The 57671-nt window shown below is 26.6% G+C and carries 47 protein-coding genes and 2 tRNA genes (2 of these 49 running past the window's edge); 47 read left to right on the top strand and 2 right to left on the bottom strand.

Features of this window, described 5'->3' with window-relative positions; all coding sequences use genetic code 4:
• The 34 genes from MENTO_RS02810 to MENTO_RS02645 form a co-directional block, all read left to right on the top strand.
• Positions 1 to 191, top strand: the 3' end of a protein-coding gene (locus MENTO_RS02810) for a LacI family DNA-binding transcriptional regulator (protein WP_099651348.1). 757 nt of this gene lie to the left of the window's left edge; only the last 191 of its 948 coding nucleotides appear in the window; its start codon lies beyond the left edge, outside the window; the stop codon is at positions 189 to 191.
• Positions 192 to 254: 63 nt separating this feature from the next.
• Positions 255 to 1814, top strand: a complete 1560-nt coding sequence (locus tag MENTO_RS02805) for a PTS transporter subunit EIIC (protein ID WP_099651347.1) — start codon at positions 255 to 257, stop codon at positions 1812 to 1814.
• Positions 1815 to 1848: 34 nt separating this feature from the next.
• A complete protein-coding gene (locus tag MENTO_RS02800) occupies positions 1849 to 3468 on the top strand; it encodes an alpha,alpha-phosphotrehalase (protein ID WP_099651346.1) in 1620 nt (539 codons plus the stop codon).
• 5 nt (positions 3469 to 3473) lie between these two features.
• On the top strand, positions 3474 to 3827 hold the full coding sequence (locus MENTO_RS02795; RefSeq protein ID WP_099651345.1) for a hypothetical protein: 354 nt from the start codon (positions 3474 to 3476) through the stop codon (positions 3825 to 3827).
• A gap of 17 nt (positions 3828 to 3844) precedes the next feature.
• A complete protein-coding gene (locus MENTO_RS02790; protein WP_099651344.1) occupies positions 3845 to 4780 on the top strand; it encodes an ROK family protein in 936 nt (311 codons plus the stop codon).
• Between the two features lie 255 nt (positions 4781 to 5035).
• Entirely contained in the window at positions 5036 to 7696 is a 2661-nt protein-coding gene (gene mgtA, locus MENTO_RS02785; protein ID WP_099651343.1) for a magnesium-translocating P-type ATPase, read from the top strand.
• A 54-nt stretch (positions 7697 to 7750) separates the two neighbouring features.
• A complete protein-coding gene (tsaE, locus tag MENTO_RS02780) occupies positions 7751 to 8170 on the top strand; it encodes a tRNA (adenosine(37)-N6)-threonylcarbamoyltransferase complex ATPase subunit type 1 TsaE (RefSeq protein WP_099651342.1) in 420 nt (139 codons plus the stop codon).
• A 1-nt stretch (position 8171) separates the two neighbouring features.
• Positions 8172 to 8738 (top strand): tRNA (adenosine(37)-N6)-threonylcarbamoyltransferase complex dimerization subunit type 1 TsaB, encoded by a 567-nt coding sequence (gene tsaB, locus MENTO_RS02775; protein WP_099651341.1) that lies wholly within the window; start codon positions 8172 to 8174, stop codon positions 8736 to 8738.
• Positions 8739 to 8829: 91 nt separating this feature from the next.
• Positions 8830 to 9282, top strand: coding sequence for a 50S ribosomal protein L13 (gene rplM, locus MENTO_RS02770; protein ID WP_011183391.1), 453 nt, complete (start codon positions 8830 to 8832; stop codon positions 9280 to 9282).
• The gene (gene rpsI / locus MENTO_RS02765) at positions 9282 to 9677 is read left to right on the top strand and encodes a 30S ribosomal protein S9 (RefSeq protein WP_011183390.1); all 396 of its coding nucleotides are present in this window, start codon (positions 9282 to 9284) and stop codon (positions 9675 to 9677) included. Before rplM ends, rpsI begins: the two co-directional genes overlap by 1 nt.
• A gap of 91 nt (positions 9678 to 9768) precedes the next feature.
• A complete protein-coding gene (locus MENTO_RS02760) occupies positions 9769 to 13230 on the top strand; it encodes an AAA domain-containing protein (RefSeq protein WP_167372688.1) in 3462 nt (1153 codons plus the stop codon).
• Positions 13223 to 13714, top strand: a complete 492-nt coding sequence (locus MENTO_RS02755) for a hypothetical protein (protein WP_099651339.1) — start codon at positions 13223 to 13225, stop codon at positions 13712 to 13714. The genes MENTO_RS02760 and MENTO_RS02755 overlap by 8 nt, the downstream gene beginning before the upstream one ends.
• A 76-nt stretch (positions 13715 to 13790) precedes the next feature.
• Positions 13791 to 13867, top strand: a tRNA-Ile gene (locus tag MENTO_RS02750).
• 96 nt (positions 13868 to 13963) lie between these two features.
• Positions 13964 to 16369, top strand: a complete 2406-nt coding sequence (leuS, locus tag MENTO_RS02745) for a leucine--tRNA ligase (protein WP_099651338.1) — start codon at positions 13964 to 13966, stop codon at positions 16367 to 16369.
• Positions 16370 to 16450: 81 nt separating this feature from the next.
• Entirely contained in the window at positions 16451 to 18157 is a 1707-nt protein-coding gene (locus MENTO_RS02740) for a hypothetical protein (RefSeq protein WP_099651337.1), read from the top strand.
• A 118-nt stretch (positions 18158 to 18275) separates the two neighbouring features.
• The gene (locus MENTO_RS02735; protein WP_099651336.1) at positions 18276 to 19220 is read left to right on the top strand and encodes a DHH family phosphoesterase; all 945 of its coding nucleotides are present in this window, start codon (positions 18276 to 18278) and stop codon (positions 19218 to 19220) included.
• A gap of 41 nt (positions 19221 to 19261) precedes the next feature.
• Entirely contained in the window at positions 19262 to 19666 is a 405-nt protein-coding gene (locus MENTO_RS02730; RefSeq protein WP_099651335.1) for a PH domain-containing protein, read from the top strand.
• Between the two features lie 12 nt (positions 19667 to 19678).
• On the top strand, positions 19679 to 20632 hold the full coding sequence (gene tsaD, locus MENTO_RS02725) for a tRNA (adenosine(37)-N6)-threonylcarbamoyltransferase complex transferase subunit TsaD (RefSeq protein WP_099651334.1): 954 nt from the start codon (positions 19679 to 19681) through the stop codon (positions 20630 to 20632).
• A 69-nt stretch (positions 20633 to 20701) separates the two neighbouring features.
• A complete protein-coding gene (locus MENTO_RS02720) occupies positions 20702 to 21484 on the top strand; it encodes a MurR/RpiR family transcriptional regulator (RefSeq protein ID WP_099651333.1) in 783 nt (260 codons plus the stop codon).
• Between the two features lie 12 nt (positions 21485 to 21496).
• A complete protein-coding gene (locus MENTO_RS02715; protein WP_099651332.1) occupies positions 21497 to 22642 on the top strand; it encodes an alpha/beta hydrolase family protein in 1146 nt (381 codons plus the stop codon).
• A gap of 4 nt (positions 22643 to 22646) precedes the next feature.
• Positions 22647 to 23495 carry an HAD family hydrolase gene (locus MENTO_RS02710; protein WP_099651331.1) on the top strand — a complete coding sequence of 283 codons (849 nt, stop codon included), beginning with the start codon at positions 22647 to 22649 and terminating at the stop codon, positions 23493 to 23495.
• Position 23496: 1 nt separating this feature from the next.
• Positions 23497 to 24861 (top strand): asparagine--tRNA ligase, encoded by a 1365-nt coding sequence (asnS, locus tag MENTO_RS02705; protein WP_099651330.1) that lies wholly within the window; start codon positions 23497 to 23499, stop codon positions 24859 to 24861.
• Between the two features lie 92 nt (positions 24862 to 24953).
• Positions 24954 to 26306: a signal recognition particle protein gene (ffh, locus tag MENTO_RS02700; RefSeq protein ID WP_099651329.1), complete on the top strand. Its 1353-nt coding sequence runs from the start codon at positions 24954 to 24956 to the stop codon at positions 26304 to 26306.
• A 12-nt stretch (positions 26307 to 26318) separates the two neighbouring features.
• Positions 26319 to 26786, top strand: coding sequence for a 23S rRNA (pseudouridine(1915)-N(3))-methyltransferase RlmH (locus MENTO_RS02695; RefSeq protein ID WP_099651328.1), 468 nt, complete (start codon positions 26319 to 26321; stop codon positions 26784 to 26786).
• A 49-nt stretch (positions 26787 to 26835) separates the two neighbouring features.
• A tRNA-Ser gene (locus tag MENTO_RS02690) sits at positions 26836 to 26925 on the top strand.
• Between the two features lie 91 nt (positions 26926 to 27016).
• The gene (locus tag MENTO_RS02685) at positions 27017 to 27643 is read left to right on the top strand and encodes a hypothetical protein (RefSeq protein WP_099651327.1); all 627 of its coding nucleotides are present in this window, start codon (positions 27017 to 27019) and stop codon (positions 27641 to 27643) included.
• Between the two features lie 3 nt (positions 27644 to 27646).
• Complete coding sequence (gene proS, locus MENTO_RS02680; protein WP_099651326.1) at positions 27647 to 29068, top strand: proline--tRNA ligase; 1422 nt, start codon at positions 27647 to 27649, stop codon at positions 29066 to 29068.
• Between the two features lie 28 nt (positions 29069 to 29096).
• Positions 29097 to 29720, top strand: coding sequence for a ribonuclease H1 domain-containing protein (locus MENTO_RS02675; protein WP_099651325.1), 624 nt, complete (start codon positions 29097 to 29099; stop codon positions 29718 to 29720).
• Between the two features lie 3 nt (positions 29721 to 29723).
• Positions 29724 to 30653 carry an alpha/beta fold hydrolase gene (locus MENTO_RS02670; RefSeq protein WP_099651324.1) on the top strand — a complete coding sequence of 310 codons (930 nt, stop codon included), beginning with the start codon at positions 29724 to 29726 and terminating at the stop codon, positions 30651 to 30653.
• Between the two features lie 19 nt (positions 30654 to 30672).
• Entirely contained in the window at positions 30673 to 32475 is a 1803-nt protein-coding gene (gene lepA, locus MENTO_RS02665) for a translation elongation factor 4 (RefSeq protein ID WP_099651323.1), read from the top strand.
• Between the two features lie 14 nt (positions 32476 to 32489).
• Positions 32490 to 33299, top strand: a complete 810-nt coding sequence (locus MENTO_RS02660) for a hypothetical protein (protein WP_099651322.1) — start codon at positions 32490 to 32492, stop codon at positions 33297 to 33299.
• A 133-nt stretch (positions 33300 to 33432) separates the two neighbouring features.
• The gene (locus MENTO_RS02655; protein ID WP_099651321.1) at positions 33433 to 34173 is read left to right on the top strand and encodes a hypothetical protein; all 741 of its coding nucleotides are present in this window, start codon (positions 33433 to 33435) and stop codon (positions 34171 to 34173) included.
• A 49-nt stretch (positions 34174 to 34222) separates the two neighbouring features.
• Positions 34223 to 34747 (top strand): NUDIX hydrolase, encoded by a 525-nt coding sequence (locus MENTO_RS02650; protein WP_099651320.1) that lies wholly within the window; start codon positions 34223 to 34225, stop codon positions 34745 to 34747.
• Position 34748: 1 nt separating this feature from the next.
• Positions 34749 to 35168: an ASCH domain-containing protein gene (locus tag MENTO_RS02645; RefSeq protein WP_099651319.1), complete on the top strand. Its 420-nt coding sequence runs from the start codon at positions 34749 to 34751 to the stop codon at positions 35166 to 35168.
• Between the two features lie 34 nt (positions 35169 to 35202).
• Here MENTO_RS02645 and typA read toward each other — a convergent pair whose 3' ends face one another.
• Positions 35203 to 37041, bottom strand: coding sequence for a translational GTPase TypA (gene typA, locus MENTO_RS02640; protein ID WP_099651318.1), 1839 nt, complete (start codon positions 37039 to 37041; stop codon positions 35203 to 35205).
• A 128-nt stretch (positions 37042 to 37169) separates the two neighbouring features.
• Here typA and eno point away from each other — a divergent pair, with 128 nt between their 5' ends.
• Positions 37170 to 38531 carry a phosphopyruvate hydratase gene (eno, locus tag MENTO_RS02635; protein ID WP_011183366.1) on the top strand — a complete coding sequence of 454 codons (1362 nt, stop codon included), beginning with the start codon at positions 37170 to 37172 and terminating at the stop codon, positions 38529 to 38531.
• A 61-nt stretch (positions 38532 to 38592) separates the two neighbouring features.
• On the opposite strand, the gene MENTO_RS02630 is transcribed toward eno, so the two are convergent.
• Positions 38593 to 38997: a cytidine deaminase family protein gene (locus MENTO_RS02630; RefSeq protein ID WP_099651317.1), complete on the bottom strand. Its 405-nt coding sequence runs from the start codon at positions 38995 to 38997 to the stop codon at positions 38593 to 38595.
• A gap of 74 nt (positions 38998 to 39071) precedes the next feature.
• Between MENTO_RS02630 and MENTO_RS02625 the strand changes: the two genes are divergently transcribed.
• The 12 genes from MENTO_RS02625 to MENTO_RS02570 all read left to right on the top strand — a co-directional run.
• Positions 39072 to 39971: a phosphatase PAP2 family protein gene (locus MENTO_RS02625; protein ID WP_099651316.1), complete on the top strand. Its 900-nt coding sequence runs from the start codon at positions 39072 to 39074 to the stop codon at positions 39969 to 39971.
• Positions 39964 to 40392: a Holliday junction resolvase RuvX gene (gene ruvX / locus MENTO_RS02620; protein ID WP_099651315.1), complete on the top strand. Its 429-nt coding sequence runs from the start codon at positions 39964 to 39966 to the stop codon at positions 40390 to 40392. Before MENTO_RS02625 ends, ruvX begins: the two co-directional genes overlap by 8 nt.
• Positions 40393 to 40462: 70 nt before the next feature.
• A complete protein-coding gene (gene hpt, locus MENTO_RS02615; protein WP_099651314.1) occupies positions 40463 to 41032 on the top strand; it encodes a hypoxanthine phosphoribosyltransferase in 570 nt (189 codons plus the stop codon).
• 222 nt (positions 41033 to 41254) lie between these two features.
• Complete coding sequence (locus MENTO_RS02610) at positions 41255 to 43966, top strand: ATP-binding cassette domain-containing protein (protein ID WP_100679870.1); 2712 nt, start codon at positions 41255 to 41257, stop codon at positions 43964 to 43966.
• A 1-nt stretch (position 43967) separates the two neighbouring features.
• Positions 43968 to 45842: a hypothetical protein gene (locus MENTO_RS02605; RefSeq protein WP_099651312.1), complete on the top strand. Its 1875-nt coding sequence runs from the start codon at positions 43968 to 43970 to the stop codon at positions 45840 to 45842.
• Between the two features lie 36 nt (positions 45843 to 45878).
• Positions 45879 to 47693 (top strand): ABC transporter permease, encoded by a 1815-nt coding sequence (locus MENTO_RS03900; RefSeq protein ID WP_099651311.1) that lies wholly within the window; start codon positions 45879 to 45881, stop codon positions 47691 to 47693.
• Between the two features lie 36 nt (positions 47694 to 47729).
• A complete protein-coding gene (locus MENTO_RS02595) occupies positions 47730 to 49724 on the top strand; it encodes a hypothetical protein (protein WP_099651310.1) in 1995 nt (664 codons plus the stop codon).
• Positions 49725 to 49754: 30 nt separating this feature from the next.
• Positions 49755 to 51344: a hypothetical protein gene (locus tag MENTO_RS02590; RefSeq protein WP_099651309.1), complete on the top strand. Its 1590-nt coding sequence runs from the start codon at positions 49755 to 49757 to the stop codon at positions 51342 to 51344.
• 139 nt (positions 51345 to 51483) lie between these two features.
• Positions 51484 to 52623: an HU family DNA-binding protein gene (locus MENTO_RS02585; RefSeq protein ID WP_099651308.1), complete on the top strand. Its 1140-nt coding sequence runs from the start codon at positions 51484 to 51486 to the stop codon at positions 52621 to 52623.
• On the top strand, positions 52610 to 52849 hold the full coding sequence (locus MENTO_RS02580) for a helix-turn-helix domain-containing protein (protein WP_099651307.1): 240 nt from the start codon (positions 52610 to 52612) through the stop codon (positions 52847 to 52849). Before MENTO_RS02585 ends, MENTO_RS02580 begins: the two co-directional genes overlap by 14 nt.
• 400 nt (positions 52850 to 53249) lie before the next feature.
• On the top strand, positions 53250 to 56120 hold the full coding sequence (locus MENTO_RS02575; protein ID WP_100679869.1) for an ATP-binding cassette domain-containing protein: 2871 nt from the start codon (positions 53250 to 53252) through the stop codon (positions 56118 to 56120).
• Positions 56121 to 56133: 13 nt separating this feature from the next.
• On the top strand, positions 56134 to 57671 hold the 5' portion of the coding sequence (locus MENTO_RS02570; RefSeq protein WP_099651305.1) for a hypothetical protein. It continues 331 nt past the right edge of the window; only the first 1538 of its 1869 coding nucleotides appear in the window; it begins with the start codon at positions 56134 to 56136; the stop codon falls past the right edge of the window.

The following is a 57671-nucleotide window of genomic DNA, read 5'->3' as shown; positions in this document are numbered from 1 at the left end:
TTAGTTTTTTAATGAGCAAAAAAATTCGTGACGAATATATTACAACAGATATTGGCGGAATGGGTAAAAGTCAATTTTTAACTAACGCAGATATAAACATTTTTATAGATTATTTTTATATTGGATATCAATTAGGGAATAAATTACTAAATAATAAGTTTGAAATGGAGAATTTTTTCAAAATTATTTAGTTTTTTATTTTTTTGTTTTATAATATTCATGTTGGAAATGTTTCCAATAGAAAGGCAAAGAGTATGGGTAAAAAAGAAAAATTACCACAAATAAAGATTGATTTAAAAGCATGATCAAAAGAACTTGTTGAATATCTTGGTGGAACTGAAAATATAATATCAGCAACACATTGTTTAACAAGACTAAGACTTGTTATTAAAGATGAAAATCTTATTAATAAACCAAAAGTTGAAACAATGCCAAGTGTTAAAGGTACTTTTAAATCTTCTGGTCAATATCAAATTATTATTGGAACAGAAGTTGAAAAATATTTCAAAGAATTTGTAGCAGTTTCAGGTGTTCAAGCGGTAACAAAAGAAAAAGCAAAAGCCATTGCAAATGAAAATAATGGTGGATGATTTTTAAAATCTCTTAACTTTTTAGGAGAAGTATTTATTCCGATTATTCCTGTTCTAGTAGCAGGTGGAATAATTTTAGGATTTAGAAATATTTTGGAAGCAGATTTTAATGGTTTTATAATTGTTAAATCTGGTCAATTCTGACAAGGACTTGATGACTTCTTATGAATTCCAGCTCAAGTTTGTTTCTGATGACTACCAGTTCATTTATGCTGAAGTATTTTTAGAAAAATGGAAGCTGACCAAGTTATGGGAATTGTTGTTGGATTATGTTTATTAGTTCCACCTTTAATGAACGTTTATGATGTTTCTGGTGAAGCTTCACAAGATGGTGGATTTAAATGAATCTGACAAATTATGGCAGGTATGGATGATGGAGCCTTTGACTGAGGTTTCATGAAATATCCTTGAAAAATTCAATATACAGCGCAAGTTATTCCTGCGTTTGCTATTGGTATTGTTGGTGCTTATATCAATAAATGAATTAAAAGAACATCACCAGCAGTTGTAAGTCAAATTGTTGTTCCATTAGTGACAATTTTACCAACATTTACATTAGCTATGTTTGTAATTGGACCTGCAGGATTTATAGTTGCATCAGTTATCAGTTTTGCTATTTCATGAGCATTTACAAATAACATTGCAAAATACTTCTTCGGATTTATAATTGGTATGGCATATGCACCAATTGTATTAACAGGGGTTCACCACTTATTTAATGCAGTGTTCGTACAAGATACAATACAAAATGGAGGAAACTTCTTATTTATTGGAACATGTGCTCAAGCTATTGCTCAAGGAAGTGCTGTTCTTGGTTGAATATTAGTTAACAAAAAAGATCCAAGAGCAAAAGATGTAGGTATCCCATCAGTTGTTTCAGCTTATCTAGGAGTTACTGAACCAGCAATGTATGGTATTAACTTAAAACATATGTATCCATTTGTAGCAGCTTCAATTGCAACAGGTTTAGGATTAGAATTAGCAGTTATTTCAGGTGTTAGTGCAACAAACTCAGGAAATGGTGCTTGATTAGGAATTTTAAATGTTCAAGTTGAATCAAAAATTGAAGGTGTTAATACTTGAATTGGAACTGGTTATACATGATTTATGATATCAATGTTATTAACAGCGGCAGTTTCAATAGGATTAACAATGGTATTTTCAAAAGTTAAATATTTTGAAAAATTCAATATCGAAGTAAAAGCAGCAGAATTACTAAAATAATATTAAAATAAAACTAAATAGAAAAAGGGAAAAAATGAGAAATGAAGTAATTTATCAGATATTCCCTTTAACTTTTTCTGATGGTAAGAAAAAAGGTAAAGGAAATATCAAAGGTATAATAAATAAATTAGATTATTTAAAAAGTTTAGGCATAACTAGAATATGAATATCGCCCTTTACAAAATCACCTTTTAAAGATAGTGGTTATGATGTTTCAGATTATTGTGGAATAAATGAAGAATTTGGTACTATGGAAGAAGTTGAAATTCTTATTTCTGAAGCAAAGAAAAGAAATTTAACAATTGTTTTAGATATAGTTTTCAATCATACTTCTGACCAACACGAATGATTTAAAAAAGCGTTGGCTGGTGATGAAAAATATATGAATTATTATATTTTTAAAGATCCAGTCAATGGCAAAGAACCAACTAATTGAAAAAGTAAAATGGGTGGTTTAAGTTGAGAATTTGTACCTAATCTAAATAAATACTATTTACATTTATTTACAAAAGAACAACCAGATTTAAATTGAGAAAATCCAGAAGTTAGAAATGAACTAATTAATATATTGAAGTTTTGAAAAGATAAAGGTATTAGCGGTTTCAGACTTGATGTTTGTAATCTTTATAGCAAACCAACATTATTTGAAAATGATAAAATTGGGGATGGTAGAAGATTCTATACAGATGGAGCAAAAGTTGAAGAGTACTTTAACTTGATGCATAATGAAGTTTTTGGAACTGATAATGAAATATTTACAGTTGGTGAAGTTTCATCAACTACTAAAGAAAAATCAGCTAAATATGCTAAGGCAGGAAATAAAGAACTTGATTCAGTTTTTACATTCTTACATCTAAAAGTTGATTATGAAAATAATGATAAATGAACAAATGTAAAGCCTGATTTAAACTTGTTTTGAAAATTACAAAAAGAATGACAAGAATATTATCAATTAAAAAATTCTACTTTAGCTTTATTTATGAATAATCATGATCAACCAAGGGCTGTTTCAAGATTTGGAAATGTAGATAAATATTGATATGAAAGTGCAACTTCTATTTTTGCATTTACTTCATTAATGCGTGGAGTTCCATTCATTTATCAAGGTGAAGAAATTGGTATGACAAATTTAACTTTTAATGACCTTAATGAATTTAAAGATGTTGAATCAATTGGAAATGCTAATGATTTATTAAAAATAAAATCAGAAGAAGAAGTACTTGATATTTTACGAATTAAATCAAGAGATAATGCAAGAAGTGTAATGCAGTGAGATGATGAATTAAACGCAGGGTTTTCAGAAAAAGAAAATATAGAATTATTTGTTAATGAAAATTACAAAAAAATCAATGTTAAAAACCAATTAAATGATGACAAATCAGTTTTAAATTTCTATAAAAAAGTAATTAATTTGAGATTAACAGAAGAAATATTTAATAATGGTAAAATAAACTTTTTTGAAGAACAGGATTATGCATATTGTAGAAAATTAGATGATAAAGAAGTAATTATATTAACAAACTGAACAACTGAAAATAAATTGATAAAATTAAAACTAGATAGCAATAATTGAAAAATAATTTTAAATAATTATGATGATTTTAATTTTGATTCTTTAAAACCTTATCAAGTAATAGCCATCGAAAGGAAATAAAAACAATGAGATATAATGATCGTGAAAAAGCAAGATTTTCTCTTAATTCAAGTATTGCAGTTTTCATTGTTTCAACTTTACTTTTTATAATTAGTTGTATTTATATTGGCGTTGCAAAACCGTTTCCTTTTTGATGAATATTACCTTGTGTAGTTTTTATTCAAACTATAGTAAGTTCATTGTACTGCTGACAAGCTATATATAAGATTGATATATATGGAAGCTATTTAAATGAAAAATCAATGAGAACAATGTTTATTTTAATAATATTTGAGTTATTAACATTAAATATTTTTGCTTTCATGTATGGGATTTACACATATAGAAAAATTTATTTAAGTACAAGACATATATTATAAAATTAGGAGAAAATAAAATGATACTAAATATTGATTTAGGTGGAAACTCAGCTAAATGTGCACTTATTGAAAACTTTGAAATAAAAAGTAAGTTTTTTGTTGAAACACCAAAATTTGAAATAATTGAAAATTTAAAGAAAATGATAGATATTTATTTTAAAGAAAATGGTTATAAATGAGAAAATGTTGAAGCAATATCTTTTTCTGTACCTGGTGCATACGATAAAAAAACTGAAATTATTGTGTTTGCAGGTAATTTAAATTGATGAAACTATCCTCTTTTAAAAGAAGCAAGAAGAATATTTAATTTTGAAAAAATATTTATTTTAAATGATGCCAATGCTGCAACTTATGGTGAATGAAAAAAAGGCCAAGATGGTATGCCAGAATCTATGATGCTATTCACTCTAGGAACTGGAGTTGGTCATGGTTTAATTTTAAATAAACAAATTTGAGAAGGAACTAAAAAAGGATACGCAAGTGAAGGCGGTCATGGTGGATGTTTCGCTGATGAAGAATTGCTTTGCTCATGCGGTGTTTATGGTTGTTTAGAAGCAAGAAGTAGTGCTACAGGTATAGAGCGTGAACTTAATAAAGCTGATAACAAGAACTACATTGAATCAAAATTAGGAAAAGAATTTAAAACAATTAAAATTATTGATATTGTTGAATTGTTCAATAATGAAGACCCAGTTATTATAAATATATTTAAAGAGTGTTTGATGCCATTATCAAAAGCCGTTGGATATTTACAAACTGTTTTAGATGTTGACAAAGTAATCATTGGAGGTGGGCCTTCAAATTTAGGCAAAAGAATATCTGAAATAATTTTTGAAAATTTGAAAAAATATACTTTAAAATCGTTTTATGAAGACATGGTTATAGAAATAGCTAAGCTTGGCAATGACGCAGGAATTTGAGGAGCTTATTACTGAGCTTTAGAAAATATTTAATAATAATAATTTACTATTCAAATAAAAGGTTGATTTTTATTTGAATAGTTTTATTTTGCTTATTCAAAATATAAAGATTTTTTATGCATTTTACTTTTTATGCTATAATCTAAAAGAAAATGAAAGAGGTGATTTTATGAGTATTCCATCCCAGAGTTTATTTAATGGATTAAATTTTATTGAGAGTGCTTTTAAATCACTAATTTTTTATCGTTAAAATTTTAGTATTTAGGCATTCATAGAAAAGGAAAATTTATGAAAAGACTAAAGAAATTAAACAATAATACAAAAATTGAATTAATCAATTACGTAGACTCTGATAATAATAAATTACTAAAACAATTTGAAGTAAACAGTTTTGGTTTAAACGACGAACAAGTTGAAATAAATAGAGAAAAATTTGGTGGAAAAGAATTAAAACCAGCAAGATTTAATGTTTTCCTTGTATTTGCTAAATCATTTTTTTCACCATTTAATATTATTTTAATGGCGATTGATGCATTTAACTTTTATGAATATGTTACTGATCCAAATACATTTTCACTTGTGGCTGCTATTATTGTGCTAATTATGATTTTAGCTAGTGGAACAATGGCATTCATTCAAGAAATTAGATCTCATTTAGTTATTAAAAGAATGATAACTGAGAATAAAAAAACATCAAAAGTTATAAGAAATATTTCATACAACTATAAATCAGTAGATAATGCTAATTCAATTAGAATGATCAAAGAAGCTGAAGTTATTGAAAATGATGAGTTAGTTCCCGGAGATTTTATCTATTTAGTGAACGGAGATATTATTCCAGCTGACGTTAGAATTATTTGATCAAATAATCTATATGTTAACCAATCATCTTTAACTGGTGAAAGTTTCCCAGTACAAAAAAAAGATTCACACGATAAAGAATTTGAATCTCACTTAAGTTATGAAAATATAGGTTACATGGGAACAGAAGTAATGTCTGGAAGTGGATTGGCAATTGTTGTTGCAACTGGGCAAAAAACTTATTTTTCATTAATTGATAACAAAGTTAAAGAAAAAAGAAAAAGTTCTTCATTTGAAAAAGGAATTAAAAGAATCACATTATATTTAATTGCCTTTATGATTGCTGTAATTCCTGCTGTTTTATTAATCTCAGGTTTACAACAAGGAGATTGAGTTAAAGGCGCAATGTTTACTATAGCTATTGCTGTAGGTATAACACCAGAAATGCTACCAATTATTGTAACTTCAAACTTAACAAGAGGATATAAACAAATTGAAAAAAATGGTGAAATGATTGTTAAAAATTTAAATTCAGTACAAAACATAGGTGCTATTGATATTTTATGTACAGATAAAACAGGAACTATTACAAGTGGTGAAATTAGTTTAGATAAAGTAGCCGGAGTTAATGGTGAAAAATCAGAATTCTTAGAAAATGTTTTATATTTAAATAGTTATTTCCAATCAGGATTTCAAAATCCTATTGATAGTGCTGTTTTATCATCAAAAATAAAAAAACCTGATGTAGATGACTATACAAAAGAATGAGAAATACCTTTTGACTTTGAAAGAAAAATCTTATCTGTAATTTTAACTAGTAAAAAAGATAAAGAAATTTTTACAAAAGGTGCTGTAGAAGAAGTTTTAAAAGTATGTAATAGAATTTCTATTAATGGAAAAATAGAAAAATTAGATGCTAAGTTAAAGAAAATGATTTTGAAAAAAACTCATGAATTAAATATTGAAGGTTATCGAGTAATTGGTATAGCTCATAATGTTTTACATGACGAAGACGTTGAAGAAGAACTAATTTTTTATGGATTTGGTACTTTCTTTGATAAGCCTAAAAAAACCTCAAAAAAATTAATTAAAAATTTAGCATCAAAAGGAATTTCAACAAAGGTTCTTACTGGTGATAATGAAATTATTACAAGAGCAATCTGTAAAAATGTTGACTTTGAAATAACTAAACTATTTTCTGGTGCAGAAATTGAAGCTATGGATGATAGACAATTGCACAAAGCTGTTGTAGAAGCTAATGTGTTTGTAAAATTATCACCAATTCATAAATCAACAATTATTGCGGCGTTACAAGCACAAGGACATGTTGTTGGTTTCATGGGAGATGGAATTAATGATGCTCCTGTTCTTAGAGAATCTGATGTAGCTATTTCATTTAGTGAAGCATCAAATATTGCTCAAGATGCAGCTGATATGATCTTAACTAGCGAATCATTAATGGCTATTGAAAATGCTGTTATTGAAGGACGTAAAAGTTTAGCTAATATGCTTAAATACATTAAAGTAACAGTTGCATCAAACTTTGGTAATGTTATTTCTGTTATTGTTGCATTGTTCTTAACAAAAGAAGAACCAATGTTAGCATTGCATCTGTTATTGCAAAATTTATTATATGACTTTGTAATGTTTGCTCTAGTTTTTGATAATGTTGATGAAGAGTTTTTACAAAAACCAAGACCGTTTACAACGAAAAATATAATATGATTCGCAGTTATAAATGGACCTATAAGTTCTATATTTGATATATCAACATTCTTAGTTTTAATATTTGGATATAAATTAGTTCCATTCCAAGGAAGTGTTCCTGAAGGAAGCACTAATGCAATGCAATTCCATGCTTCTTGATTCGTTGTTGGTTTAATGACTCAAACAGCTGTAATGCAAGTATATAGAACTGAAAAAACACCATTTATTCAGTCTAAATGTTCAATGTCAATGTTAATAGCAACTATTGTAATTTGTTTAGCTGCTATATTGATTCCATTTACACCAATTAATCAATTGGTTCAAATGTCAACACCGCACTGATCATTTATATTTGTAGCATTAGGATTTGTTGGAACTTACATCCTTCTAGCTCAATTAGTAAAAAAACTATACATCAAAAAATTTAAAGAATGATTATAAATACCTTTAATAGGTATTTTTTTATATAATCTAATAATGAAAGAGGTGATTTTAATGATTATCAAAAGCATTAATGAAACTAAAGATCTAGCCATTAAAATTGCTGATGAATTAAAAAGCGTTAAAGGTGAAGTTTATTTATTGTTAACAGGGGATCTTGGAGCTGGTAAAACAACTTTGACTAAGCAATTAATTAAATCATTAGGTGTTGAAGAGAATGTAACATCACCAACTTTTAATATTTTGAATCAATACGAAACTACTAATAATTTGGTGATAAATCATATGGATGCATATCGATTAGACAAACAGTCAAATATTGAAATGTTTTTAGAAGAATTTGATAACAATATTAACATCATTGAATGATGAACAAATTTAAATTATGACTTTAATGAATTTAAAAACCTAAAAATCGAAATATTGGTAATTGATGAAAACACTAGAAAAATTAAAATAGAAAGAAATTATTAAGATGAAATTGTTTATAGATACATGTAATTGAAAGTTAGTTTTAATTTTAAAAAAAGATGATCAGATAATTGACAGTCTAATATTGCCAGATACTAAAAAAGTTAGTGATATTGCCTTATCTACTATCACTATGTTATTAAGCAAAAATAATTTAAAAATTAATGATATTGAAGAATTTTACTTAACCAATGGTCCAGGAAGTTATACTGGTGTAAGAGTTGGTTTAACAATTGTTAAAACTTTAAAAACTTTAAATAATGAAATCAAAGTTTATTTAATGAATTCATTAGCTTTTCAAGCTTCAAATGATAAAATAATTTCTGTTCTCGATGCTAGAGGTAATAAATATTATCTTGGTGTTTATGAAAATCAAAAACCATTAATAAAAGAAACTGTAGTTAGTTTAGAAGAATTAGAAGACATCAAAAAAACTTATAATGACTTTATAATTAAAAAAGATAATGAATCAGTTGATTATCTTGATACATTTAATCTATTAGAAGATAAATTTATATTAGTTAATGAAATTGAAGAAATTTCACCTTTATATATAAAAAATTTCATTTAGGAATTTAAATTTACAAACAAATGTATTATAATAATTTTGCTTACTACATTTATAAGACCCCGGACAAGTCAAATAAGAGGAGAAAAAGCACATGAAACAAACAACATTAATTGCTGCAAAAGATATCAAAAAAAATTGATATATTGTTGATGCAGCAGGACAAAATGTGGGGAGATTATCTACAGAAGTAGCTAGAATCTTAAGAGGTAAACATAAAGTTGACTTCACACCTCACATGAACAATGGTGATCACGTTATCATCATTAACGCTGAGAAAGTATTATTTACTGGTAAAAAAGAATCAGATAAAACATACTACCACCACTCAATGCACCCAGGTGGACTAAGAAGAAGAACTGTAGCAGTTCAAAGAGAATTAGACGCAACTAAAATTTTAGAACGTTCAATTCGTTTGATGTTACCAAAAAATGTACAAGGAAGAAATCAATTTAGAGCATTACACGTATTTGTTGGTGAAAACCACCCTTACGCAGCTCAAAAACCAGAAGTTTTAACATTCGTAAAAAAAGGAGATAACAAATAATGGCAGAAAAAGTTATTTATAGAGGAACTGGAAGAAGAAAAACTTCTGTAGCTCAAGTTATCTTAACTCCTGGAAAAGGAAACATCATTGTTAATGGTGTTCCTGCATTAGAATTCTTCCCATATCCAACATTAGTTCAAGACTTAGAACAACCACTTGTAGCAACTGGAACAGAAAAAGATTTTGATATCACTGTTACAGTTAAAGGTGGAGGATTTACTGGTCAAGCTGGAGCAACTCGTTTAGGAATTGCTAGAGCATTATTAGTTGCTAGTGAAGATTACCGTAAAGGGTTAAGAGCTGTTGGGTTGCTAACACGTGATGCACGTATTAAAGAACGTAAAAAATACGGTCTTCGTGGAGCACGTAGAGCACCTCAATACTCAAAACGTTAATCAAACATTTTCAGCAAAAAACTCTTTTAAGAGTTTTTTTTATGTTTTTTTGGTTAGAATATATTTAACTAAAAATAAGACCGGAGAAATTATGAATAATATAGAGTTAATGAAAGAATTTAAATCACGTTTATTAAATACTACTAGAAGAGGAAGCACATTTTATAATAGTTTTCTAAAAAATTCACAAACAATAAACTTATATAAATTTGAAAAAAAAGGATTATTGACAGAATTTGAAACTTTAAGTCAAAAGTTTTCAAAAAATAAAATTGAAATTGATTTTAGAAATAATACTGAAGAATTTAAATCAAAGAAATATATAGAAATCAATAGTTACATAAGAGAACTAAAAAATATAATTAGTAAAAATAAAAGTCTAACATCAGAAAAAAATCAAGAATGTATGTACATAGGAAAGTATTTTATTCATGGACTTTTAGGAAATGAAGATAAAGACTATTTTAGAGCACCCATTTTATTAAATAAAGTATCGGTCGAAAATTATGGCCAAACATTTGTTATTGATATTCAAAATGAATTTGTGATAAACAACGCTCTTTTTAATTTAATAGCAAACAAAAATAATCTTAAATGAAATTTTTATGAATATAACTCAGATGACTTTTTAGATTATGAAACAACAATACAAACAATTAAAAGACTACTAAACTTAGCTGGTTTAAATCTTGAAGTTAATGATCAAATATTTCTGAATACATTTAATAACACTTTTTCTGATGTAAAAGGTTACACAAAAAAAGAAACAAAGGAAAAATATTTAGAGCAAGGATTTGAAAAAGGGTTTAAAGTATACCCATTAGATATTTGCGCTATTGGTATTTTTGATTTAGCTGCAGGTAACATTTTATCTGCATATTCAGAATTTGAAAATGACGCTAATTTCCTTAAAGAAATATCAAATGAAGTATTTGATATTTTCAGTGCGGATATAACTGAAACAAAAGATAATGAAATCAAAACAATATCGATTTTGGATCATTCACAAAAAGATGCGGTTAAAAATTCTTTGAAACAATCAACATTTATTTTTGGTCCGCCTGGTACAGGAAAGTCTCAAACAATAGTTAATTTAATAGCAAATATAATTAGTATGAATAAAGTTACAAAGAAAGCAATTTTTATTACAGAGAAAAGAGTTGCATCAAATGTGGTTTATGATAAATTAAACAAATTAAACAATTTTGTATTAATGCTTCATAACAATGAAAGTGCAAAAGAAATTCATGAAAAAATTTCTGCTTTTTACAATCTAGTGAAAAATGATATATTTAAGAAAAAACAATTAGGGATCTATAACACTTTTGACAATATATCAAAAGAATATGATACTAAGCTTGAAGAAATAATTGAAAATCTTAAAACTTATAAAAAAGTCATGGGTAGTGATAAAGGTAAAAATTATTTAAAAAGCTTAAAAATAATTTCTAACAAAAGAATTGATAATTCTTTTGAGCTAAACAATGATTTATATGAAAGAGTTTTTAAAAATTTTAATTTAATTACAAATAAAGAAATATTAAATGCGCTTAAAAGAGTAAGCAAATATTTTAATGTTTCATTTGAAAAGACAAGTATTTTAGTTGACTTAATTTTTAAATCTGAAAAATTCAGAGAGATAATTTTTAACTCAAAAATTAAAAACAAAGTTTCATTTAAGATTGGTATTTTCTCAAAAAAGAAATTCACTAATTTCATTAATTCAAAAGAATTTAGTGATTCAATAAGTGAATTAGACAATTGTTCTGAAATCATGGGTTACATGTCAAAAGAAGAATTATTTGACTTAATCCAAACTATAAGTTTATTTAAAAATGAAAATGTTTCTGTTGAAGACATTTATAATTTTTATAATAATAATTTCGAATCTGAAAATTTAAGTATTTTGGAATGAAATAAAACTGACTGAATGAAAGAATTCAAGAAGCAAATAAAATTAAAAAATGAAAATGATTTAAATGATATATATGCAAAAAGAATTAATTACATAAGCAATACAATTTTAAACGGAAGATACTACGATGTAAAAACAGAAACAGAAAGAGAACTTTCTTCATTATTTAATTTGATGGGAAAAAGAATTGATTCAGTTAAAACAAATGTTAGATTAAAAACTTGATTTGATAATTTCTACCCATTAATTGAATTGATGTACCCAATTATATTTGCATCGCCTGAAACAATTTCAAATATAAGAATTATACCAATGGAAAAAGAAGAGTTTGAATATTGTATTTTTGATGAAGCTTCACAAATTTTTATCGAGAAATGTTTGCCAGCAATGTTTAGATCAAAAAAATTTATTATTGCTGGAGATGACCAACAATTAGAACCAACAGATTTTTTCTCAACAAGAAATAAAATAGAAAACGAATATACAGAAGGCATATCTGATGAACAAGAAGAATTATTAGAATTTTCAAATAACGAATCACTAATTGATTTCGCTAAAGGAAGATATAGAAGATATATGCTTAATTTTCATTATAGAAGTAAGTATGAAGAACTTATTCAATTTTCTAATTATAAATATTATGAAGGGAAACTAAATGTTGTTAGTGACCCATGAAACCCTTCTTCAAAACCTATCGAAATCATTGATGTTGAAGGACAAAAACAAAATGATATTAATATTGTTGAGGCTGAGGAATGTATAAAATTATTGAGAAAAATTGTTAAATCTGAAAAAGAAAAGTCAATAGGTATTATCACATTTAACCAACACCAGCAAAAATATATTGAATCTTTAGTCGAAAAAGAAATTGAAACTAATGTAGATTTAAATGAAAACTATAATAGAAAAGATAAGGACAAAGCGCTTTTTATTAAAAATATTGAAAATGTACAAGGTGATGAAAGAGATATAATTATTTTCTCAATAAGTTTTTCTAAAGATTTGCAAGGTTCATTTAGAAATAATTTTGGACCAATAAATCAAGTTGGTGGAGAAAAGAGATTAAACGTTGCAATTTCAAGGGCAAAAGAAAAAATGTATATAATTAAATCAATTCAATCTGAAATTATGAATCCAAAAAAAGAATCGATTGGTGCAGTAAATTTTAAAGCATTTTTAAAGTATTCTGAGTTATTACAAAAACATGAAATTAATGATCGCGAAATCCAACTATTATTAAATAATAAAAATGATATTAACATTAAAGCCCAAACAAGTGAAATATTGCAATTTGATTCAGACTTTGAAGAAGAAGTTTATAATGAGATAACTAAAAAATTAGAATCTAGATATATAATTAAAACTCAGGTTCCTTGCAGTGGTTACAAAATAGATCAAGCAATTTATGATTTAAAGGATAATAAATTTGTATTAGCAATTGAGTGTGATGGTTGAGCATATCATTCATCAGCATATGATAGACAAAGAGATATAGAAAGACAAATTTTTTTAGAAAATAGAGGATGAAACTTTATAAGGATTTCATCAATTGATTGATGAAACAAAGATAAAGTAAATAGAAATAAATTTTTAAATGAAATAAGTTATAGATTAAAGGAGAATGAAAAGAATGACTAGTTTTTTGCCAATAATAATATTTATAGTTATTTTAGGAATTTTTGCTTTATTTTTATTAACAGCATTAGCAAGTAAAAAAGCCAGAGAAGATTTTGAAACAGAAATAGAAAATATAATATCCTTATCCCTTAATTCTTTGGGCAGAAATGGCTATGAGTGAAAAAACCTTGATAACAAGGCCCACTTAATTAGTAGTATAAGAAATGAAATTGTAGATCAAAGAAAAGGTGGATATTCATTAAAACCTTCTGTTCAATCAAGAGGCCCTAAAAAAATGAATCAGTTAAAGAACTTAGTTGACTATTGAGTTAAGCAAGATTTATCTGAAAAAAACTATTTTAAAGCAGAAATTTCAGAAGCAATTATAGAATATGAAAATAATTCTGATTTATATGAAAATAAAGTTATGAGACAAAAAAATGTACCTCAAACTTTGTCTGATGAAGAAAGAAAAAAATACAAAAAAAGTAGGGTAGTCGAATAAAAAAAGAGATACTTTTTACTTTTATTCACTTTTCTATTGACTTAATATTGTAAAAATAATACAATATTTTTGTTTTCGGAATATAGCTCAGCTGGTTAGAGCACTCCGCTGATAACGGAGAGGTCGTTGGTTCAAGTCCAATTATTCCGACCATTAGATATCACAAGTAATAATCATTTGATTATTACTTTTTTTATTTTTTAAAAAATAGTAAAATAAATAATAGTTTATATTTATAAGGAGTTTAAAATGGAATTTTCACATAAAGCGATCGAAAAGAAATGAAAAAAATATTGAGAAGAAAATAATACAAACAAAACAACTAATACATCAGATAAAAAATCATATGTATTAGATATGTTTCCATACCCAAGCGGAGCTGGAATTCATGTTGGTCATGTTAAAGGATATACTGCAACTGATGTTTTCTCTCGTTATAAAAGAATGAATGGATATGATGTTTTACACCCAATGGGTTGAGATGCCTTTGGATTACCAGCAGAACAGTATGCATTAAAAACAGGTAATGATCCAATTGATTTTACTTTAGAAAATATTAAAACATTTAAACGCCAATTAAAAATGATGGGATTTAGTTATGACTTTGATAAAGAAATTTCAACAGCTAACCCAAACTACTACAAAATAACTCAATGAATATTTAATCAACTGTATAAAAAAGGTTTAGCAGAAAATCGTGATGTTGAAGTTAACTGATGTCAAGAATTAGGAACTGTTCTAGCTAATGATGAAATTATTGAAAAAGATGGATTAATGGTTAGTGAGCGTGGAGAACATCCAGTAACTAAACGTAAAATGCGTCAATGAGTTTTAAAAATTACAGAATATGCTGATCGTTTATTAGAAGGATTAGATGAACTAGAATGAAATAATTCAATTAAAGATTTACAAAGAAATTGAATTGGTAAATCAACTGGTGTTGAATTAGACTTTTTAGTTAATGATATTAAAGTTCCTGTCTTCACTACTAGAATAGATACTATTTATGGAGTTAGTTATATTGTTTTAGCTCCAGAACATGAACAAGTATTAAATATTACAACACCTGAACAATTAAGTGAAGTTCAAACTTATATTGAACTAGCAAAAAACAAATCAGAGATTGATCGTAAAGATGAATCAAAACCAAAAACTGGAGTATTCACTGGAAGTTATGCAATTAATCCTCACACTGGTGAGTTAGTTCAAGTATGAGTAAGTGATTATGTATTAGCCAACTATGGAACTGGTGCTGTTATGGCAGTTCCTGCTCATGATAAAAGAGATTGAGAGTTTGCAACTAAATTTAACTTAGAGAAAAAATTTGTCATTGAAAACAAAACTGATGAAAAAGCTTTTGTTGGCGAAGGTAAAATTATTAACTCAGACATTCTAAATGGAATGGATAAAAAACAAGCTATTGAAACTATGACAAAAATTGCTGTTGAACATGGTTGAGGAAGAGAACAAACAAACTATAAACTAAGAGACTGATTATTCTCACGTCAAAGATTTTATGGTGAACCATTTCCAGTCTTATATGGACCAAACCAAGAAATTACTTTAATTGAAGATTTACCAGTAGAACTACCAAGAATTACAAATATTAAACCAAGTGGTACTGGAGAATCACCATTAGCTAATGTTGAAGAATGAGTTAATGTAGAAATTAATGGTGTTAAATACAGAAGAGAAACAAATACAATGCCTCAATCTGCAGGATCAAGTTGATATTACTTAGCTTATATCTTAGCTGATGGAGAAAATGAATTTATTGACATTGATAGTGCAGAAGCTAAAAAACGTTTTGAAAAATGAATGCCAGTTGATTTATATGTTGGTGGACAAGAACATGCAGTTGGTCATTTGCTATATGCAAGATTTTGAAACTATGTATTATATGATCTAGGAATTACTTCAGTTAAAGAACCATTTAAACAATTATTCAATCAAGGAATGATTTTAGGACCAGATGGTAGAAAAATGTCTAAGTCATGAGGAAATGTAATTAATCCTGATGATATTGTTTCAACACATGGTGCTGATAGTTTAAGATTATATGAAATGTTCATGGGACCATTAGATGCTTCTTTACCATGAAGTGAAGATGGTTTAGATTCTGCTTTAAAATGAATTCATAGAGCTTATAGAATGGTTGTTTCTGCTGAACTAACTGATGTAAATGATACTAAATTAGACTTTGTTTATAATGATGTAGTTAAAAATGTAAGTGAAATGATTGAATCATTAAAATTTAATACAGCAATATCACAATTAATGATATTTGTTAATGCAGTTTATAAACATGAAGGACCAGTTTATCGTCCTTACATTGAAGGGTTTGTCAAAATGTTAAGTATCTATGCTCCATTCATTGGAGAAGAATTATGAGAAAAACTAGGTCATGCTCCTTCAATCACAAAACAAGCTTGACCAGTCTTTGATCCAAGTAAATTAGTTTCAAACACAGTAGTTGTTGCTTTACAAATTAATGGTAAATTAAGAGCAACCATTGAAGTAGAAAAAGGAACAGTTAAAGATAAGTTATTAGAATTAGCTAAGAAACATGAAAATATCATTAGTTATATCAAAGATAAACAAATCATCAAAGAGATTGCTGTTGTTGACAGAATTGTTAACATAGTAATTAAATAAGGGTGCAAAAAACAAAAAAATTAGTATTGACACTGATTTTTTTTGTTATAATATTTTGGTTAAAAGAAAGGATTAGAAAAAATGAGAAAAACAGTTAGATTAGTTATTTTATTACTAGTTGTTGCAGTTATTTACTTTGGTTACTCAGCTTGAATTGACTCAGTTGCTATTTACAACATTGGTGCAGTTCAATTAGGATCAGGTACAAACTGAAACAAAACTTTAGATGAATTATTAGCTGTTGCGGGAATTACGAATTCAGCACAAATTGATAATTTGTTACAAGCAGCTGGATCAAGCTTAACAGCTAAAGATATTTTAGTTGCAACTCCAATTTCAGTTTTTGCTGAAGGAACCGAAAATGGAAAAGCATTCTTAACTTCAAGTGCATTTACACTTGGAGGAGCTACAAATGTAGAATTTATTAAAATTCTTATTAATGCAGCAAATGATAAAGCTGGAGCAGGTACATATGTATTAAACGGATTTATGGCAGCTAACTCATTACTAAAAACATTATTGGATCCATTCAAAATGATTTTAGTTGGGGGAGTATTTGCAATGTTCGTACCATTAACAAAACAATTATTATTTGGAACAGTTATTGGAATGAAATCATACATGAAAAACCGTCAATCAAACGTTTTATACAACTACCAAAAAACAATTTCATTTACAGAAGGTTTACAAGCTAAATTAGCAGAAGGAAACTTTGATGCAGTTAAAGCTGATTATGCAGCATATTCAGGATTAGCATTTAAACCAGAATTCTTAAACATTATGATGGATGAAATTTGTTCAGTACTTATCAAAGAAGGAGATGTAACAGTTTTTGCTGAAGCAGCAGGAGTTGTAACAGAATCAATCAAAGAGATGTATGAAAAAGAAAGAAGACGTTCAATTAATGGTCGTGGAGATGAATTATTCTTTGACTTAAAACGTGGATATGAATACTGTGCAACAGGTTCAAAATATTCAATTGCTTACCATAAAGCATTACAAAATAAAGCAGATAACAATTTAGGATGAAAAATTTATAGTTTAGAAATCTTCAAATTCAACTTCTTCTTAGTTGCAATGTTTATACCAGCAGTTATTATTTCAGCATTTGTTGGTGGATTAATTAATGGATTAGTTTCTAATTTAACAGGTGATGTAAGAACATTAGCTGTAGCAGCTACATTCTTCATTTCTTGAGTAATTTTAACTATTATTGCTCATTCATTAATGATCTTCAGAAATGAACAATACAAAAACATCAAAAATATTTTAGTTAAACCAGCTATTATTTTCTACTCATTATACGTATTAACTTTCATTACAATTTCAGCAGGAATTGTTGGTGTATCAAAAGTTAACATCGTTGCTCCAGGATCATCATCTCAAATTTGAGTTTGATTCTCAGCAGTAGCTTACTTAGTATTATCAACAAGTTTAATATTCTATGTAATTGCTACATTAGTAGATAGCTTTAAACAACACAAAACATTATCTAAAAAATTATTAGTTGATGGAATCATTTTACCAATGATCGCATGAACTATTGCTACTGTTTCAAACTTTATGGCTTTATATGGACCAGATGGACATAGTTTACAAAGCATTTTCTCAGCAATTAATGGAGTTACTTTAGTTGGATTCTGAATTTACTTATCAATTTCAAGTTTCTTAATCAACAACTTAATTTCACCAAACATGGCTAGAGAATTACGTAAAGCAGTTGAAGCAGATGCATTAAAAAATGCAAAAGCAAAAAAATCAACAAAATCTACAAAAGCAACTAAATAATTAGTTCTATAGATTTTAATAAAAATTAGTAATTCCGCAGGGGATTGCTTTTTTTTATTGTAAAATAAAATGTTATATCAAATAGTTGGTAAAATATTAATAATATAAAAGGAGATTTATGACGATTTACAAACAAATAAAAGAAGTTATTGAAAAATACGACAAAATAATCATTTTAAGACATATTGTTCCAGATGGCGACGCTTATGGTTCACAATTAGGATTAAAAGAATTAATTAAAACAAATTACCCACATAAGGAAGTTTATGCTTTTGGTGAAGAAATAGGATATTTAAAACACGCAGGAACACCTGATGTTTTTACAGATGAAGCAATATTTAAGGATGCATTAGTAATTGTTACTGATTGTGGTAATGTTGAAAGAATTGACAATCAAAATTATGATAAAGGTGCATTTTTATTGAAAATTGATCACCATCCGGATGCAACTCCATATGGAGATTTATCATGAGTTGATGTAAATTACACAAGTGCTAGTGAAATGGTTGCAGATTTAGCAGTTAATAATAACTGAGAAATAACACCAGTTGCAGCTAGAGTTATTTATCATGGTATTTGTACAGATAGTGGAAGATTTTTATTTGGTGGTATTACACCAAGAACTTTCGAAGTATGTGCTAGATTAATTGAAACTGGTTTTGATGTGTTTGAAATGTATAAAACTATGTACAAACGTTCATTCCCAGTTTTAGCTTTACAATCAGAATTAATAGCATCAGCTAAAGTAACTGATCATAAAGTTGGATATATCATCTTAACTGATGAGTTAATGAAAAAATATAATTTAAGTTATGATGAAAATGGTAAGTTTTCAAACTTATTAAAAGACTTAGAAGGAATTGACATTTGAATCACTTTCTCAATCAGAGAAGATGGAAAATGAAGAGTTGAATTCCGTTCAAGTGGTATTGCAGTTAATGATTTAGCTGTTAAATGAGGCGGAGGTGGTCATAAAATGGCCGCTGGTGCAATCATTAATAATATGGATGAAGCAATGCAAATTGTTGAAGATGCAAATCAATTAATAATCGATAATGAATAGACCACATATAATGTGGTTTTTTTATTTGTTATAATCTATTTATGAACAACAAAGAATACTTAAGTAAATTAGAGATTTACAATTTTGATAAATATGAATTATTAGAAAAAAAAGAATTTTTCGAAGTAGAAAAATATTTTTTATCTGATGAATATGTAATTGATATCATTGTTGGAGAAATTAATGCTTTTGCACATATGATTTTATTAACAAATAAGAGACTATTTACAATTAGCAAGTTTATTCAAACAGCAAGCCAAATCAAACAATATGGTCTAGAACAAATTGAGGACGTTAAGTTAGGCGTGCTTGGAGACATCGCTGATTTAACTATGATTTTCAAAAATGGAAATATCTTTAAAATTGATTATTTACATACACAAGTTGCACAAAAATTTGGATATAACATATCAAAAATGTATGAAGAATTTATAATTTCATTATAAGAAGGAGGACACATGAAAATATTAGCTATTGAATCTAGTTGTGATGAGTTTTCAATTTCAATAATTGATGATGGGAAAATATTATCAAATATTATTTCATCCCAAATAGAGCAGCACGTTAATTTTGGTGGTGTTGTGCCTGAATTAGCAGCAAGATTACATTTAGAAAACATATCTTGAGTTATTAAAGCTGCTTTAGAATCATCAAACACAAAAATTGAAGAAATAGATTATGTAGCATACACAGAAAAACCAGGTTTAATTGGTTCTCTAATTATAGGTAAATTAGTTGCTGAAACTATTGCTAGTTACATTGATAAACCTTTAATGCCATTACATCATATTGAAGGACATATTTATGGAGCTTCAATCGAAAATGAATTTATTTATCCAGTATTGGCAATGGTTGTTAGTGGTGGGCACACACAAATAGAAATTATTAATTCACCAAATGATTTTAAGATTATTGGAGCCACATTAGATGATGCAATTGGTGAATGTTATGACAAAGTCGCTAGAGTAATGGGTTTAGGATATCCTGGTGGACCAAAAATTGACAAATTAGCTAAAGAAGGAAACAAAGATGCTTTTGTATTCCCTATTCCTAAAAATGATGAAAGTTATGATTTTTCTTATTCTGGTTTAAAAACTGCAGTCATTAATATTATTCATAATTTAACTCAAAAAGGTGAAACCATTCCTGTTGCAGATGTTGCAGCTAGTTTTCAATATACAGCAACAAAAATAATTGAAAAGAAATTGGAAAAAGCAATTAATGAGTTTAAACCAAAAACACTAACTGTAGCTGGTGGTGTTAGTGCTAATAGTGAAATAAGAAACATTGTCTTATCATTAGGAGAAAAATATAATATATCAAACACGTTTGTTCCAAAGATGGAATATTGTACAGATAATGCAGCAATGATAGCAAAATTGGCATATGAAAAATTGAAAATTAGTAATTAATTTCCAAAAAATGATAAAATATAATAAATAATTAGTCAAATGCATAATTTATAATAAACGGAGGAAAATATGAGATCTTTTCTAGCAAAACTATCAACAATTGAGGAAAATAATTTAACTACACGTGAATTAATTATTGTTGATTACATTAAAACCAATTCAAAACAAATAGTAGAAGAAAACATTAAGATTGATGAATTAGCAAGACGTGCAAAAACAGGGTTTAGTGCAATTTATAATTTATTGAAAAAAATGAATATTGATGGATATCGAGATTTCATGATTTGTTTAGCAAACGATGTTGAACATGCAGAATTAAATATTGCAAAAAATGATGAAAACGTAGCTAACGGATATATTAATTTAATTAAACAAAATTATACTTTAATTAAAAAAGCTAATTTAGTTAAAACAATTAATTTAATTAATTCATCTCCAAGAATTGTTGTTTGCTACTGAGAAGCAGTATTAAGAGGACCAGCGATGGATCTTTCAAACTTTTTCTATAATCAAGGTTTAAATGTAACTTTATTAGACTCTGACTGAGATTCAATTAACAATAGAATCAAAAATACTCAAACAAATGATTTATACATTTTTGTAACAAAATATGGAACATCAACTCACTTAGCAAAAGTTATTGAAGCAATTAAAAAACAAAAAGGTAAATCAATCTTTATTTCAGGTAAGGTGCCTTCAAAAGATGTTGAATTAAATGCAAGTTTAGTTCATACATTAATTGTTGATGGTGTTGAGATTAATGATGACAATGTTTTAATTTCAAAATCATTACCTTTCCATTACTTTAACGATTTATTAATTTACCATTACTTAAATAGTGAAAAAAAATAAGGAGATTAATATATGTCCAAAGTAAGTATAAAAAAGCATAAAAAATCTAGATCAAAATTAGGTACTAAAATATTTAAAAGAGTTAATTTACGATTTAAACTTTTTTATAAACTTTTAGAAACAACAATGGGTCAAACAAATAAAAACAAATATTATTATCCTGAATTAAGACGTATGAATAAAATTATGCGTAAATTTTATAAAACTCCTCAATTACAATTAAAAGCTACAGATAATTTAATTCCTTTTAATTTTGAAACTGAAGATGGCGTTATTATTTCAGGAATGAAGTACATTACTGATCCAAATTCTAAAAAATGAGTTGTATCATTACATTGATTTGCTGGCCACAAATATTGAGCATTATTTGAAGCTAGACCATTTATTGAATTAGGTTATAACATTTTGGTTTTTGATTTTAGAAATCATGGTGAGTCTGAAAGTACTGACTTTGTCACAATGGGAGCTAGTGAAGTTAAAGACTTTAGAGCTGCAATGAAATGATTACATGAAAACCATAAACCAGATACAATAGGTTTAATGGGTATGAGTATGGGTGGATTTACAATGCAATATGGTATTGTAAAATACAATGAGGAATTCTCTAAATATAATATTAAATGGGCAATTTCAGATTCTTACTACGGAAGTATTAAAACACTTTTAGTTCATACAAGAAATGTTTGATTAAAAAATCTTGTAAGTTATAAAAAAGTTGGTAAATCTATTAATAGAATTATTAAAAATCAAATTCAGGATACTGATTTAGATTGAAATGATTTGGATGTTTTTAAATACTATGAATCAGATTTGAAAATGATTTTTCCAATGTTTTTAATGCATTGTAGAAATGATAATGTAACTCCATTTGATGATTCAATGAGACTGTTTGTTAAAAGATCAGTTCATTCGAGAGACGATGAAATTTTAATATATGATTACTCTTCTCATTGTTTATCATTAAAACATCATTATTACCAAACAGTATATCGTTGATTAATGTTTGAAAACAAAATAATGAAAAACGATGAAGCAACAGAAAGAGCTTTAAAAAGCTTAGGTATTAATTCAGAAATTATTGATAACAACTTCTTAGAAAAATATGAAGTTAATACCTTCTATGTAAATTCAACAAAAAATAAGAAAAAGGGAAAATAAATAAATGAAATTAACTAATATTAAATTAATTGCAACAGATTTAGACGGAACTATTTTAGAACATGGAAAGATATCAAATAAATTTGATTTAGAAATGTTAAAAAAAGTTTCTGAACAAGGTGTTCATGTAGCGGTAGTTACAGGGCAAGGATGATCAAGTGGATCAGTTAGAGCTAAAATGTTTGATGTAGATAAGCATTCAGATGTTTCAATTTTTTCAAATGGTTCTGTTATTTCACAAGTATCATCATTTGAACCAACTTATTGTGAAACAATTGATATTGAGTTAGTTAAAGAATTTATGAAAAAAATGTTTGAATTAAACATTCCAACATTAGCATATACAAAAGTACCAGCTCACGCTTATTGAAATAAACTTGATATTAATGTCAAGTCTTTGAAAGAAAGAAACTGAGTTGATAAATATGATATAGAAGCAGTTGATGTTCAAACATTTGAAAATTATCAAGATGTAATTCAATTTATGATATTTGTTGAGGAACAAGAAGAAGCCGCTATGCTTGAATGATTTGAAGCAACTAATAAATCCACAGTCTTGAATAAAATGAGAAGTAATGTAGAGTCAACACCAATTTATGAGTTTATAAATGTAAACGCAAGTAAAGGTAATGGTGTATTAAAATTAGCGGAGTTATTAAATGTTAAGCTAGATGAAATTTTAATTTTTGGAGATAACATGAATGACATTAGTATGTTTGAAGTTGTTCCAAATTCAGTTGCAATGGGTAATTCAGTACCTGCAATTAAAAAAATAGCTAAATATGAAACTGATACTAACCTAAACGGTGGTGTTGGTAAATTTATAGAAAAATATGTATTAAAAGGAGAATAATATGGACATTAAATTTTTATATGGTAACCATGAAACTTTAAAAGAACAAAAAGTAACAATCATTGGTAGAGTTAGATCAAATCGACAAGGTAAAGCAGTTAGCTTTATGGTTTTAAATGACGGAACAGTTTTAAATGACTTACAAGTTGTTTATAAACCAGAAACAATTGGTTTTGAAGAAGGCACTAAAGCTAGAGTTAGTTCAATTGTTGAAATTGAAGGTATTCTAATCCCAACTCCAACAAGACCACAACCATTTGAAATTAATGCGACATCAGTTGTTTTATTAGATCAAGCTGTTGAAGATTATCCGCTACAAAAAAAAGAACATTCTCCTGAATTTTTAAGAGAAATTTCGCATTTAAGAGCAAGAACAAAAACTTTCCAAGCAATTTTTAGAATTCGTTCAACAGCTGCTTTTGCAATTCACAAATTCTTTCAAGAAAATAATTATGTTTATGTAACTACACCAATCATTACATCAAATGATGCTGAAGGTGCAGGAGAACAATTTGTTGTAACTGTTAATGAAGATAAGGATTATGCAAATGATTTCTTTGGTAAGAAAGCTAGTTTAACTGTTTCAGGGCAATTAAACGGTGAATCATTTGCTCAAGCATTTAAAAACATTTATACATTTGGTCCTACTTTTAGAGCTGAAAACTCACATACAACAAAACATGCTTCAGAATTCTGAATGATTGAACCAGAAGTGGCATTTGCTGATATTAACGACAATATTCAATTAATGCAAGATATGTTAAAAAGTGTTGTTGGCTATGTTTTAGAAAAAAATATGACTGAATTAGAATTCTTACAAGAGCAATTAGAACCAGGGTTAATTGATAAAATTACTGGTATAGTAAATGCAGAATTCAAAGTTAATACGTATGAAGAAGTTTTAGAAACTTTACAGAAAGCTATTGAAAATGGTCACAAATTTGAAGAAAACAACATTCAATTCGGACTAGACTTAGGTACAGAACATGAAAGATTTATTTGTGAAGAAGTAAATAAATGTCCAACATTTGTTATTAACTATCCAAAAGATATAAAATCATTCTATATGAAACAAAATGATGATGGTAAAACAGTTGCTGCTGTGGATTTACTTGTTCCTGGAATTGGTGAATTATGTGGTGGAAGTGAACGTGAAGCCAACTTAGATAAAATTCTTGAAAGATGTAAATTCTATGGCATTAATCCTGAAGAATTAGACTGATATATAGGATTAAGAAAATATGGATTTTACAAATCAGCTGGATTTGGTTTAGGATTTGAAAGATTAATTATGTACATAACAGGTGCTTCAAATATCAGAGATGTTATTCCATTCCCAAGAACACCAAAAACATTATTATACTAATTTAACAATAATTCAAAAAATGCCATTAGGCATTTTTATTTTGAATATTAAGTTTGGTATAATAAATAAAGATTAAAACTGGAGGTATGCATATGGCATTTGGAGATTTTTTAACTAAACGAATGAAAAAATCAATGGAGAAAAATATCAAAAAATCTACATTGACTGAAGAAAATATTCAAGAAACACTTCGTGAAATACGATTAGCTTTATTAGAAGCTGACGTTAACGTTGAAGTTGTAAAAGAATTAATTAGTAAAATAAAAGAAAAAACAGTAGGTGAATACATTCAAGAAGGTGTTACATCACACCAACAAATGTTGAAAATAGTTCATGAAGAATTAATTAATATTTTAGGAACTGAAAAAGCACCTTTAAACCTTTCTAAAAAGCCTTCTGTTATTATGATGGTTGGTTTACAAGGTTCAGGGAAAACTACTTCATCATCTAAATTAGCACATTTTTTAGCTAAAAAAGAAGCTAAGAAACCTTTATTGGTAGGGTTAGATATCTACAGACCAGGGGCTATTGATCAATTAGTTGAATTAGGTAATAAAAATAATATTCCAGTTTTTGAACAAGGAAAACAATCACCATTAAAAACAGCAAAACAAGCATTAGAATTTGCTGAAAAGAATGGGCATGATGTTGTTATTTTAGATACTGCTGGACGTTTACAAATTGATAAAGAATTAATGAATGAATTAAATGACTTAAGAAAACTAACATCACCAAATGAAACTTTATTAGTTGTTGATGGAATGATTGGTCAAGAAATCATTAATGTAACTAATGAATTTAACAATCAATTAAAATTAACTGGAGTTATTGTAACTAAATTAGATGGAGATGCTCGTGGGGGAGCTACACTATCAATTAGATACATGACTAAATTACCAATTAAATTTATTGGTGAAGGAGAGGGTGTTTCTGCACTTGCTCCATTCTATCCAAAAAGAATGGCTGATAGAATTCTTGGAATGGGTGATATTGAAACTCTTTTTGAAAAAGTTGTTGATAATATTGATGAACGTTCAATGCAAAAAACCATGAAACGTATGTTTATGGGTCAATTTGATTTGGAAGATTTAAGAAATCAATTAGTTCAAGTATCAAAAATGGGGAACATTGGTGGAATCATGAAAATGATGCCAGGTGCTAAAATTTCAGAAAATCAAATAACTGATGCACAAAGAAAATTAGTTGTATTTTCAATTTTAATGGATTCAATGACATTAAAAGAAAGAAGAGAACCTAAATTATTAAAATCATTAACTAGAAAAAATAGAATTATTAGTGGATCAGGGCGTACTGAAAAAGAATTAAATGAATTAATTAACTCATTTGAAAAAGGTAAAAAACAAGTTCTTGAAATGGCTAAAATGATGAAAAGTGGACGTATGCCAGGAATGCCTGGAATGGGTAAAGGAGGATTTGGTTTTTAATCAAATCGTCTAATGAATATTAAAATAATTTGTTTTGGTAAATTAGATAAAAAATTCTTTATTGATTCATTTAATGAATACGCAAACAGAATTTCCAAATATGCTAATTTACAAGTTATTGAACTTAAAGAAGAATACCAAAAAGAAGATATTGTGAATAAAAACATTAATTCTGATTTATTATTAGAAAAATTAAAAGTATTTTCTGATCATGAAATAATTTGTATGGACGTTAGTTCCAAAAATTATTCAACAGAAGAATTTACATCAATCATTGAAAACAATAAGAATTTAAAACAAGCAAAAATTGCATTTATTATAGGGCCAAGTGATGGTTATAGTGATAAATTTTTAGCACAAAATTTTAAAAAAGTTTCTTTTGGAAACATTACATTACCCCACCAGTTATTTAGAGTTATATTGGCAGAACAAATATATCGTGCCTTTAAAATAATGAATAATGAAAAATATCATAAATAATTTTTTGAATATGTTGCACTTAATTGTTATAATAATTAAGTGCATTAATGGGTTAATACTCAAGTTGGTGAAGAGGACACCCTGCTAAGGTGTTAGGTCGGTTTCCGGCGCAAGAGTTCGAGTCTCTTTTAACCCGCCAGTAAAAATAATGAAGCTACCTTAATAGGTGGCTTTTTTATATCAAAAATTGTTAAAAAATTATATAATATTATATAGTCTGGGGTGGTATAGTGAAATCAAATAAAAAATGATTTAAAGATCAATTTAAAGGTAAATTATTATTTTGAAGAGCTGACAAAGACGATATTTTAAATGAAAATGAATTAGATAACTTTTTTAAGTCATTATTCGTTAATGCTGGTTCTGAAAAAGAAATAGTTTTAGACTTAATTAAAAAAAGAGGAATCAAAAGTTTTTTATTTTATACTGACGTTAGAAACATCGGATATATTTTAAAAAATGGAATACAACCAACCCAAGAAATAGTTTTAAATAAAGATGAAAATTATCATGTATGAGGTTATCATCAAAAACAAGACTCAAGTAACTTAGACTTTGATATTTCATCAAGAGCTCATTTTTGAAAATGATCACGTGATGCAGCAATTGATACTAGCAAGTTTTGTGTTATTGGAATAGACCCAGAAAAATTAGCAAAAACGACAACAAAGGATTGAATTTTTGATAGATCATTTGGAATGATTAATATTATTGAAACAATACACTTTGATACAATCAAATGAATTTTAATAAGAGATGAACAATATTATAATTATGCTAATAACATTATTAAAGAATTAGGATTAGAAATAAAATTATATTTAAGTCATGATGGCTTAGTAAAAGTAGGAGAGTAGAAAATGAAACAATTAGATAAAATAACACCAAGAGATGTGGATTTCTCACAATGATATACAGATACAGTATTAAATGCTAAATTAGCTAGTTATGGACCAGTTAAGGGGACAATTATATTTAGACCTTATGGATATGCAATTTGAGAATTAATGCAAAAAAATTTAGATGCAAAATTTAAAGAACTTGGAGTAGAAAATGTTTACTTTCCATTATTAATTCCTCAATCATTATTTCAAAAAGAAAAAGATCACATTGAAGGATTTTCTCCTGAAATTGCAACTGTTACAAGAGTTGGAGATACTCCATTAGCTGAACCATTATTTATTAGACCTACTAGTGAAGTATTAATGGCTAACTTCTTTAAAAATGAAGTTAAATCATACCGTGACTTACCTTTAATTTTTAATCAATGAACTAATGTAATGCGTTGAGAAAAAACAACTAGACCATTTTTAAGAACAAGTGAATTCTTATGACAAGAAGGACATACAGTTCACTCAGATAGAACTGAAGCTTCTGATTTAACTTTAAAAATCTTAGATACATATACTGAGTTTGCTCAAAATGCGTTGTTATTACCAGTTATTCCTGGTAAAAAAACTGAGAAAGAAAAATTTGCAGGAGCTGATTCAACATATACTATTGAATCATTAATGCATGATGGACAAGCATTACAATGTGGAACTTCTCATTACTTTGCAGATAACTTCTCAAAACCTTATGAAATTAAATTTCAAAATAAAGAAGGAAAACTTGAACATGCTTACTCAACAAGTTGAGGAGTTTCAACAAGATTAATAGGAGCTATCATTATGACTCACTCTGATGATAATGGATTAGTACTTCCTTCAATGGTTTCACCAGTTCAAGTTAGGTTAATTCAAATTAAAGAAACTGATGAAGTAATTAAAGTAACTGAAGAGATTAGAAACTTATTAAAAAACAAATACCGTGTTGATATTGATAAAACTGATAAATCATTTGGATTTAAAATTAGTGAAGCTGAAATCAAAGGTATTCCTTTAAGAATTGAAGTAGGACCAAGAGACTTAGAAAATAATCAAGTAACTATTTCAAGAAGAGATACAAGAGAAAAAATTCAAGTTAATTTAAATGAAGTTGAAACAATTGTTGATCAAATGATTAAAGACTATGATGCTAATTTATATGCCAAAGCATTGAAAAACCGTGAAGATAGAACTTCAAAAGCTAGTTCAATCGAAGAATATAAAAATATTTTAGGTCAAAATCAAGGATTTGTTTTAGTTCCGTTCTGTGGAGAAATTGCATGTGAAGAGGATGTTAAAAAACAAACTTCAACTAACTCACGTTGTATTCCATTTGAACAAGATAATAAAACTGAAAAATGTTTTAATTGTAATAAGGAAACAACTTTAAAAGTTTACTTTGCTAGAGCTTATTAATTTAATAAAAGAAAAAGGAGGTTTATATATGAAATATTACGCTGTTAAAAAGGGAAGAAACATTGGTGTTTATACTACTTGAGATGAATGCAAAGCTCAAGTTGAAGGATTCAATAATGCAGTTTATAAATCTTTTTCAAGTAAAGCTGATGCTGAAGCTTTCATAACTGGTGTTGTTTCAAAACCTAAACCTGCTAAAAATAAAGTTAAAATTGATGAAAATGTAGCTGTTGCATATAGTGATGGTAGTTTTATAAAAGCAAACAACACTTATTCATATGGTGCTGTTGTAATGTGAAAAAATAAAGAGTTTCACTTTTCTAAAAGATATCGTGATGATGAATTAAAATCAATGTGAAATGTAAGTGGAGAATTACAAGGCGCTAAAAGAGTTATGTTATTTGCATATGCTAATAACATTCCAAAGTTGTATTTATATCATGATTATGAGGGTATTGCCAAATGAGCTAATCATGAATGAAAAGCAAAATCTGATGAAGGCATTGAATATATTAAATATGTTGATCAAATCAGAACTAAAGTTGAAATAGAATTTATTTGAGTTAAAGGTCATAGCAATGATTATTACAACGACTTAGCTGATCAATTAGCAGCTAAAGCAACATTTGAAGAATACGTTAAGGAGGTTTAGAAGATGAGAAAATTTCAATTACAAATGATTGATGGAAAAGAATTAATTAATTTTGAATGAAAAACATCTGAAAAACCAATTGCTGTTATTCAAGTAGTGCCAAACTTTGATGAACATATGGGAATGTATGATGACTTTGCTAAATTAATGAGAAAACATAACATTTTAGTTGTTGGTACTGATTTAAGAGGCATTGGAGAAAGTAGAGATGAATCTGATGGTTCAAATATTTTCTTTGATAAAAAACAAGGGTGAAGTAAATTAGTTGAAGATGTTAAAAATATTAATACTTGAATTAAAAGATATCATTGAGACTTACCAATTTTTATGCTTGGTCAAGGGCTAGGTGGTAATTTAGCAAGAGCTTTTTCAATTAAATATTCAGAAGAAATTGCTGGATTAATTTTAATGAATACTCGTGATTATAATTATTTTATTTCAAATTTATTTTTAAAGTACATGAATTTAAATCAAGTAATTTTTAATGTAAGAAATGATGCAAAATTCCTTAATAACATTAGAGAGAAAAGAATTAATAAAAGGCATAATCCATTATTGAAATTTGATAATCAGTGATTATCAAGTGATTGAAAATATGTTCAAAAGTATAATAATGATCCTTTATGTAATTTAAAACTAAGTTTTTCAGCTTTTAAAGATATTGCTGTTGGAAATAAATTCATTTCAAAAAATTCAAACAATGAATTTATAACAAAAGACCTACCAATCTTAATTCAAAGTGGTGGATTAGATAACTATACAAAAATGGGAAAAGATTCGCAAAAATTATTTTATAGATTTACTAAGTTAGGTTTAGATACAGACTTTAAAATCTATCAAAATCTTAAAAATAAATTATTAGAAGAAGAATTAAATGAAGTAGTAATTGATGATATTTTAAAATTTATAGAAAAATATAGAGATAACTATTAAATAGTAAGAAAGAGATAACATGGATAAATCAAAAATTAGAAATTTTAGTATTATTGCTCATATTGATCACGGGAAGTCAACATTGGCGGACCGTATTTTAGAGTTAACTAATACTGTAACTAAGCGAGAAATGCAAGAACAATTGCTAGACTCAATGGATATTGAAAGAGAACGTGGAATTACAATTAAATTGAACTCTGTTCAATTATATTACAAGGCAAAAGACGGACAAGAATACACTTTCCATTTAATTGATACTCCAGGTCATGTTGACTTTGCTTATGAAGTATCAAGAAGTCTTGCAGCTTGTGAAGGAGCTATACTTGTTGTTGATGCAACACAAGGTATTGAAGCTCAAACACTTGCAAATGTTTATTTAGCAATTGAAAATAATTTAGAAATAATCCCTGTTATTAACAAAGTTGATTTACCAAGTGCTGATGCAGATAGAGTAAAAGAAGAAATCGAAAATACAATTGGAATTGATTGCAGTGATGCACCATTAATTAGTGCTAAAACTGGACTAAATGTTGAAGAAGTTTTAGAAGCTATTGTTAATAAAATCCCTGCTCCATATGATGCTGATGATGAAAAACCTTTAAGAGCTTTAATCTTTGACAGCTACTATGATAAATACTTAGGTGTTGTTATGTCAATTAGAGTAAGAGAAGGTTCAATCAAAGTTGGTGATAGAATCAAACTTATGGCAAATGGAAGTAGTTATGAAGTAACTGAATTGGGAGTAAAAAACCCTAAAATAGTCAAAAAAGATCAATTAAGTGCAGGAGAAGTAGGATGAGTAGCAGCTTCAATTAAAACTATTAAAGACATTAACGTTGGGGATACTATAACAACTGTTACAAATCCAGCATTACATGCTTTAGATGGTTATAAAAAACTTAAACCAATGGTTTATTGTGGAATTTATCCAATTGATACAAACCAATATCAAGATTTTAAAGATGCTTTAGAAAAAATGGAATTATCAGATTCATCTTTAGTATATGAACCTGAAACTTCACAAGCGCTAGGATTTGGTTTTAGAGTTGGATTCTTAGGGCTATTACACATGGAAGTTGTGCAAGAAAGATTGGAAAGAGAATATAATCTAAATCTAATTGCAACAGCACCATCTGTTATTTATAAGATTCATTTAACTGATGGATCAATGATTGAAATTGATAACCCCGCTAAATTGCCTGATCCACAAAAAATCAAGTTTATGGAAGAACCATTTGTCAATGTAAAAATTATGACACCAAAAGAATCAGTTGGTGATTTAATGAGTTTATGTCAAAACAAATTAGGGGCTTATAAAGATTTACAAGTTGTTGATGATAACCGTATGATGTTAGTTTATGATATGCCTTTAGCTGAAATTATTTTTGATTTCTTTAACAAATTAAAATCTATTTCAAAAGGTTATGCATCATTTGAATATGAAATGATTGGTTACCAAGAATCTCAATTAGTTAAAATGGATATTTTATTAAATGGAGATATGGTTGATGCATTTTCAATGATTGTTAATAAACATTTTGCTTATCAAAGAGGTGCTGCTTTAACTAAAAAACTTAAAGAATTAATTCCACGTCAAAACTTTGAAGTTCCAGTTCAAGCAACAATTGGAAATAAAGTTTTAGCGCGTGAAACAATTAAAGCATATCGTAAAGACGTTACTTGAAAGCTACATGCAGCTGATAAATCAAGACGTAAAAAACTTCTTAATAAACAAAAAGAAGGTAAAAAGAAAATGAAAGAAATCGGAAGTGTAGAAGTACCACAAGAAGCATTCATTGCAGTTTTAAAACTTGATGATTAGAAAGGGTTTATAACATGACAAAATTCAAATATGAAGATTGACTAATGCAGTTTATTAATGATGATTGATATATTCAAATAAATACATCAGAAAATAATATTATTTTTGATGAGGTTGTACAATTACATGAAAAATGATTAGACTCTTTAAATTATCATAATTTTATTAAAGAAAATCAAGAAGCAATTGCTATTGATAACTTACCAGGTTTCTTAGAAAATGAAGAAATTTGTAAAACTAATGAATATATTAAATCCTTCATTAGTGGGGTATTTCATTTAAGAATTGATGGCCTTTATAATATAGTTTCAGACTATGTAAATGCATTTAATGAAATAGATGAAAATTCATTTAATGCTGTTGATGAGAGCGGAATTGATGTTGCTATAAATAAAGCATTTTTAGAACTTACAGAAAAATACTATGAAGAATTAATTACAATGGTTAGAAACACAGAAGTTCCTGATGAATTCAAATATTGTTGAAGAGATTTAGTTGAGTTAGTAAAGAGATTTAGTAAATATGAATCAAGAGAAGATAAGCTAGATGTAGCTTATCAGCTACTAGATTATCTAACATCAACAATTGATGGTTTTGATGATTTATCAATTGATTTAACCGATGAAATGATTGAAAGTTCAAATGCATTTATTGCACTATTAATTAAATATGAAATTATTTTTGACCGCTTGATTTTATTAAAAGAACATATTGAATATAAGTTTGTAGAAACAAAGGGATTACCTGAAAACTTTTACAGAATGAATATAATAGATCGATATAAAGAAATTGAAGCATTTAAAATAATGAATGAAGAAGAGTAAAAATTTAAATAAAACAGGTGAATCCTTAAAAGATTTATCTGTTTTTTAATTATTTTTACCCCGCTTAAACAAAAAAAACAATACAATGTAACTTATAGGGTTTTTTTAGCCATAAGTTTATTTAAAGGAAAATATGAAAAATAAAATAAAATTAACATTATTGCTGTTTATTGCAATAACTCCAATATTTTGTGTTGGTATAGATTTATTAATGTCTGTTATTCAACCAGATTCAGAATCAGGTGGTGCGCTTACTTTTGATCAATCAATTATTAATCAAGTTATATACTTTTCAGTATGAACTACATTAATAACATCTTTTTGAGGAATAGCTGCTGTATTAAATTATTTCAGAAAAAATAGTAAAAGAATTGCTTGAGCAGAATCTGATAATGTAATGACAATGGTTGTTTCTTATCAAATAGTTGTGTTTTTAATTTATACATTTACTTTTATCGCTTCAAGAGATGGAATAGTTGGTTTTAACACCTGATATAAAGTACTAAAGTCAGTTCTTGAACACTGAATTTTGCCTTTTGTAGTAATTGGTTATTATATTCTAAGAGAAAGAGAATCAACTTTAACATCAAAAGAATTTATGAAGAAAAAAGCTTGAATAAATTGTATTATTCCATTTGCTTATATATTTTTCATTTCTATTAGAGGATTAATGATTGTTAAATATTCTGATAAAGCTGATTGATTTACACCATTTCCATATTCACAATTGGACCCAACAGATCAACCTGTTTATTTATGATTACCTGGGATGATTAGTTTCATTGCGCTATTTTACTTTGTTAGTTCACTAGTAAACTTTACATCTATAAAATTAAACAATAAAATAAGTATTAAATATAAGTTTGTAAGATAACCCAATAGGGTTATTTTTTGTTATCATTTTATTAATTAAAGGGGCGCGTATGGAAATTTTAGATTTATATGACATATTAGGTAATAAAACTGATCAAACAATGATAAGAGGGACTAAACCTCCAAAAGGTTTTTATAGAAGAAAAATAACTATTGGAATTTTTAATAATAAAGAAGAAATGTTAATTCAAAAAGTTTCTAAGGAAAGAAAGCATTGAACTGGAATGTGAACACCATCAGTTAGTGGTTCTGTTTCAACTGGTGAAAATAGCCAATCAACAGCAACAAGAGAAGCAAAAGAAGAGTTAGGATTAGAAATAGATTTTTCAAATATCAGACCATCATTTACGATTAATTTTAGTGAAGGATTTGATGATTTTTATTTAATTAAAAAAGAAGTAGAAATTGAAAAATTAGTTTTACAAAAGGAAGAAGTTGAAGAAGTAAAATGAGCAACAAAACAAGAAATAAATAATATGATTATAACTGGTGAATTTTTACCATTTTATTTTGAAATTATTGACCTAATGTTTTTATTAAAAGATGAACAAGGTTCATATAGGCTTAATAAATAATATGGATTTAATTTTATCAATGAAAAAAGAGTATTTTGATTTAATTAAAAGTGGAAAGAAAAAATACGAATATAGATTCAAAATGCCAGATCTAAATATTAATGACAAACTTTATTTATACATACCAAAAAGCAAAGCTGGAATTTATGGTTACATTAAGATAAGAGATGTTAAATGAATGAGTAAAGATGAAGTTTGCACATTTTATTCTAATCAATTAAAAGATAAAGAAGCAGCATACCAAATAATGGAAGAATGAATAAATCATAGAGGTGGTTGTTTTGTATTAACAATATCTGAATTTAAGGAATTTGCAAATTATATACCTTATAAAGAATTAAAAGATAATTATAATTTTAATGCCCCACAAAACTACAATTATGTAAAAAATGAAATAATTGATTTACTTGAGAAAGAGTAAAAAAATGAACTCAACATTTTGAGTTCATTTTATTTTAATCAAAAACTTTTTTATTATCGTTTCTGTGTTGACGTCTTTCAGTATTTGATAATCATCTTTTTCTTAAACGAATATCATCTGGTGTAACTTCAACTAATTCATCTCATTCGATGTATTCTAATGCTTCTTCTAAAGTCATTAATTTAGGTGGAGTTAATTTAACTGAGTCATCACTACCACTAGCACGAGTGTTAGTTAATTTTTTACCAGTTGTTGGGTTAACTTCTAAGTCATTATCTCTTGAGTGTTGTCCAACGATCATTCCATCATAAACTTCAACTTGAGGTCCAACAAATAGAATTCCACGTTCTTCTAAATTATTTAAAGCGTAAGGTAATGTTTTACCTGAAGCCATTGAAATAAGAACTCCGTTTTTACGTGATTCAATTTCACCTTTGTATGGTTCAAATCCATTTGAACTTCTAACCATGATTCCTTCACCATGAGTATCATTAGTAAATTCACTTCTAAATCCAATTAAAGCTCTTAATGGGATGTTGTAAACAATTTTATCTCTAACTCCATCAGAATCCATATCTGTCATTAAACCTTTACGTTGGTTTAATTTATTAATAACAGTTCCTGAATATTCAGTAGGAATGTTTAAGATAACTTTTTCCATAGGTTCTAATAATGTTCCATTTTCACCTTTTCTGAAAATTACCTCAGGTTTAGAAATAGCTAATTCAAAACCTTCTCTTCTCATTTGTTCAATTAAAACAGATAAGTGAAGTTCTCCACGTCCTAAAACTTTGAATCCTTCAATAGTTGGGTTATCTAATGGTTCAACTTTTAAACCAACGTTTACTTCTAATTCTTTTTCTAAACGTTCTTTAATATTTCTTGAAGTAACAAATTTACCAACTTTACCAGCAAAAGGAGAAGTGTTAACTAAGAAGTTCATACTCATTGTAGGTTCTTCAATTGTAATTGGTTCCATTGGATTAATATTATTTAATTCATTAATAGTATCTCCAATTGAAATATGTTCAATACCAGCGAATGTAATAATATCTCCAGCAAATGCTTCTTTAACAGCAACTTTATTTAATCCTTGGTAAACTGTTAATTTAGAAATTTTGGCTTGTTTAACTTCACCATCATTTTTAACAACACTAACTGTTTGACCTTCAGCAATTTTACCTTCAAAGATTCTTCCAATTCCTAATCTTCCAATAAATGAATCATAAGCTAATGAACTAACTTGCATTTTTAATGGTTTTTCAGCTAATTCAATTGGGTATGTTCCAACTTGTTCAATAATAGTATCAAACATAGGTGAAAGATCAGTTCCTTTATCATTTAAGTTTAATTGAGCAATCCCTTCACGAGCAATACCATATAATGTTTTAAATTCTAATTGTTCATCAGTTGCATCCAATTCCATGAATAACTCTAATACTTCTTCAACAACTTCTTCAGCTCTTTGATCTTTTTTATCAATTTTATTAATCATTAAGATTGGGTTCAATCCTAATTCTAATGCTTTAGATAAAACAAAACGTGTTTGAGGCATTGGTCCTTCACTTGAATCAACTAATAAAATAACAGTATCAACAGTTTTCATAATACGTTCAACTTCACTTGAGAAGTCAGCATGACCTGGAGTATCCACGATGTTAATTTTAGTTCCTTTGTACTCAATAGCACAGTTTTTTGAATAAATGGTAATCCCACGTTCTCTTTCTTGATCGTTTGAATCCATGATTTGTTCTACAACTTCTTGGTTATCTCTAAAAGCTCCACCTTGTTTTAAAAGTGCATCAACTAATGTTGATTTACCTGCATCAACGTGAGCAATAACCGCAATGTTAATAATTTTTTGATTTGACATTTTATTCTCCTTTTATATAACTTTTAAATGATATCACATTTTAAGCAATAATTTCTATTTAATTTTTTTTAAAAAGAGAATATAATATAGGAGTTAAATACATAATTTAAATAGAGAGAGGAAATTATATGTCAAGAATTGAGAAAATTATTGCACGTGAAGTATTAGACTCACGTGGTACTCCAACTGTTGAAGTTGAATTATGAACTGAATTTGGTGGATATGGAATTGCTAAAGCACCATCAGGAGCATCAACTGGAGAAAACGAAGCTTTAGAACTAAGAGATGGAGATAAAGCACGTTACAACGGAAAAGGTGTTTTAAAAGCAGTTGCAAACGTAAATGATAAAATTGCACCAGCTTTAATTGGACACGATGTTCAAGACCAATTAGGTTTAGACAGAGTAATGATTAAATTAGATGGAACTGAATTTAAGAAAAAATTAGGAGCAAACGGTATGTTAGCTGTTTCATTAGCTGCAGCTCACGCAGCAGCAAGTGAATTAGAAGTTCCTTTATACAGATACATTGGTGGAGTTCAAGCAAAACGTTTACCTGTTCCAATGTTAAACGTTATTAATGGTGGAGAACACGCTGATTCAGCAATCGATTTCCAAGAATTCATGATTATGCCAGTTGGAGCACCAACTTTCAAAGAAGCATTAAGATGATCATCAGAAACTTTCCAAGCATTAAAATCATTATTACATGATAAAGGGGATATTACTGCTGTTGGAGACGAAGGTGGATTTGCACCTCACTTCTCATGAGCTTATGCTAAACAAGACTTAGCTTCATTTAAAGCTAAAACACCTGCTGAAATTGCATTAGACTTATTAGTTGAAGCTATTACAAAAGCTGGTTACAAAGTTGGTAAAGATGGAATCATGATCGCAATGGACTGTGCTTCATCAGAATTATACTTTGAAGACAAAAAATACCACTTCAAAAAAATTGAAAAAGTTACTGGTCAAGAATGAGCATTCACTACAGAAGAAATGATTGCTTACTTAGAAAAATTAGTAAACAACTACCCAATTATTTCAATCGAAGATGGATTAAGTGAAAAAGACTGAGATGGATTCGTTCAATTAACTGAAAAAATTGGAGACAGAGTTCAAATCGTTGGAGATGACTTATTTACAACAAACCCAAGATTTATTAAAGAAGGAATCAGCAAAGATGCTGCTAACTCAACTTTAATTAAATTAAACCAAATTGGAACTTTATCAGAAACTGTTGAAGCTATTACTATGACTCAAAAAGCTGGTTGAACTGCAGTTGTTTCACACCGTTCAGGAGAAACAGAAGACGCAACAATCGCTGACTTAGCTGTAGCATTTAACGCAGGTCAAATCAAAACAGGATCAATGTCACGTTCAGATAGAATTGCTAAATACAACAGATTATTACAAATCGAAGACCAATTAGGTGAAGATGCAATCTACGATGGATATGCAACATTCTACAACTTAAAAATTAATAAATAATTTTAAATAAATTATTCAAACTAAGCTTAAAGCTTAGTTTTTTTATATTAAAAAAATGGAATTAATATTTTTCCATTTTTTCTTTATCTTGTCAGTTTTTAATCATTAATTCATTTAAATTCAATGTTTGATCTTTTGAAATATAAAATCGTGTATTTTCATTATTAGGATTTATTAACTTAATCAATTCTAAACATGCCCCACATGGTGGATAGATATAACCATTTCTGCCTATAGTTAAAATTGTTCTAATTTCAGTTTCATTATTTTTAATCATTTGAAATGCCGCAGATCTTTCAGCACATGTTCCCAATGCACAATCCATGACAACACAAACTCCTGTGTAAATATTATTATCTTTTGTTACTAATACTGAAGCAACAGCACCAGCTGTTACTTTTTCAGTTTTAAATTCCCTTTCATAAACTTCTTTTTTAACAATTTCTAATAAATTATCATAATTCATATAAATACCTCTTCGGATTTATATTTTAACATTAGTTAAGTTAAAAAAGGAATAAATTAAGTATAATTAAATGTATGAAACTACTAAAAGACAAACAAATACTTAAAAAACCATACTTATATGCTTTTTTATTAATAGGAATAACATTGTTTACCATCTTTATGGTAGGAACTTTTTTGGATGCTCAAATAGCAGAAAATATTTATCGAGAAAAGTCATGATTTGGTTACGCATTTGATAAATTTGGGCAATTAGCATTTCTTATTCCTGTTAATTTTTGTGTTATGGGAATATTTATATACTTAACAGATAAAAGAAAAGACTGATCAGTACAACTTTTCATATTTAAAATAATTTACTTAACTTTGATCTATGCTGGAATTGCATTTTATTTATTTGCTCCTTTAATGTCTAATAAAGACAAGCATACAAATGAAGTTAGTGTAGACATATTTAATACTTTCATATTCTGAATATTTTTTATAGCAACAAGTATATTTTATAAATTAAATCCAAATTTCACAGAACAAAGAAACTTTTTATGAAAAGTGGGGCTAGTTATTATTTATGTAATTGCAATTTTTTTGACAACAGAACTTTTAAAAAACATTTTCTCAAGACCAAGACCCATTAAATCAGTTATTAATGGAGAAGTTCCGTACCGTGAATGATGAAATATTACTTATGTTTATGGATTTGGTAAAAATAAATCATTTCCTTCTGGACACGTAACAAGTTCAATTACTATTTTAGGATTAGCATTATTATTTAAAAAAGATAGTTTATATTATTATGGTGTTATATTAGTTGCATTTGTGTTAGCTGGTTTAGTAGGTAGTTCAAGAATGGTTTTAGCAAAGCACTTTTTATCAGATATATCATTTGCTTGTATTATGGCAGTCACTTGATTTTTAATATTTGAAAATGTATTTTTGAAAATGCTAAATAAAAAACTTGGAGGAGACTATGAGTAATATTTTAGGACTTGATGTTGGAAGTAAAACTGTTGGATTGGCATCTTCCACTGGTAAGGTAGCTAAAAAAGAAATTACTTTGAAATTTGAAGAATGAAATTTTGAAGAGGGTGTCAATTTATTAACAGAATTCATTAAAGATAAAAACTATGATACTTTTGTTTTTGGTTATCCAAAAAACATGAATGGTTCAATAGGTGAAAGAGCAGAAATGGTTGATTATTTCATTGAAGGTTTCTTAGTTTATAACACAGATATAAAAGAGGATCAAATCGTTAGAATAGATGAAAGAAGAACTACTAAGATGGCAAAATCAATAATGATTGAAGCAGGATTATCACGTCAAAAACAAAAAGAAAACAAAGATACTTTAGCTGCACAGTTGATTTTAGAAACATATTTAGAACAAATTAATAAATAATTTATTAATACCTATTGATTAACAAATCAAATATGGGTATTATTTTTTTATAAACATTATTAGGAGACCCATGAAACAACACCCATTAGCTAAAGAAATTTTATTTACAGATAAACAAATAGAACAAAGAACAAAGGAAGTAGCAAAAGAAGTTAAAGCCTACTATGAAAAAACTTCAGATAGTGAAAACACTTTACTAGTTATAGGTTTGTTAAAAGGATGCGTTCCTTTTTATCAAACATTTTGTATGAACTATGAAGCAGACTTAGAAATGGACTTTATGGTTATAAGTTCATATCTTGGTGGAACAAAAAGCAATGGAGAGCCTAAAATTAATTTAGACGTTAATTCATCAGTTAAAGATCGTGATATTTTAATAGTTGAAGATATTATTGAATCTGGTATTACTTTAGATTATGTTAGAAAGTATTTACTTAACAAAGGTGCTAAGTCAGTCAAAATATTAACAATGCTAGATAAACCAACTGAAAGAAAAGTAGAAATACAACCTGATTGAGCATGTTTTTCAATAGAAAAACATTTTGTAATCGGTTATGGTTTAGATTATCAAGAAAAGTTAAGAAATTTACCTTATGTTGCAATTTGTGACACTGAGAAATTAGAAAATTGAAAATGATAGAAAATTTAGTATAAGTATATAAATAATAATGAAAGAAGGCATTGTAAGCTTTCTTTTTTTGATGTCTAACTTATTGGCTGATTAACAATTTGAGTGTTTTTTTATTAAAATTCATGAAAGACTTGTTTTTTTTTTTTTTTTGTGAAAATTAACTCATGGTTTGAAAAAAGAAACCTAAAAACAAATCAAGGAAATTATTTAAATAATATAAGGAGAGGCGAAATGGAAAAAAATATTTTAAAATCAAAGCGTATTATTTTAGAAAATTCAAATAATAATGCTGTGATGGTAGACCATTTTCATAAAAAATTTAAAGATATAAATATAGGTCCATTTTCCTTTAATATAGAAAAAGGAAAAGTTACAGCATTACTTGGAAGTAGTGGATCAGGTAAGAGCGTATTCTTAAATTCATTACTTGGAGCTACTCTAAATTATGATGGAAATATCTTTATTAACGGCAACGAACGCAAAAAAAGTAGTTCAATTGAAAATAACTCTAATATAGGGTTTTATTCTCAAATGGATTTTTCGCTATATTCAATTACAGCTTATGACTTTTTATACAATATGTGTAATGTTATGGGTTTAGATAAAACATTAGTTAAATCAAGAATTGAATATTGATTAAAAAAATTTGACTTATGAACATCTAAAGATAAACCTTTAAATGCATTTTCATGAGGAATGAAAAACCGTATGAATTTAATTTTATGTTTTATTAAAGAACCTGAAATTCTTATTTTAGATGAACCTGGGGCAAACTTAGATTCTAAATGAAGAGGACAAACTTACAAAATACTAAAAGAGTTCAAAGAAGAATTTAATAGCACAATTATACTAACAGTTCATAATATTGATGAAGTTTATAATATAATTGAAAATTTTGTAATTTTAGAAAAAGGTAAATTATTATTTTCTGGATCAAAATCTGAATTAAACTTATACAAAAAAATAAATGTTTCATTTGAAAAAGATGTTGTATTAGCAGAAGTTGAAAAACTTTTAAATCAACATAATATTTTGACGTTTAAATTTGACTTAAGTACTAACTCATTGGTTATTGGTTTAAACGAGCATCAAACATTGAATGATGCTTTAGCTATTTTAGAAAAAAATCATTTGCAGCCAAAAGATTTTATAGCACAACCTATTAATATAGACGCTATTACAAAAGCATTAGAAGATAAGGAAAAACCACATAAACCAAAATATGAGCCATTAAAAGAATTTATAATTGATAGTGCAAATAAATCAGTAGATTTAGGCAAAGCGCTAGATTTCTTAAATAAAATAGAAAATAAATATAAAAACATTTTGAGTTTAAATCAAGGTCAAATAAAAGTTGGTTTATCAAACGATCTTGTATTAATAGAAGAAGATTTATCTGATTTATCAGCTAAAACTCATGAAACATTAGTTTTAAATGATCCAAATTATGTTGGCGAAAATGTTTTAACAGCATCAGAAATAAATACAATTAAAAATGATTTTTTTGACAAAGTACAAGAACTTAAAAATTTAAAATTAGAATTAAACAAAATTGTAACTGAACAAAAAACTGAAATTGATTTAAACATTGATAACTTAAAAGATTACTTTGCAAAAATTAAACTAGAATCAGAAATTATTCATCAAGTAAAAACAACATTTGAAGATCAAGCGACTAGCTTAAAAGTACTTTTAGAACAAACAGAAGCTGAAACTAAAGAATTAGAATTTAAAAAAACAGATTTACAAATTAAAATTGATGAATTAAAAGCATTGCAAGATGAAATTAGTTTAACTTCAGCAAATGAATATGAACAAATTGATTTAGTGAAAGCTGAATTTTCAAATAAGCTTGAAGACTTAAAAAATTATATTGAAAAAGTTAAAATGGAATCTGAAAATTCATTATCTTCTGAAATTGAATCAAAAATGAATGAGTTCAAACAATTTGAAAATCAATTTAAGGACTTGGTTGCTGTTCAAAGGGAAATCATTGAAGAAGAAATAAAAGATTTCAAAAGTTATCTAACTCAAATTCAAATTGAAAGTGATGAAATTAATAGCTCAAGAGATGCATTAGACAAGGACTTGAGCGCTTTAAAACAAAGTAGAGAAGAGTTTTTAACAGAAGTTGATTTAGAACAAGAAGAAGTTGAAATGAAAAAACTTGAGTTAAATGCAAAACTTGATGAATTGAAAAAAATACAAGAAGATATTGCTGTTGCAACAATTGCTGAATATGAAGAAATTGATTCAATCAAAGCTGAGTTTACAAATAAACTTATAGATTTAAAAACATATGTTGAAAACATTAATGCAGAAACACAAGTTATTCAAGAATCAAAAGCTGAACTTGAAGAAGAATTGAGAAGATTAAAAGAAACACAAAATGTCATATTAGCTAAAATTGAAACTGAGAATATTTCAACTCAATTAAAGCAAAAAAAATTGGAATCTCAATATAGTGAAATTAATACACTTCAAAATAATATAGATACAAAAGTTGAATTAATTAATGAAAATTCATCAAGTATTAAAGAATATAATCTTGAAATCTCAAAATTAAAAGAAGAATTAGAGAAACTAAAAAATGAAATCAATGAACAACAGAATATGAAAAAATATGCACGTTTTCAACAAGATTCAAATAATTGTTTTGATCATAATATACAACAGCCAATGTGTCATCAGCAAAATGCAACTTTATTAAAAGATCAGGAGTTAGAAAAAATTAAATCCGATTTAAATAAAGAAAGAGAATATTTTGAACAATTAAGAAAAGAAATGATTTTTGAGAAAGAATTAAATCAAAAGTTAGCTAAGTTTGATAGTGAAATGAAGCAACGCGAAAATGTTTTAGAACTTGAAAGAATTAGACGTGAAATACAAGAAGAAAAAAACAAATTAAATGAAGTATTGCTAATGCAAAAATTAAACAAATAAAATGCTAAAGAAAATATTGCCAATTGCTTTTACGTTTATTCTAATTTTTGGTTTAATAACTACTGCTTGTAGCAAAAAACCAAGAGATTTTAAACAAGAATATAAACCAATATATAACTACTATATTCTTGCAAATTCTTTTAAGAAAGAAGTTGAAACAAAATTTCATAGTGTATTAACTAAGAAGCAAAATGAAATTATTTATATTGATCAAACTATGCAACAAAATGAAAATCTTAACTTTTTCACTCAGTCTAATTTGCAAGAAATAAGTTTACATAAGCAAAACCAAAATGTATCTTCTAAATATGAAATTTTATCTCAAAGACAAAAACAGGCACTAAGCAATGACTTAAATAAAATTATTAGTAAAAGTAAATTAGAGGAAACAATTGTAGAATTGGTAAAACCTGAATTTGATTTTTATGCAAGTATTTTGGAATTTGGAAATGAGAATCAAAAATGATTTGAAGGAATATCTTATGATTTTGAAAACACTGATTTTAGTTATTTAAATTTTGACAAAAAAAATCAAAAATATATAGCAAATGTCAATTTGGATTTGGTTTTTGCTTATCAATATACTGACATTAATAAAAATGTAATTAAAAATAAGTATCAACAGAATATAGTAATTACAATTTCTAATAAAGATGACATTATTGAAGATTTAAAGTTTACAACTAGTGAATTAAGAGAAAATCTTATTAAAGACAAATTTGAATGAGCATGATTTGATGCCTATGATCTTAGAATAAATGATTATTCAAGATTACTTAATTTATCAAATAGTGATTTTGAGAATTTATTTAAGTTTAATAAATTTGAGAAAAGCTTATTAAATTATATTTCAGAACGTACAAATAGTTCAAATATTTCATCACAAAGTTATAATTATAACTTCGCTTTCAAGGATGAAAATAGATTTAAAAGTTTTAAATCTATTAATAAAATTAATAATTTCAATGAACGTCAAAACAAATATGGCTCCAATGAATTAATTTTTGATGACGCAGTTTCAACAAGCAATGCAAATAACATGAATTTATTCAAAACAATTTTTAGTGAATTAATAACAGACGATCAAATTGTTTTAGAAAATAAATTTGTGAAAGGGAATCAAGATATTCATGATTATTTAAATAAGGAATACAAAAAATGAGTAAATGATTTTCAAACTAAATTTAAACAGGAACTTGACATTGATTCTGATTCAATAGTTAGCTATGGAGAAATAACTTTAAATAACTTCTTTTTATATTTTAGTGAATTCAATTATTATCATCCAATTAGTCCAATTTCATATTATGTAGCAATATCAGCAAATAACATTAACGATAGTTATTTAAATAGTGAAAAGGAAATAGCTAAAACAAAAATAATTTTATCTGTTCAAGATCCAATTTTTAAAACAATTTATCAAAACACAATGAATGCTTTAGAGGTTTTTCAAGAAACCTATGGAACAAGAAAAACAACGTGAAAGTCTTTATCAGACAATCAGCATCTAATTAGTTTAAAAGGTTTAAACATTTTGCAATTTAAAGTTGGAAATACTATTGAAAAAAGTATTTCTGATGTAAATGCTCAGCTTAGTTTGCTTAATAATAACTTAACTTATTTTGCAAAATTGGAACGTCAGAAATTTTTAAATAAAACCAATACTTCATCATTTCATTTTCAATTCAACAATAGTGAAGAAATAAAAAATATTCCAATAATTAAAGTGACCAATAATCAACTTATTTTTAAAAAATTTAAAGAAGCTCCAAGCAACCTTTCAATTGATTTTAATCTATCCTTTTTAAATCTAAGTTTTGTAATTAAATCTGAAAAATTTTATAAATCAGAAATAACATTGATTGAGTCCAACTAATTTAGTGAATTACATTGAAAGGAGGAAGAATGTAAAATGGCAGAACAAAATTATGAAAAAAATAAAACAAAAATTTTGCAAAATTTTATAAAAGAAGAACTTATCAAATATAGAAGAATTCCTTTTGCAAAATTGATGAAATTTAGTTTTAAAAGTTTACTGAAAGAAAAATTATTTTATATTTTAAACTTAGCAACTATTGTTATTTCAATTTTAATTGGAATTATATTAGCTTTTGTAAAATCAGGAAGCTCACAAGTTGTAATATTTAACTTTTATATATTATTCTTTGTTTGCTGTTTGATGTTTGTATTTATTTTAAGAATGATTCAATTTTTCTTTAACAAAAATTTTGAAGATAAAACAACATATATTGTTTTAACTAATCAAGTAAGTAGAACAAAATTCTTTATAGCTCAATATTTATTAATTATTTTAATTTGTGCTGTAAATATTTTAATGAGCTTTGTTTTTATAAATATATTTTATGCAGCATTTACATTATTTGATTATGATGTATTCATACTTAGAATGACATCAATTTATGTTATATATTGTTTACTTGCGACATTCTTTTTAATTAACTTTATTACATTTTTAATTTTTATATTTACATTGCAAACTACTACTATTATTTGTACATTATTACTAGCATTATCATTCATAGCTAATATCCCCATGTCTTTTATAAAAGCAAATGAAAAAAGTTATTACGTGCAATTTACAAACGGTGATATTTTTCAGTTAAACGATATATATGACGCTTACAACCTATATGATCATGTAAATGATGGAAATATTAAATATCCACATTTATCTAAATATATTTACAACTATTTTCTTTCAAAAGAAATGGTAGTAGATCAATTTCATAACTCAGTAAATATAAATTATAGAACGCAGATGTGAAAAGATTTGGGACTTATAAATTTTAATCCAGTTGTTATTACAGAAACCAATTTAAATTTATTTACAAAGCCTCTTAGAGATATATCTGTGCCAAATTCTTGAAAAAATAGTGACGAGTTCAATATTCAAATAACTTTAAAAGATACTTTTATAACAAATGAACAATTAAATAAATTAATTAAAAAAACAGTAGATCAAAATACAAAAAATATTTTAGTGGAATTTAGAAGTTTCACAAATGAAATTAATAAGTATTTTAATAATGAACTTCAATTTGAAAAATATGATTTATTTTATGACTTTTTATTTTTAGATTCAGGGATTGAAAAAAGTTATTTAGAAAAACTTAATCCAACTGATAGGGAAGTAGAAGAAAATAAAGTAAAATATGCTTTGAAAAAACAAGATGTTGTTTCATTCTATGAATATTCAATCGCGGGAATCCGAAATGATGGATTTAGATTTACGAATGCAAATGATCTAGTTAAAAAGCAACTAAACTTTAATTTAATGTACTCAGCTAGAGTCATTGAAGAATATTTTATTAAATATTCAAGTAATTACATAATTATGACTTCAAATGCGGTATCAAAAACATCAGCAGATTGAAATACATATATTAAAGGCAGAAGTATGATGCGTGGTTTGTCCTATTTCAACTTGTATAGTGGGTTGTGAATGGCCTATACCAAAAACCTAGGATTTTACAATAATGATATTTGATTTTCACCAAATTCTTTTTCAAAGATTTATCTAGAAGATCAAAAAAATTTATTCTTAGGTTATTCAGAATATGATATAGAACTTACTTCTAATAATAAGATAGAAAAAAATACTACATCAAATTATCTCAAACCTTGATATTATTTGGTTATTTTATTTGCAATAAGCATATTGAGTTTTTCAATAGCATTATATAAATTTAGAAAATTTGATTTCTAAAAATAAAATTGAAAAAAGAAAAGGAAAAAATACAAAATGAAAAAATTATTATTAATATTATCATCATTCGCCGTTGTTGGTGCTTCATCAATGGTTGTTATTTCATGCTCAAATAGAGCTGGCAATAAAGATGACAAAGACAAAGAAAATGAAAAAGAAGCAGTTAGAGAATTAATCAGACAATTTGAATCTGAAGTTCAATCAAAATTTTTAGCAATAGTTTCAAGCCCAATGGCCACTAGATCAACATTATTAGATACAGAAGCTTCAAAAAATGGCTTGATTTTCTTCCAACAAGATAATTTAAAATCAATCTTTGATCAAGCATCAGCCAATACAAGGGGTGGTGAAAAAAACTCTAAAACTCCAATACAATCAGCTAATTTTTATGACTTTTTAACACCCAAACAACAAAAAGATTTAACATCAAATGTTGAATCATTATTGAGCCCAGCTAAATCAATGGCAGATTTAAGAAATGCTATTAGCAATTCAACATATAGTATCTTAATTGGAAGTTTTGGTTCAAAATGAACTGATAATCTTAAATTTGATTATGAAACTGCTGAAATGACTTATGGTGCTACTAGTGACGATGGAAAAGGATTTATTTCAAGTATTAATTTAAATTTTTCTTCAACTTATAGATATATGGATGCAGAACAAGCTACAGTTACAAAAGTTGTAAGAGGAACAATTGTTATTACTGTTTCAGATAATGGTGAAATCATTGCTTCAATTGACAAAATTAATAATGAATTAGCTGGTGATATGTTAAAAGAAGCAAATTCAAATGTTTATGTTGACTTTAAAACATTAAAAGCATTAGAGCCAAGTTTAACAACACAAGATTTAATAACTGCTAATACAGATGCATACAAATCAGCAATTAATAAGTATAATGAAAACCTTGCTAAAACAATGACTTCTATCGTGAAAAATAAATATTTCATAAATAGTACAGCTGTTGTTAATGCTATTAAAGTTAGTTACTTCAATGAAAGCGATATTATTAGACAAGAACAAACAAGCAATTTTAATAATATAGGAAAAATTACTTTAAACTATGGTTCTGAAGATTGAACAGCTTGAAATACTTTTCTTGGAAAAGTTAAAACTACTGAAAACATTCAATTAAGAGGTAATAGAGTAGCTGGAGATGAAACTTTATATGCAGCTATTGAAGGGCAATGAAAAAAATCATTAACTGCATATAATTCAAAAATTGTAAACGAATATGCAGAAAGAACAGAAAAATCAACAAATGTTGAGAAAAATGAAAAAGTAAATGATCTATTGGCTATGTCAATTTCAAGTGAAAAAGTGACAATTAAAGGATTAACTATTTCATTAACAAATGGTTATGCACAAAGACTAAGTGATGTTAGTTTTACATATTCAATTGCAATTGATAAAAATGCGACAGCTTTATCTGAAATAACAGATTCAGCACAATCAAAAATATTTAATTCTTACTACAAAGGCGTTGAAAATTTATTAAATGTTTTCCAAACATTCTATGGAATACAAGAAAGTGACATTTGAAGATCACCAAATGCATCACCTCAACAAAAAATGAATAAATTTAAAATGTCAGGTAAAACTGGTGTTAAAAAAGAAGATGGAACAGAATTTAATATTTGAGATTATTTAAAAGAAACTGGTGCAGTGAACGGAGAAATTAAAAAAAATGATTTTGTTAATGCATTAAGTTTAAACACAGGAGTTGAAGCTCAACAAATTAAAGAACAAAACTTAATTGCAAAAATGTCAGGTGTTACATATATGAATTTTACATATTCAGATGCTGGAACAACTGGATTTAGAAATTGAAGAAGTGCATATATAAAAGATAGAAACTATACTGGGGCTGGTGGAACTGCTTTAATTAAAGGGTTAGCAATGCAAACAAAAAGAAACTCAGCATTGAAATTTGGAATTTCTTCAAACTTAATTGATGTCACTTTTGGAGATGACTCAACATTTGACTGAAACTCATTAGGTATGTATACATTTATTGAAAGAATTTAATAAATAAGAAATAAAAAGGAAGGCTGAAAAATGAAAAAATTATTATTAGCACTATCAACTTTAGTAGTTACAAGTTCAGCATCAACAATTGTTGTCTCGTGTTCTACTAAAACAAAAAAACAAAATATTGATTCAATTGAAAGATTTTTAACTGCAATATTACACAGTAAGCAAAATGATCAAGAACCTTGAACTAATGACGCGCTGGAAGCAGAACTTGTTAATCAAAAAGTTGATGTGGCTGGTGGAGTTAGTGTAAAAGTTAGCAACGAAATAAAAGAAGGAACATTTACAAATAAACAACAGAGTATTGTATTTATTGGCAATGGAACTTCAAAAAATATTTATAAATATTCAGGCTCAATAACTTTAGTTTATAATTTTGGTGGAAATAAACCAGCACCTAAGAAAAAGGTAACCAAAGAAGAATTAACAACAACTATAACCGGATTAAAAAACTTTTTGGATACAATTTATTTTAAAAGTAAAAATGTTGTTAAAAATACATTTGTATCAAATGCAAATATCCCAGGAACTCCTGCTGAAGGTGTAGTGTTTAAAACTGTTAAGGTTACAATTCTTAAATCAACTGAGTCAGCTGACCCATCAATTCCAAAATTTACAAAATTTAAGTTAAATGGATCAATTGGAATTAAAGATAATGATTCTGAATACTATGAATTTGATGACAATGTTACTGAACAAGATAAAGCATTTATCTGTGAAGGAACAATTGTAGATTCAGTTATTATTGAAGACAAAGTTATAACTAAAGCAACCGAATCAATTAATAATTGAATTGAGGCTAAAAATTTTAATGATTATGACGATTTTAAAAATAAGCTTTTGTCTCAACAAAAAGAAATTTTAGCAAATGAACAAATTGCAATTCAAAACATTACTAATTTAGCTATAACTGAAAACAATGCAAATATTAATTCATTGTATTGAACAAATCAAGTAAGTGTCAACTTAAAAGCAAATGCTGGTTATGAATTTTCAAAAGAAGTAATTGAAAATGAACAGCATAAAATAAAAACAGATATTAAAATATTAAAAATAGAATCAAATCCTTTAAAATGGCATGTTTTGACAAGTAGAGATAAAAAATATATTGAACCACAATTCATTCAATTTAATTCAGCTGTTAATACAAGTAAGATTCAAAAAGAATACTTAACAAGTCAACAAATTACCCAAGAATGAAACCAAGAAAATGATAAACATCAACAAAAACAATTCGTAGAAAGTTTAAATATTTTTACTGGTGATGATAAGGATGAAAAAATAACTAAATTTGTTAATACTCAATATTTTACAAATACAACTGCATTTAACTATGGTTCTCAAACAAGTGAAAGCTTATTTAAAGTTGATGAAATTTTATTCTTTGATAAAACTCAAGAAAACTTAAATAAAAATATTGAAAGCGTTTTAGGGCAAACTAAATCGCTAAATGAGTTTGTTTCTACAAGTAAAGCACTAACTAAAACAACTATTAAAAATACTCAAAACATTAGTTATTATGTAGTATTCCTAACTGAAGATAAAGATGGTAATTATAAAGCTGCGAATAGAACATTAAATTTTTTATTTCAGCAAGTTGTTATGGTTGATTAAAATAAAAAAATAAAGATTATGACAGAATAAATTAAATAAAAATTTACTTAAATTAGGTAAATTTATAGTATCAATATTAGATGCTGAGATGGTTAACTCTTCATTTTTAAGAAGGGTTTTATATTAAGAAAGGTTACTAATGGAAAAACAAAAAAGAAATCAAAAGCGAAAAAGTATCGTAATTAAATTGGTTTTCACTTTTGCTGTCTTAATTACAATAGTTATTTTCTTTTCAATGAAAATAGTAAATGCACTAGTTAATAATAGAGATGTTTTAGAAGTATTTAAAACTATTTCTTTAATACCGCCAACAAACTTAACTACCCCAAACATAATTGATTACATATCTGATATTATTTTGCTAGTTGTTTTACCAGTTTTAGTACTTGTTTGAATTATTGTAATTATTAAATTTAAAACAAAAAAAACAAAAAAAACAAAAAATGAAAATATCGAATCGCCTAATGCTAAAAAACATTTTACAACTTTATTAAAAACTCAAAAAGACGAAGCAAAAATTATTTTAGAAGTTGAAAGTTCTGATATAGATGAATATCCTCTTTTTGAAGAAGATAAAACATTTTTTGAAGAAATTAATAATGAAAGTGATAACGACTTGACTTTTTTGCAAAAAAGAGCAAAAGCAGATGGATCAGTTTTAATTCAAGAAAGTTTAAGTGAGCTTGTCAAAAATGCTTATAAAATTAGAAAATACGCTATTTTGAAAAATATAGAGGTCAATGATGTAGTTTTAGAAGAAATGACTAAAAAAGAATTGATTTTATTTATGAAAAAAGTAGGCGATAAGTTAAAAGAAAATAAATATCAAAGTTTTTATTTTAGTAATTCTTCAAAAAATGAAGCAATTAAAATTAGTGAATATGATAATTTAGCTGATATTAATGACAAAAAACAATCAGAAAATTTTAATATTGATGAGGTTAGCAAAATGAAGCAAAAAGAATCTGTAATAAAAAAAAGCAAAGTCACTAAGAAAGACCTAATTAATTCTATTTTTATAAATAATGATATTAAATTAACAAAAGCCAAAATTAAAATAATTGTTGATAGTTTATTTGAATTAATGGAAAATAATTTAATTGAAGAAGGTTCAGAAATAAAAATTAATAATTTTGCAAAGTTTTCAACAGTTTCAGTTAAGCAAACAACAATGAAAGATATAAGATCTGGTGAATTAAAAATAGTTCCTTCATGTAAGGCAATTAAATTTAAGTCATTGAATGGTTTAAAGGAGAGTTTAAATAATGAAAAAGTATAATGAAGAAGATCAACTAATCTTAATAATTGCAGCTAATTTAAAAAAAATTAGATCTCTTAAAGGTTTAACTCAAGAGGAACTTGGTTTTAGATGTGGTATTTCAAAAAATTATATTTCTGATTTTGAAAGAGGAAGAAGAAATATAACTATTAAAGTTTTTCAAAGATTTATTGAGGGTCTCGAAATAGAGCCACAAGATTTATTAACTCCTTATTTCAGTGCTTAAAACTTTAAAAATATTATATAAAAACTAGCAGAACATAAATTTAATATTAATCATTACTAAAAAGTTATGGAATTTCAAAACATTTTATATTTGATTATAAAATACATTATTAAAAAACTTTTTTGTTTTTTCTTTTGAAGCTAATTGATGTACTGATGAATTAACAAATTAAAAATAATGCAAAATTTAAGTATGCATATATAAAAAACCAAAGAAGGCAAAAGTGCTTTCTTTTTTTTGTTATCAAACTTATTGAGTGACAAAAAAAATAAGTGTTTTTCAACAAAATAGACAAAACACTTGTTTTTTTTTTTTTTTTGTGACAATTAACTCATGATTTGGAAAATAAAACTTAAAAATCAAATCAAACAAATTATTAAAGTGATATAGGAGAAACGAAATGGAAAAAAATATTTTAAAATCAAAGCGTATTATTTTAGAAAATTCAAATAATAATGCTGTGATGGTAGACCATTTTCATAAAAAATTTAAAGATATAAATATAGGTCCATTTTCTTTTAATATAGAAAAAGGAAAAGTTACAGCATTGCTTGGAAGTAGTGGATCAGGTAAGAGTGTATTCTTAAACTCATTACTTGGAGCTACTCTTAATTATGATGGGAATATTTATATTAATGGTAAGGAACGTAAAAAAAGCAGTTCAATTGAAAATAACTCTAATGTAGGGTTTTATTCTCAAATGGATTTTTCGCTATATTCAATTACAGCTTATGACTTTTTATACAATATGTGTAATGTTATGGGTTTAGATAAAACATTAGTTAAATCAAGAATTGAATATTGATTAAAAAAATTTGACTTATGAACATCTAAAGATAAACCTTTAAATGCATTTTCATGAGGAATGAAAAACCGTATGAATTTAATTTTATGTTTTATTAAAGAACCTGAAATTCTTATTTTAGATGAACCAGGGGCAAACTTAGATTCTAAATGAAGAGGGCAAACTTACAAAATATTAAAAGAGTTCAAAGAAGAATTTAATAGCACAATTATACTAACAGTTCATAATATTGATGAAGTTTATAATATAATTGAAAATTTTGTAATTTTAGAAAAAGGTAAATTATTATTTTCTGGATCAAAATCTGAATTAAACTTATACAAAAAAATAAATGTTTCATTTGAAAAAGATGTTGTACTAGCAGAAGTTGAAAAACTTTTAAATCAACATAATATTTTGACGTTTAAATTTGACTTAAGTACTAACTCATTGGTTATTGGTTTAAACGAGCATCAAACTTTTAACGATGCTTTAGCTATTTTAGAAAAAAATCATTTGCAACCAAAAGATGTTGTAGCACAAGCTATAAATATGGATGCTATCTCAAAAGCATTAGAAGATAAAGAAAAGCCACATAAGCCAAAATATGAGCCACTAAAAGAATTTGTAATTGATAATTCAAATAAATCTGTTGATTTAGGTAAAGCATTAGAATTCTTAAACAAAATAGAAGATAAATACAAAAACATTTTAGATTTAGGCGAAGATGAAATAAAAGTTGGTTTATCAAATGACCTTGTATTGATAGGCGATGATTTATCTGAGGCATCGGCTAAAACTCATGAAACATTAGTTTTAAATGATCCAAACTATGTTGGCGAAAATGTTTTAACAGCATCAGAAATAAATACAATTAAAAATGATTTTTTTGACAAAGTACAAGAACTTAAAAATTTAAAATTAGAAATAAATAAAATTGTAACTGAACAAAAAACTGAAATTGATTTAAACATTGATGACTTAAAAGATTACTTTGCCAAAATTAAACTAGAATCAGAAATTATTCATCAAGTAAAAACAACATTTGAAGATCAAGCGACTAGCTTAAAAGTACTTTTAGAACAAACAGAAGCTGAAACTAAAGATTTAGAATTTAAAAAAACAGATTTACAAATTAAAATTGATGAATTAAAAGCATTGCAAGATGAAATTAGTTTAACTTCAGCAAATGAATATGAACAAATTGATTTAGTGAAAGCTGAATTTTCAAATAAGCTTGAAGACTTAAAAAATTATATTGAAAAAGTTAAAATGGAATCTGAAAATTCATTATCTTCTGAAATTGAATCAAAAATGAATGAGTTCAAACAATTTGAAAATCAATTTAAAGACTTGGTTGCTGTTCAAAGGGAAATCATTGAAGAAGAAATAAAAGATTTCAAAAGTTATCTAACTCAAATTCAAATTGAAAATGATGAAATTAATAGCTCAAGAGATGCATTAGACAAGGACTTGAGCGCTTTAAAACAAAGTAGAGAAGAGTTTTTAACAGAAGTTGATTTAGAACAAGAAGAAGTTGAAATGAAAAAACTTGAGTTAAATGCAAAACTTGATGAATTGAAAAAAATACAAGAAGATATTGCTGTTGCAACAATTGTTGAATATGAAGAAATTGATTCAATCAAAGCTGAGTTTACAAATAAACTTATAGATTTAAAAACATATGTTGAAAACATTAATGCAGAAACACAAGTTATTCAAGAATCAAAAGCTGAGTACTTAGAAAAAATTAAAGAATTTAAAGAATATCATGATGAATTTAACAAGACAGCTTCCGCAGAAAAAGAATCAATCAAAAACAGCATTTCTGAACTAAAAGAATTTATGTCACAAATTCAAATTGAATCAAGTGAAATTAATGAATCAAAAGCTGAACTTGAAGAAGAACTGAGAAGATTAAAAGAAACTCAAAGTGCAGTATTAGCTAAAATTGAAACTGAGAATATTTCAACTCAATCAAAGCAAAAAAAATTGGAATCTCAATATAGTGAAATTAATACACTTCAAAATAGTATAGATACAAAAGTTGAATTAATTAATGAAAATTCATCAAGTATTAAAGAATATAATCTTGAAATCTCAAAATTAAAGGAAGAATTAGAGAAACTAAAATACAAAATCAATGAACAACAGAATATGAAAAAATATGCACGCTTTCAACAAGATTTAAATAATTGTTTTGATCACAATATGCAACAGCCAATGTGACATCAACAAAATGCAGCTTTATTAAAAGATCAAGAGTTAGAAAAAATTAAATCCGATTTAAATAAAGAAAAAGAATATTTTGAACAATTAAGAAAAGAAATGATTTTTGAGAAAGAAATGAATCAAAAATTAGCTAAATTTGATAGCGAAATGAAGCAACGCGAAAATGTTTTAGAACTTGAAAGAATTAGACGTGAAATACAAGAAGAAAAAAACAAATTAAATGATGTACTGCTAATGCAAAAATTTAACAAATAAGTCTTCAATAAAAATGTTAAAAAAAATATTACCAATTGCTTTTATGTTTGTTTTAAGTTTTGGTTTAATGACCACTGCTTGTGGCAAAAAGCCAAAAGATGGTAAACAAGAATATAAACCAATATATAACTACTATGTTCTTGGCGAATCCTTTGAACAGAAAGTTGAAACAATATTTCATAATGCATTAGCTGAAAAACAAAATGAAATTATTTATATTGATCAAGCAATGCAACAACGTGAAAATTTTGATTTTTTTAATCAGTCTAATTTACAAGAGATAAACTTACGCAAGCAAAATCAAAATTTAGCTTTGAATTATGATCTTTTGTCTCAAAGAGAAAAAGAAGCTTTGACTAATGATTTAAATATAATTACAAAAAACAGTAAATTAGAAGAAACAATTTTGAGTTCAATGAAACCTGAATTAAGTTTTTACTCAAGTATTTTGAAATTTAAAAATGAGGAGCAAAAGTGGTTTCAAGGATTGTCTTATGATTTTAGTAACATAGACTTTGGTTATTTAAGTTTTGATAAGGAAAATAAAAATTATATAGCAAACGTTAATTTTGATTTAATTTTTACTTACCAATATACTGACATCAATAGCAATGTAATTAAAAATAAATATCAAGAAGATATAGTGATTACAATTTGTAATCAAGACGACATAATACAAAATTTAAAATTTGCAACTAATGAGCTAAGAGAAAATCTTATTAAAAACAAATTTGAGTGAGCTTGATTTGATGCTTATGACCTTAGAATAAATGATTATGCAAGATTGTTTAACTTAACAAATAGTGATTTTGAAAATCTTTTTAAATTTGATAAATTTGAAAAAAGCTTATTAAATTATATTTCTAAGTATAATACTAAATCAGCTAATTCAACTCAAAGTTATAACTTTGCTTTTAAAGACGAAAATAGATTTAAAAATTTTAAATCTATTGACAAAATTGATAGCTTCAATCCACATGAAAGCAAATATGGTTCTAATCAGTTAATACTTGATGATACAGTATCAACAACCAATACAACTAACATAAATTTATTTAAAACAATTTTTAGTGAACTAATAAAAGATGATGAAATTGTTTTAGAAAATAAATCTGAAAAGGGAAATAGGGATGTTTATGCTTATTTAATTAAAGAACATAAAACATGAGTAAGTGATTTTCAAACCAGGTTTCGTCAAGAACTTAATATTAATTCTGATTCGATAGTTAACTATGGAGAAATAACTTTGAACAACTTCTGTTTATATTTTAATGAATTTAATTATTATCATCCAATTAGTCCAATCTCATATTATGTAGCAATATCAGCAAATAACATTAATGACAGTTATTTAAATAGTAAAAACGAAATAGTTGAAACAAAAATAGTTTCAGCTGATCAAGATCCAATTTTTAAAGCAATTTATCAAAACACAATAAATGCTCTAGAGGTTTTTCAAAAAACCTATGGAACAAGCAAAACAACATGAAAGTCTTTGTCAGACAATCAACAATTGATTAGTTTAAAAGACTTAAACATTTTGCAAGCTAA

The sequence above is a fragment of the Mesoplasma entomophilum genome (assembly GCF_002804125.1).
Taxonomy (GTDB): domain Bacteria; phylum Bacillota_I; class Bacilli_A; order Mycoplasmatales; family Mycoplasmataceae; genus Mesoplasma; species Mesoplasma entomophilum.
Note: the sequence above shows the minus strand (reverse complement) of the source record. Positions and strands in the feature narration are given on the sequence as shown.